Source organism: Salininema proteolyticum, assembly GCF_042685645.1.
Lineage (GTDB): Bacteria > Actinomycetota > Actinomycetes > Mycobacteriales > Micromonosporaceae > Salininema > Salininema proteolyticum.
Genome location: NZ_JBHUNX010000001.1, coordinates 1,812,247 through 1,869,335, shown reverse-complemented (window position 1 = coordinate 1,869,335; position 57,089 = coordinate 1,812,247). Strand labels below are relative to the sequence as shown.

General features: G+C 70.4%; 53 protein-coding genes and 1 riboswitch (2 of these 54 only partly in view). Of the genes, 22 read left to right on the top strand and 31 right to left on the bottom strand.

The genetic code is table 11. From position 1 onward, the window contains the following. The 10 genes from ACFTE1_RS08715 to ACFTE1_RS08670 form a co-directional block, all read left to right on the top strand. On the top strand, positions 1–166 hold the 3' portion of the coding sequence (locus ACFTE1_RS08715; protein WP_380618034.1) for a dynamin family protein. 1,745 nt of this gene lie to the left of the window's left edge; 166 of the gene's 1,911 nt are visible here — the last part of the coding sequence; the start codon falls outside the window, past its left edge; it ends in the stop codon at positions 164–166. After that, positions 159–647, top strand: coding sequence for a hypothetical protein (locus ACFTE1_RS08710; protein WP_380618033.1), 489 nt, complete (start codon positions 159–161; stop codon positions 645–647). The genes ACFTE1_RS08715 and ACFTE1_RS08710 overlap by 8 nt, the downstream gene beginning before the upstream one ends. Before the next feature lie 106 nt (positions 648–753). Then, positions 754–1,947 (top strand): J domain-containing protein, encoded by a 1,194-nt coding sequence (locus tag ACFTE1_RS08705; protein WP_380618032.1) that lies wholly within the window; start codon positions 754–756, stop codon positions 1,945–1,947. Then, positions 1,928–3,262 carry an IucA/IucC family C-terminal-domain containing protein gene (locus tag ACFTE1_RS08700; protein WP_380618031.1) on the top strand — a complete coding sequence of 445 codons (1,335 nt, stop codon included), beginning with the start codon at positions 1,928–1,930 and terminating at the stop codon, positions 3,260–3,262. The genes ACFTE1_RS08705 and ACFTE1_RS08700 overlap by 20 nt, the downstream gene beginning before the upstream one ends. Positions 3,263–3,522: 260 nt before the next feature. Further along, entirely contained in the window at positions 3,523–4,656 is a 1,134-nt protein-coding gene (locus ACFTE1_RS08695; protein WP_380618030.1) for an IucA/IucC family C-terminal-domain containing protein, read from the top strand. Beyond that, positions 4,657–5,790, top strand: a complete 1,134-nt coding sequence (locus ACFTE1_RS08690; protein ID WP_380618029.1) for a type III PLP-dependent enzyme — start codon at positions 4,657–4,659, stop codon at positions 5,788–5,790. 351 nt (positions 5,791–6,141) lie between these two features. After that, a complete protein-coding gene (locus tag ACFTE1_RS08685; RefSeq protein WP_380618028.1) occupies positions 6,142–8,523 on the top strand; it encodes an ATP-binding cassette domain-containing protein in 2,382 nt (793 codons plus the stop codon). A 290-nt stretch (positions 8,524–8,813) separates the two neighbouring features. After that, a complete protein-coding gene (locus ACFTE1_RS08680) occupies positions 8,814–9,581 on the top strand; it encodes a hypothetical protein (RefSeq protein WP_380618027.1) in 768 nt (255 codons plus the stop codon). A 148-nt stretch (positions 9,582–9,729) separates the two neighbouring features. After that, positions 9,730–10,524, top strand: a complete 795-nt coding sequence (locus ACFTE1_RS08675) for a MerR family transcriptional regulator (RefSeq protein ID WP_380618026.1) — start codon at positions 9,730–9,732, stop codon at positions 10,522–10,524. 379 nt (positions 10,525–10,903) lie between these two features. Continuing rightward, a complete protein-coding gene (locus ACFTE1_RS08670; RefSeq protein ID WP_380618025.1) occupies positions 10,904–12,544 on the top strand; it encodes an ABC-F family ATP-binding cassette domain-containing protein in 1,641 nt (546 codons plus the stop codon). Positions 12,545–12,568: 24 nt separating this feature from the next. Here ACFTE1_RS08670 and ACFTE1_RS08665 read toward each other — a convergent pair whose 3' ends face one another. Together ACFTE1_RS08665 and ACFTE1_RS08660 are read right to left on the bottom strand one after the other, a co-directional pair. Continuing rightward, positions 12,569–12,892, bottom strand: a complete 324-nt coding sequence (locus tag ACFTE1_RS08665) for a CDGSH iron-sulfur domain-containing protein (protein WP_380618024.1) — start codon at positions 12,890–12,892, stop codon at positions 12,569–12,571. A 111-nt stretch (positions 12,893–13,003) separates the two neighbouring features. Next, complete coding sequence (locus tag ACFTE1_RS08660) at positions 13,004–13,279, bottom strand: CDGSH iron-sulfur domain-containing protein (protein WP_380618023.1); 276 nt, start codon at positions 13,277–13,279, stop codon at positions 13,004–13,006. Between the two features lie 109 nt (positions 13,280–13,388). On the opposite strand from ACFTE1_RS08660, the gene ACFTE1_RS08655 reads away from it, so the two are divergent. Then, a complete protein-coding gene (locus tag ACFTE1_RS08655; RefSeq protein ID WP_380618022.1) occupies positions 13,389–14,351 on the top strand; it encodes a C45 family autoproteolytic acyltransferase/hydolase in 963 nt (320 codons plus the stop codon). Between the two features lie 109 nt (positions 14,352–14,460). Here ACFTE1_RS08655 and ACFTE1_RS08650 read toward each other — a convergent pair whose 3' ends face one another. The 3 genes from ACFTE1_RS08650 to ACFTE1_RS08640 are packed head-to-tail and all read right to left on the bottom strand — an operon-like array spanning position 14,461 to position 17,817. Continuing rightward, positions 14,461–15,207, bottom strand: coding sequence for a succinate dehydrogenase/fumarate reductase iron-sulfur subunit (locus tag ACFTE1_RS08650; protein ID WP_380618021.1), 747 nt, complete (start codon positions 15,205–15,207; stop codon positions 14,461–14,463). Next, positions 15,204–17,144: a fumarate reductase/succinate dehydrogenase flavoprotein subunit gene (locus tag ACFTE1_RS08645; RefSeq protein ID WP_380618020.1), complete on the bottom strand. Its 1,941-nt coding sequence runs from the start codon at positions 17,142–17,144 to the stop codon at positions 15,204–15,206. The genes ACFTE1_RS08650 and ACFTE1_RS08645 overlap by 4 nt, the downstream gene beginning before the upstream one ends. Position 17,145: 1 nt before the next feature. Next, positions 17,146–17,817, bottom strand: coding sequence for a succinate dehydrogenase cytochrome b subunit (locus ACFTE1_RS08640; RefSeq protein ID WP_380618019.1), 672 nt, complete (start codon positions 17,815–17,817; stop codon positions 17,146–17,148). 123 nt (positions 17,818–17,940) lie between these two features. Between ACFTE1_RS08640 and ACFTE1_RS08635 the strand changes: the two genes are divergently transcribed. Then, the gene (locus tag ACFTE1_RS08635; protein ID WP_380618018.1) at positions 17,941–18,873 is read left to right on the top strand and encodes a LysR family transcriptional regulator; all 933 of its coding nucleotides are present in this window, start codon (positions 17,941–17,943) and stop codon (positions 18,871–18,873) included. An 8-nt stretch (positions 18,874–18,881) separates the two neighbouring features. Here the strand turns inward: ACFTE1_RS08635 and ACFTE1_RS08630 are convergent, their stop codons facing one another. Beyond that, complete coding sequence (locus ACFTE1_RS08630; protein ID WP_380618070.1) at positions 18,882–19,232, bottom strand: ankyrin repeat domain-containing protein; 351 nt, start codon at positions 19,230–19,232, stop codon at positions 18,882–18,884. Positions 19,233–19,403: 171 nt separating this feature from the next. Here ACFTE1_RS08630 and ACFTE1_RS08625 point away from each other — a divergent pair, with 171 nt between their 5' ends. Beyond that, the gene (locus ACFTE1_RS08625; protein ID WP_380618017.1) at positions 19,404–19,661 is read left to right on the top strand and encodes a hypothetical protein; all 258 of its coding nucleotides are present in this window, start codon (positions 19,404–19,406) and stop codon (positions 19,659–19,661) included. A 51-nt stretch (positions 19,662–19,712) separates the two neighbouring features. Here ACFTE1_RS08625 and ACFTE1_RS08620 read toward each other — a convergent pair whose 3' ends face one another. The 10 genes from ACFTE1_RS08620 to ACFTE1_RS08575 all read right to left on the bottom strand — a co-directional run bounded on the left by ACFTE1_RS08620 (position 19,713) and on the right by ACFTE1_RS08575 (position 31,056). Beyond that, positions 19,713–20,882 carry a chorismate-binding protein gene (locus tag ACFTE1_RS08620; protein ID WP_380618016.1) on the bottom strand — a complete coding sequence of 390 codons (1,170 nt, stop codon included), beginning with the start codon at positions 20,880–20,882 and terminating at the stop codon, positions 19,713–19,715. Further along, complete coding sequence (locus ACFTE1_RS08615) at positions 20,882–22,528, bottom strand: vWA domain-containing protein (protein ID WP_380618015.1); 1,647 nt, start codon at positions 22,526–22,528, stop codon at positions 20,882–20,884. Before ACFTE1_RS08615 ends, ACFTE1_RS08620 begins: the two co-directional genes overlap by 1 nt. Positions 22,529–22,673: 145 nt before the next feature. Then, positions 22,674–25,520 carry an aminomethyl-transferring glycine dehydrogenase gene (gene gcvP, locus ACFTE1_RS08610; protein WP_380618014.1) on the bottom strand — a complete coding sequence of 949 codons (2,847 nt, stop codon included), beginning with the start codon at positions 25,518–25,520 and terminating at the stop codon, positions 22,674–22,676. A gap of 91 nt (positions 25,521–25,611) precedes the next feature. After that, a riboswitch (glycine riboswitch) is annotated at positions 25,612–25,702 on the bottom strand. 111 nt (positions 25,703–25,813) lie between these two features. Then, on the bottom strand, positions 25,814–26,344 hold the full coding sequence (locus ACFTE1_RS08605; RefSeq protein WP_380618013.1) for a MerR family transcriptional regulator: 531 nt from the start codon (positions 26,342–26,344) through the stop codon (positions 25,814–25,816). Positions 26,345–26,603: 259 nt separating this feature from the next. Further along, positions 26,604–27,092 (bottom strand): bifunctional nuclease family protein, encoded by a 489-nt coding sequence (locus ACFTE1_RS08600; protein ID WP_380618069.1) that lies wholly within the window; start codon positions 27,090–27,092, stop codon positions 26,604–26,606. A 222-nt stretch (positions 27,093–27,314) separates the two neighbouring features. Further along, the gene (locus tag ACFTE1_RS08595) at positions 27,315–27,755 is read right to left on the bottom strand and encodes an FHA domain-containing protein (protein ID WP_380618012.1); all 441 of its coding nucleotides are present in this window, start codon (positions 27,753–27,755) and stop codon (positions 27,315–27,317) included. Between the two features lie 33 nt (positions 27,756–27,788). After that, positions 27,789–28,172 carry a glycine cleavage system protein GcvH gene (gcvH, locus tag ACFTE1_RS08590; RefSeq protein ID WP_380618011.1) on the bottom strand — a complete coding sequence of 128 codons (384 nt, stop codon included), beginning with the start codon at positions 28,170–28,172 and terminating at the stop codon, positions 27,789–27,791. Between the two features lie 85 nt (positions 28,173–28,257). Then, the gene (locus ACFTE1_RS08585) at positions 28,258–28,866 is read right to left on the bottom strand and encodes a CDP-alcohol phosphatidyltransferase family protein (RefSeq protein WP_380618010.1); all 609 of its coding nucleotides are present in this window, start codon (positions 28,864–28,866) and stop codon (positions 28,258–28,260) included. Between the two features lie 362 nt (positions 28,867–29,228). Further along, complete coding sequence (locus ACFTE1_RS08580) at positions 29,229–30,086, bottom strand: hypothetical protein (RefSeq protein ID WP_380618009.1); 858 nt, start codon at positions 30,084–30,086, stop codon at positions 29,229–29,231. Between the two features lie 73 nt (positions 30,087–30,159). After that, positions 30,160–31,056: an alpha/beta fold hydrolase gene (locus ACFTE1_RS08575; protein ID WP_380618008.1), complete on the bottom strand. Its 897-nt coding sequence runs from the start codon at positions 31,054–31,056 to the stop codon at positions 30,160–30,162. Positions 31,057–31,137: 81 nt separating this feature from the next. Between ACFTE1_RS08575 and ACFTE1_RS08570 the strand changes: the two genes are divergently transcribed. Continuing rightward, entirely contained in the window at positions 31,138–31,848 is a 711-nt protein-coding gene (locus tag ACFTE1_RS08570; protein WP_380618007.1) for a TetR/AcrR family transcriptional regulator, read from the top strand. A gap of 101 nt (positions 31,849–31,949) precedes the next feature. Here ACFTE1_RS08570 and ACFTE1_RS08565 read toward each other — a convergent pair whose 3' ends face one another. Next, positions 31,950–32,492 carry a MarR family winged helix-turn-helix transcriptional regulator gene (locus ACFTE1_RS08565; RefSeq protein WP_380618006.1) on the bottom strand — a complete coding sequence of 181 codons (543 nt, stop codon included), beginning with the start codon at positions 32,490–32,492 and terminating at the stop codon, positions 31,950–31,952. Positions 32,493–32,685: 193 nt separating this feature from the next. Here ACFTE1_RS08565 and ACFTE1_RS08560 point away from each other — a divergent pair, with 193 nt between their 5' ends. Continuing rightward, entirely contained in the window at positions 32,686–33,741 is a 1,056-nt protein-coding gene (locus ACFTE1_RS08560) for a pirin family protein (RefSeq protein WP_380618005.1), read from the top strand. 78 nt (positions 33,742–33,819) lie between these two features. Here ACFTE1_RS08560 and ACFTE1_RS08555 read toward each other — a convergent pair whose 3' ends face one another. From ACFTE1_RS08555 to ACFTE1_RS08520, 8 genes are all read right to left on the bottom strand, one after another. Beyond that, a complete protein-coding gene (locus tag ACFTE1_RS08555; protein ID WP_380618004.1) occupies positions 33,820–36,030 on the bottom strand; it encodes an MMPL family transporter in 2,211 nt (736 codons plus the stop codon). A gap of 127 nt (positions 36,031–36,157) precedes the next feature. Further along, on the bottom strand, positions 36,158–36,769 hold the full coding sequence (locus tag ACFTE1_RS08550) for an acyl-CoA-like ligand-binding transcription factor (RefSeq protein WP_380618003.1): 612 nt from the start codon (positions 36,767–36,769) through the stop codon (positions 36,158–36,160). Between the two features lie 263 nt (positions 36,770–37,032). After that, on the bottom strand, positions 37,033–37,998 hold the full coding sequence (locus ACFTE1_RS08545; protein WP_380618002.1) for a lactonase family protein: 966 nt from the start codon (positions 37,996–37,998) through the stop codon (positions 37,033–37,035). A gap of 247 nt (positions 37,999–38,245) precedes the next feature. After that, on the bottom strand, positions 38,246–38,782 hold the full coding sequence (locus tag ACFTE1_RS08540; protein WP_380618001.1) for a GNAT family N-acetyltransferase: 537 nt from the start codon (positions 38,780–38,782) through the stop codon (positions 38,246–38,248). A gap of 91 nt (positions 38,783–38,873) precedes the next feature. Further along, on the bottom strand, positions 38,874–39,446 hold the full coding sequence (locus ACFTE1_RS08535; RefSeq protein ID WP_380618000.1) for an SWIM zinc finger family protein: 573 nt from the start codon (positions 39,444–39,446) through the stop codon (positions 38,874–38,876). Further along, positions 39,446–41,359 (bottom strand): DEAD/DEAH box helicase, encoded by a 1,914-nt coding sequence (locus tag ACFTE1_RS08530; protein ID WP_380617999.1) that lies wholly within the window; start codon positions 41,357–41,359, stop codon positions 39,446–39,448. Before ACFTE1_RS08530 ends, ACFTE1_RS08535 begins: the two co-directional genes overlap by 1 nt. 263 nt (positions 41,360–41,622) lie before the next feature. Continuing rightward, complete coding sequence (locus ACFTE1_RS08525) at positions 41,623–42,138, bottom strand: adenine phosphoribosyltransferase (protein ID WP_380617998.1); 516 nt, start codon at positions 42,136–42,138, stop codon at positions 41,623–41,625. A 35-nt stretch (positions 42,139–42,173) separates the two neighbouring features. Then, entirely contained in the window at positions 42,174–43,373 is a 1,200-nt protein-coding gene (locus ACFTE1_RS08520) for an alanine racemase (protein ID WP_380617997.1), read from the bottom strand. Between the two features lie 58 nt (positions 43,374–43,431). Here ACFTE1_RS08520 and ACFTE1_RS08515 point away from each other — a divergent pair, with 58 nt between their 5' ends. From ACFTE1_RS08515 to ACFTE1_RS08490, 6 genes are all read left to right on the top strand, one after another. Next, complete coding sequence (locus tag ACFTE1_RS08515) at positions 43,432–43,839, top strand: RidA family protein (protein ID WP_380617996.1); 408 nt, start codon at positions 43,432–43,434, stop codon at positions 43,837–43,839. A gap of 83 nt (positions 43,840–43,922) precedes the next feature. Then, entirely contained in the window at positions 43,923–44,870 is a 948-nt protein-coding gene (locus ACFTE1_RS08510) for a sugar kinase (protein ID WP_380617995.1), read from the top strand. 8 nt (positions 44,871–44,878) lie between these two features. Further along, positions 44,879–45,460 (top strand): bifunctional 4-hydroxy-2-oxoglutarate aldolase/2-dehydro-3-deoxy-phosphogluconate aldolase, encoded by a 582-nt coding sequence (locus ACFTE1_RS08505; protein WP_380617994.1) that lies wholly within the window; start codon positions 44,879–44,881, stop codon positions 45,458–45,460. A gap of 12 nt (positions 45,461–45,472) precedes the next feature. Next, positions 45,473–47,053: an N-acyl-D-amino-acid deacylase family protein gene (locus tag ACFTE1_RS08500; protein ID WP_380617993.1), complete on the top strand. Its 1,581-nt coding sequence runs from the start codon at positions 45,473–45,475 to the stop codon at positions 47,051–47,053. Beyond that, entirely contained in the window at positions 47,046–47,795 is a 750-nt protein-coding gene (locus ACFTE1_RS08495) for a tyrosine-protein phosphatase (RefSeq protein WP_380617992.1), read from the top strand. The genes ACFTE1_RS08500 and ACFTE1_RS08495 overlap by 8 nt, the downstream gene beginning before the upstream one ends. 163 nt (positions 47,796–47,958) lie before the next feature. Then, a complete protein-coding gene (locus ACFTE1_RS08490) occupies positions 47,959–50,772 on the top strand; it encodes an AfsR/SARP family transcriptional regulator (RefSeq protein WP_380617991.1) in 2,814 nt (937 codons plus the stop codon). Between the two features lie 134 nt (positions 50,773–50,906). On the opposite strand, the gene ACFTE1_RS08485 is transcribed toward ACFTE1_RS08490, so the two are convergent. The 6 genes from ACFTE1_RS08485 to ACFTE1_RS08460 form a co-directional block, all read right to left on the bottom strand. Further along, positions 50,907–51,932 (bottom strand): hypothetical protein, encoded by a 1,026-nt coding sequence (locus ACFTE1_RS08485; RefSeq protein ID WP_380617990.1) that lies wholly within the window; start codon positions 51,930–51,932, stop codon positions 50,907–50,909. 208 nt (positions 51,933–52,140) lie between these two features. Continuing rightward, positions 52,141–52,773, bottom strand: a complete 633-nt coding sequence (gene upp, locus ACFTE1_RS08480) for a uracil phosphoribosyltransferase (RefSeq protein ID WP_380617989.1) — start codon at positions 52,771–52,773, stop codon at positions 52,141–52,143. Between the two features lie 271 nt (positions 52,774–53,044). Further along, on the bottom strand, positions 53,045–53,446 hold the full coding sequence (locus ACFTE1_RS08475; protein ID WP_380617988.1) for a hypothetical protein: 402 nt from the start codon (positions 53,444–53,446) through the stop codon (positions 53,045–53,047). A gap of 168 nt (positions 53,447–53,614) precedes the next feature. Further along, on the bottom strand, positions 53,615–54,304 hold the full coding sequence (locus tag ACFTE1_RS08470; RefSeq protein WP_380617987.1) for a copper homeostasis protein CutC: 690 nt from the start codon (positions 54,302–54,304) through the stop codon (positions 53,615–53,617). A 68-nt stretch (positions 54,305–54,372) separates the two neighbouring features. After that, positions 54,373–55,191: a TrmH family RNA methyltransferase gene (locus ACFTE1_RS08465; protein ID WP_380617986.1), complete on the bottom strand. Its 819-nt coding sequence runs from the start codon at positions 55,189–55,191 to the stop codon at positions 54,373–54,375. A 9-nt stretch (positions 55,192–55,200) separates the two neighbouring features. Next, the gene (locus tag ACFTE1_RS08460; protein ID WP_380617985.1) at positions 55,201–56,406 is read right to left on the bottom strand and encodes an ARMT1-like domain-containing protein; all 1,206 of its coding nucleotides are present in this window, start codon (positions 56,404–56,406) and stop codon (positions 55,201–55,203) included. 168 nt (positions 56,407–56,574) lie between these two features. Between ACFTE1_RS08460 and ACFTE1_RS08455 the strand changes: the two genes are divergently transcribed. Further along, a protein-coding gene (locus tag ACFTE1_RS08455; protein ID WP_380617984.1) for an HdeD family acid-resistance protein crosses the window boundary here: on the top strand, positions 56,575–57,089 show its 5' portion. The gene runs 25 nt beyond the window's last position; only the first 515 of its 540 coding nucleotides appear in the window; the start codon lies at positions 56,575–56,577; its stop codon lies beyond the right edge, outside the window.

Genomic DNA, 57,089 nt, shown 5'->3' with positions numbered 1-57,089 from the left:
CATCGAAGCCGCCGAATCCGCCGTCGCCGCCGACAAAGCCGCCCGCCGCAAAAAACAAGAATCCCTCAAACAACGCCGCGACTCCATGGCCCAGAAAGTCAAACAACTAGACGAAGTCCTCGCCAAAACCAGAGGACTCCTACCGAAGGAGAGCTCGCATGGATGAATTCGAACCCGACGAATTCGACACCGACCACGACGACCTCGACTTCGACGACGACACCTTCAACCTCGACCTCAACACCCACCACACCACCGACGACACCGACCCCCACGACACCCTCCCCACCCACCACGACGACACCGACAACACCACACCCGACCTCGACCACATCGACCTCGACACCACCGACACCCTCTTCCCCGACGACCTCACCACCGACCACGACGACGACACCCACACCAACTTCCTCCACGACGACACCACCACCGCCTACGAAGACAACCCCTACTACACCGAACCCCTCCCCCACACCGAAACCCAACCCTGGCCCGAACACAACGACTTCCCCACCCCACCCACCCACGACGGCTCACCCTGGATCGACCTCGACACCCTCGGCCACACCGAAACCCAACCCTGGCAACCCACCACCGACGGCAACGCCCTACCCGAAGCCATCCAAGCCCTCGACCGACTACCCTAGAACCACCCACACCCACCTGATAACCTGAACAACAAAACACCCTCCACTCACCCCCACCAGTCGCCGTCGCCCCAGGCCGACCACACAGACAAGGCTGGTCACCACCGTGAGAAGAACACCAGAGCACTACCGCATCCTCGGCCTCACCCCCAACGCCGACGCCGACGACATCAAAAACGCCTGGAGAAAAACCGCCCAGAACACCCACCCCGACCGCGGCGGCGACCCCGACACCTTCCACCGAGCCGCCAAAGCACACCGCATCCTCTCCGACCCCCACTCCCGCGCCGAATACGACGCCGCCCACCTCCCACCCCGCAAAAGACGCACCTACCGCCCCCGCCACCGCGACACCAACACCTACAACCTCACCCCCTCCACCACCACCGACATCGCCACCATCCCCTGGCACCACCACACCACCCACCCACACCCCCACCCCACACCCAACCCCCTCCTCTGGACCACCACCCTCGCCCTCACCGCCACCACCTTCCTCACCTCCATCGCCGCCCTCCTCACCATCGCCGCACCCACCGGACTCCTCACCGCCGCCGCCACACTCCCCCTCGCCCTAGCCGCCAGCACCCTCACCATCACCACCACCCTCTCCTCCGCCACCCGACACAACCCCCACCGACCACCCCGAACCCGACCACACCACCTCCTCATCCCCCTCACCACCACCACAACCATCCTCACCCTCACCGACCACACCCACCCCGCCACCTGGACCCTCGCCACCGCCACCGCAACAGCCACCCTCCTCCCCCACACAGCCCGCCGCACCCACTACGCCTCCACCATGTGGAAACAAACCAAAGACGCCGCCCGCAACTACAACACCTTCGCCCCACCCGGACCCCGCCCCACCCTCCCCACACACACCGAACAACTCTTCAAAGAAATCCTCACCCACCTCCCCGCCACCAAACTCTTCCTCAACCTCCCCGCCGCCGACCACACCACCCCCTACGCCCTCCTCACCGGCACCCACCTAGCCCTCATCACCACCACCGACCACACCACCCCACACCACACCGCACACACCATCACCACCGCCGCCACAACACTCCAAGCCGCCTACCCCACCCTCACCATCACCACCCACCTCCTCCACCACCAAAACCCCGCCCCCACCACACCACCCACACTCCACACCCACCACCTCCACAACAACCCCGCCACCAAACTCGGCAACCTCCTCACCCCCCACCAACACCACCTCGACACCCGCATCCTCTACCTCCTCCGCCACCGACTCACCACCACCCACACCAATGCCGCACAACCCATATAAAACCGCCACCCACCTCCTCCACCAACGCCTCCTCACCACCGCACAAACCGAACACCTACCCCACGACCCCACCCAAACCAACCCCATAGCCCTCGCCCACACCATCACCCACAACAACCACCACGCCCACCGCCTCACCACCGAAATCCGCCGCGCCCTCCACGCCACCACCCTCGCCCTCACCAACCCCCGACCACACCCCACCACCGACATCTGGACCCACGCCCACAACAACCACCCCGACCCCACCACCTGGTTCGAACAAACCATCCTCCTCGGACACCCCCAACACCCCCTCGCCCGACTCCGCGGCACCTGGACCACCCAAGAAATCCACACCTACGCCCCCGAACACCACACCCGCACCACCCTCCCCCTCCACCAAACCCCCCACATGAAACACCACCCCGACTGGCCCCTCACCACCCCCGACGGACAACCACTCCTCCCCCTCCACCCCTGGCAAGCCCACCGCTACCAACTCACCCCCACCACCACCATCCCCAACACCGCACCACTCATGAACCTCCGCACCCTCACCACCGGAACCCACCACTACAAAACCAGCATCGACCTCCAACTCACCTCCGCCCTCCGCCACATCACCCACACCGCCCTCACCATCACCAACCACCAACACCAACTCCAAAAAACCCTCCACCAACACGACATCCACCTCCAAACCGAAACCTGGGCCACCGCCACCACCCCCCAAGGCACCCCACACCCCCACCTCACCGCCATAGCCCGACCCACACCACCACCCCGCACCCTCCCCCTCGCCGCCGCCGCCGAACCCTGCCCCCACACCGGACAACCCCTCGCCCACAAAATCCACCCCGACCCCCACCAATACCTCGACCACCTCATCGACACCTGGCTCCTCCCCACCCTCACCCTCCACGACAACACCGGCATCGCCCTCGAAGCCCACGGCCAAAACAGCCTCATCACCCACGACCACCAAGGCCTCCCCAACCAACTCATCTACCGCGACCTCGGCGGCATCCGCCTCCCACCACACTGGAACGCCCCCACCCGCCTCACCGCCCACAACCCCACCGAAACCACCAAAGTCCTCCACGCCGCCCTCACCACCACCCTCACTCAACTCATCCCCGCCCTCGCCCAACACCCCAACCCCACCACCTGGTGGCAACACCTCGCCCACCGCCTCCACACCCACGGCGGACCCTCCGCCACCCAACTCGCCACCCAACCCTGGCCCACCAAAAAACTCCTCACCATGCGCCTCTCCGACCACCCCACCCACAACCAATGGGTTGACCGCCCCAACCCCCTCACCCCACAATGAACCCAATGCCACAACCCACCACCCACCTCCACCACGCACTCCAGCGAGAAAACCTCGCCGGACCACACCCCCCACCCCCCACAACACACACCACCGCCCCACAACACGCCGAACGAACCCTCGGACCACACCCCCAACTCACCGCCGAACTCCACAGCGCCGAAACCGGATACGCACTCGCCCAAACCCGCTACCAACGCAGAGAATCGCTCTGGCGCGCGCTCGCCGGCCGCGCCGGCACAGAATCCATAGTGGACTTGGTGTGCGCCGCGACCGCCGACCCGAACGAACGGGCCCGCCGCCTCGAACTGATCCCCTACGGCGGCCACCCCCTCCACCCCAGCGCCCGCACCCGCCTGGGCTGGACCGAAGAGGACATGCGCGCCTACGACGCCGACGCGCCCCGCGCCGTCGGACTCATCGTCGCCCGCGACCGCGACCGGCTCCTGAAACGGTGGGACCCCGAACGCCTCCTGGAGGACGACCAGGCGGTGTTCCACCCCTGGCAGTGGGAACAGGGCGCCCGCGACCACTTCACCGACACCGGCCAGCGCCTCCGCGCCCGCCCCACCGCCTCGGTCCGCACCCTCTACGTCCCCGACCTCGGGCAGTACGTCAAATGCTCCCTGGGCATCACCATCACCTCCACCCGCAGGACCGTGTCGGCCCGCACCGCCCGACTCACCCCGCTCATCGCCGAGCGCATCGAGGCCCTGGCCCTGCCCGGCCACCGCGTCCTGCGCGAACGCGCCTCGGTATGGCATCCGGAGCACGGCGAGCACACGGCCATCGTGCGCGCCGGACTGCCCGCTACCCATGAGAGGATCCTCCCGGCCCACGTGCTCCCCGCCCCCTCGCCCCTGACCGGACGCCCCGTGGCCGACGACCTGGTCGCCGCGCACGGCGACGCGGAGGACTGGTGGCGCCGCTACGTCGCGGCCGTCGTCCCTCCCGTCCTCCACCTGGCCGTCCACCACGGCATCGCCCTGGAGGCGCACGGACAGAACTCGCTGGTCGCCTTCGACGGGGCCGCACCGGCATCGCTGTGGAGCAGGGACTTCGGCGGGATCCGCCTGCACCGCCCCGACCTGCCGCCGTCGATGCTGCCGGACGGGCCGAGCGTCTGGGACGCCGACCTCGCTGGGCTCTACGGGCACATCTCGGCGAGCCTGGTGCACAACCACCTCGCGCCCCTGGCCTCCGCCCTGGCCGAACACTGGTCGATCGACTGGTGGGGCGAGGTCGGGGCGCTCATCGACACACTCGACCTGCCCGCCTCCGCGCGCGACTTCCTCTTCGGGCCGGTCCTGCCGGGAAAGGCGCTCCTGACCGCCAAGCTCAAGGGCGTCGGAAGCGTCTATATGGACTTCCCCAATCCGATGAGGAGAGCCTGAGTGCACCGCGAACTGATCGAGTTCGCCGCCGGTGTGCCCGGGCCGGCCAGCGCGTGGATCTGGCGGCCGGCCGCGCTGCGCGAGCGCGCCGCGGCCCTGCGGCGCGTCCTGCCGTCCTGGACGATCCTCTACGCGCAGAAGGCGAACAAGGCACTGAGCGACGCGGCCGTGGACGTCGTCGACGGCATCGAGTGCGCCTCGCGCGAAGAAGTGGTCCGCGCCCTGGCCGTCGGCGCGCGCCGCGTCGCGGTGGCGGGGCCGGTGAAGAGCCCCGGATTCCTGCGGTGGCTCCAGGGCCTCGACCATCCCGGGATACGCCTGCACGCCGAAGGCTGGGAAGAGCTCCGCGCCCTGGCGGACACGGGATGGACCGGTCCCCTGGCCCTGCGCGTCAACGCCGGGGAAGCGCTCTCCGCGACGGCCACCCACCACATGCAGGGCGCCGTTCCCTTCGGCTTCTCCCTCGAAGAGGCCGGCCGAGCGCTGCGGTGGGCGCTCGGCAACGGCCTGGAGGTCGACGGCTTCGCCCACCACGCCATGTCCAACTGCCTGGACGCCGCGGAGTACGCCGAGCACGTCGACCGCGCCCTGAGAGTGAGCGCCGACCTGGCGGGCGACGTCGTGGACCTCGGTTACGTCAACGTCGGCGGGGGCCTCGGCGCCGACCCGCGCGGCGAGACGATCGACCTGGAACGGCTCGGAGCGCTCCTGCCCGCTCCCCCGGCCGGGGTCGAGCTCGCCTGCGAGCCGGGGAGGTTCCTCGCGGCGCCGGCCGGCTACTACCTGACCGAGGTCGTCGACCTGAAACGCAACGGCGGAGTCGACTTCGCCGTCGTCCGGGGCGGGACGCACCACTTCCGGCTCCCGGCGGCCTGGGGCTACGGCCATCCGTTCACCGTGGTTCCCGTCGAGCGGTGGGACCGGCCCTGGGCGCGGCGCGAAGTGAGCGGAACGGTGCGGGTGTGCGGTGAGCTGTGCACTCCCCGCGACGTCCTGCACCCCGGGCGGGCGGTGGAATCCCTTCGTGTGGGCGACCGCCTGCTGATGGGGGACGCCGGCGCCTACGGCCTGGACATCTCCCACACCGGTTTCCTGTCCAACAGGCCTCCGGAGACCTACACCGTATCTTGGTGAACCGCTCGTCCGGTGCCGTCGCAGGGCCGGTCAGGCGTCCCAGGCGACCGGAAGCGCCTTCACGCCGAAGACTTCCGCGGTCTCGGGGCGCAGGGCGACCTCTTCGGCGACTGACCCCGCCCGCAGTTTCACCGGCACGCGCCGCTCAACGGGCGCCGTCCCCAGACCCGGTTCACCCTTGGAGAGCCCGGCCTCTTCGAGTAGGTGACGGCCCGAAGGGCCGACCTTTTGTCATACCGCCGGGTTAGGATCAGCTGGACTTCGGAGGTAGCGAAGCTACCTTGAGGTCGATATATATCTTAGAGTTTGATCAAATGGCCGGTGCCGACCCGGCCGACGGTAGGAGACACGATGACCGGCAAGACAGCCAAAGCCGCCGAGAAGGGCCGGCCGCACGCCGCCGACAGCCACGACATGATCCGCGTGCACGGCGCCCGCGAGAACAACCTCAAAGACGTCGACATCGCGATCCCCAAGCGCCGCCTCACCGTCTTCACCGGCGTCTCCGGTTCCGGCAAGAGCTCCCTGGTCTTCGACACCGTCGCCGCCGAGTCCCAGCGGCTGATCAACGAGACCTACTCCGCGTTCCTGCAGGGCTTCATGCCCACCGTCGGACGCCCCGACGTCGACGTGCTCGACGGCATCACCACCGCCATCGCCGTCGACCAGCAGCCCATGGGATCCGACCCGCGCTCCACCGTCGGCACCGCCACCGACGCCAACGCAATGCTGCGCATCCTCTTCAGCCGCCTGGGCCGGCCCCACGCCGGCGGCCCGAAGGCCTACTCCTTCAACGTCCCCTCCGCGCACGGCAGCGGCGCGATCTCCGTGGGCGGGAAGAAGGCCGCCAAGGCCACCTTCAGCATCACCGGCGGCATGTGCCCCTCCTGCGAGGGCCGCGGCAAGGTCAGCGACTTCGACCTCGACGAGCTCTACGACAAGGACAAGAGCATCAACGAGGAGGCCCTGACCATTCCCGGCATGAACATGTCCGGCTGGTTCGGCCGCATCCTCCGCGGCTGCGGCTACTTCGACCCGGACAAGCCCATCGGGAAGTTCAGCGCGAAGGAGCTGGACGACCTGCTCTACCGCGAGCCCACCAAGATCAAGATCGAGGGCACCAACCTCACCTACCAGGGGCTCATCCCCCAGATCAAGAAGTCCTTCCTCGCCAAGGACCGCGAGGCCATGCAGCCGCACATACGGGCCTTCGTCGACCGGGCGATCGTCTTCCGCACCTGCCCCGACTGCGAGGGCACCCGCCTGGCCGAGCACGCCCGCAAGTCCAAGCTCGCGGGCATCAGCATCGCCGACGCCTGCGCCATGCAGATCAGCGACCTCGCCGCATGGGTCCGCGCCCTCGACGAGCCCTCCGTCGGCCCTCTCTTGACCAGCCTGGGCGAGAACCTCGACTCCTTCGTCGAGATCGGACTGGGCTACCTCTCCCTCGATCGGCCCGCCGGAACCCTCTCCGGCGGCGAGGCGCAGCGCGTGAAGATGGTCGGCCACCTCGGATCGTCCCTCACCGACGTCACCTACGTCTTCGACGAGCCGACCGTCGGACTCCATCCCCACGACATCCAGCGGATGAACAACCTTCTCCTGCGCCTGCGCGACAAGGGCAACACCGTCCTGGTCGTGGAGCACAAGCCCGAGAGCATCGCCATCGCCGACCACGTCGTCGACCTCGGACCCGGAGCGGGAACCGCCGGCGGCGCCATCTGCTACGAAGGAGACCTCGACGGCCTGCGCGAGAGCGACACCGTCACCGGCCGCCACCTCGGCGACCGCGCCAAGGTCAAGGACGAGGTGCGCGAACCCACCGGCGCCCTGGAGATCCGCGGAGCCGACGCCCACAACCTCCGAGACGTCGACGTGGACGTCCCGCTCGGCGTGCTCACCGTCGTCACCGGCGTGGCCGGCTCCGGAAAGAGCTCCCTCGTCCACGGGTCCATCCCCGCCGACGAGGGGGTCGTCTCGGTCGACCAGGCGCCCATCAAGGGCTCCCGGCGCTCCAACCCCGCCACCTACACCGGACTGCTCGAACCGGTCCGCAAGGCCTTCGCCAAGGCCAACGGCGTCAAACCCTCGCTCTTCAGCGCCAACTCCGAGGGCGCCTGCCCCACCTGCAAAGGAGCCGGCGTCGTCTTCACCGACCTGGCCATGATGGCCGGAGTCGCCTCCACCTGCGACGAGTGCGAAGGGCGCCGCTACGACTCCTCCGTCCTCGACTACCACCTCGGCGGCAAGGACATCAGCGAAGTCCTCGCCATGTCCGTCGACGGGGCCGAGCGGTTCTTCGCCGAGGGCGAGGCGCGCGTGCCCGCCGCCCACAAGATCCTCCGGCGCCTCCACGACGTGGGCCTCGGCTACATCACCCTGGGACAGCCGCTCACGACCCTCTCCGGCGGCGAGCGCCAGAGGCTGAAGCTGGCCACCCACATGGCCGACAAGGGCGGCGTCTACGTCCTCGACGAGCCCACCAGCGGGCTCCACCTGGCCGACGTGGAGCAGCTCCTGGCACTGCTGGACAAGCTCGTCGACTCCGGCAAGTCCGTCATCGTCGTCGAACACCACCAGGCGGTCATGGCCCACGCCGACTGGATCATCGACCTCGGCCCCGGAGCCGGGCACGACGGCGGCACCGTCGTCTTCGAGGGCACTCCCGCCGAGCTCGTCGCCGACCGGTCCACCCTGACCGGCGAGCACCTGGCCGCCTACGTCGGCGCCTAGGCCGCGCCCCGATCGGGCCGGGCACGGCGACGGGTCCGATCGCCAATGAACTGCGATAACCGGAAATCGGCCCACAGGGGGAGCTCTTTTTGGAGCCGGCCCGGAGGGCCGACGTTCTTCTTGCCGGAGGGAAGGTAGGCCGGGCACAGCCGATGCGACTACATCGGTATCGATATATATTTGGTCAATCGAAGAAAAAAGGACACGACGCGTTCGTTTGCCCATAGGATCCCTGAGGGGAGCATTGCTCCCATCCGGACGACACACACATCCGAAAGGGAAAACGACCCATGAGTCAAACCCGCAAGAGAGCCTACCGAGTAGCTACCGGAATCGCCGCGGCCGCCCTCGGCTCGGCCTTCATCGCCGCGCCGGCCGGCGCGCAGCTGCCCATCGACGACCCCGTCGGGGACCTCCCGATCGAGGACCCGACCGCAGGAGAGACGCCCGACCTACAGGAACTCCTGTGCAGCGTCATCTCGCTCGACGTGGTCCTGGGGAATCCGGTCCTGACCGACGCGGCGGGCAATGAGACACCGCTCCAGGACCTTACCGGACAGCTCAACGCCGTCCCGTCGGTCGACGACCCGACCGGCGAGCTTCCCGTCAGCGAACGGCCGGGCCACCAGCTCGACGACGTCACCGGCCAACTGCCGGTCGATCTCGACATCGGCGAGATCCTCCTCGGCTCCGACCCGCTCGCCGGGCCGGACGTCGAAGGGGCGCCCGCCCAACTGACGCTCACTCCGGCCGAAGGCGCCGAAGAGCAGGCGGGGGCCTTGCCGTTCGACCTGACCCTGCTGATGGCCGAGGCCACCCAGAAGGCCGAGGACCCAGCCGAGCAGGCCGAGGACCCGACCGCGGCCCTCACCGAGCTGACCTCGTCGATCGAGCTGGACGTCCAGATCATCATCGAGGCCATCCTGGCCGGGGACGCCGAACTGGCGCTCGGCACCCTGCTGGGCGACGTCGAGCTCCTCGACGCCGACGGCAACGCTGCCGGCACTCTCACGACGGCGGCCGACGTATCGGCCGACGCCGGCGGAGACCTGAACTAGCGGAACACCGTCGGGGCCGGGTCGGGAAGTCTCCTTCCCGACCCGGCCTTCACTGTGCCCTGGTTCACTTCGATGGCGACTTGCGGCTGACGTAGCGTCAACGGAGAAGGTGGACGAGTCAACGAGAGAAACGACGGAAGGAGCGGCCATGGCCGTCCCGACACCGGAGGCGATGCCGCAGGAGACCTGGCCCATCGGCGAGGTGGCCGAGATGGCGGGCGTCTCCACCAGGACCCTGCGCCACTACGACGCCAAAGGACTCCTCAAGCCCTCGCACGTGCGCCACGGCGGCATCCGCTGCTACGGCCCCGGCGAACTGCTGCGGCTCCAGGAGATCCTCCTGCTGCGCCGCCTGGGCCTCGGGCTCGAGGCCATCGCGGCCGTCCTCGCGGGAGAGACCGACCGCGTCGAGGCGCTCAAAGGCCACCGCCGGGCCCTCCGGTCCGAGCGCGACCGCCTCGGCCGGCTCCTGGACACCGTCGACTCCACCATCCACCAGATAGAAGGGAACGAACCGATGAAACCTCGAACCTGGTTCAAGGACCTCGACCCGCAGACCGCCGCCGCCTACGAGGCCGAGGCCCGCGAGCGCTGGGGCGACGAGTCCGTCGACCGCTCCGCCGAGGCGTTCGCGTCGCTGTCCGAGGAGGAGAAGGCCCTCCACGGCGAGAAGTGGCACGGCCTCGTCGCCCGCGCCGTCGAGATGATGCGCTCGGGAGAGCCGGCCGACTCCGAGGCCTTCCAGGAGATCGTGGCCGAGCACTACGAGTGGCTCAAGCCCATGTGGGCCGGCCGGGTGCAGAAGTCCGCCTACATCGGACTGGGCCGTATGTACGCCGACGACGAGCGCTTCGCCGCGCAGTTCGACCGGGCCGCCGAGGGCCTCGCCGAGTACTTCGCCAGGGGAATGGCGGTCTTCGCCGGGAAGCACCTCGAGGACTAGCCGGGTCCGCTTCGCGGTCTTCACGTGAGGCGGGACACCGGCGGCGAAAAAATCCTTGCGCCGGGACGGGAACGGGCCTATGATCAACTCGTTCTTGTTCCCGGCGTTAGGCAATCCATTGAAGCTCTGACCGACAGGCATCGCGCCCCGCGACGGCGCGTATGAGACGGACCGCCGAGCAGTGTGCTCCGCGGTGTTCCGTTCCTGTCGGCCGAGAGTCGGGAACTTCTCTCCACGGGCGTTCGCCCGTCCCTTCTTCCGGACTTTCTCCGCACCCTCATGCGGGCGATGCCTCTTCTGAAATGACGGTCCGACAAGGCCGTCCGCAACGACCGCGCCGCGTGAATCCGTGAAGAAGCCAGGAAGAGGAGCCTCCCTCATGTCAAATGCCATCACCATCACCGATCTCGCCTTCCAGTGGGCCGACGGCGGCGAGGTGATCACCGGCCTCAATGCCGCCTTCTCCCCCGGTGCGACCGCTCTGATCGGCGACAACGGGACGGGGAAGTCCACTCTGCTCCGATTGGTCGCCGGAGAGCTCTCCCCTTCCGCGGGGCGGGTGGAGCACACCGGCCGCATGGCCTACCTTCCCCAGCACCTGCCGCTGAGCCGGGGCCTTTCGGTCTCCGACCTGTTGGGGATCTCCCCGGTGCTGGCGGCGATCGAGGCCGTCGTGGCCGGGGAGGTCGACGAGGACCTCTTCGAGGTCATCGGCTCGGACTGGGACGTCGGCGAGCGCGCCCGCGCCCGCCTGGACCAGCTGGGGCTGGACCACGTGGGCCTGGACCGTCCCGTCGAGTCGCTCTCGGGAGGCGAGTGCCTCCTGGTCGGCCTGGCCGGGAAGCTCTTGGAGCGCCCGGACGTGCTGCTGCTGGACGAGCCGACGAACAACCTCGACCGGCGGGCGCGGGGCTACCTGTACCGGGCGGTCGAGGCGTTCCAGGGAACTCTGCTGGTCGTCTCCCACGACAGGGACCTGCTGCGGCGGGTCGACCGGACGGCCGAGCTCTACCGGGGCGGGATCCGCTTCTACGGGGGGAACTTCGACGTCTACGAGGAGGCGGTGGCCGCCGAGAGCCACGCCGCCGAGCGGGCCGTGCGCGACGCCAGGGCCCATTACCGCAAGCAGAAGCAGGAGTGGATCGACTCGCAGGTGAAGCTGGCGCGCCGGGAGCGGGCGGGGCGCAAGGCGTCGGGCAACAAGTCCCAGCCCAAGATCGTCATGAACGAGCGCAAGCGCCAGGCGCAGGTGTCGCGGGCCAAGCACCGCATCGAGAAGGAGGAGGACCTCGCCGGGGCCAAGGAGGCCCTGGAGGAGTCCAAGGACCGCCTGCGCGACGACAAGTCGATCCGGGTGGACCTTCCCGAGACGCGGGTGGGGCCGGCGGCGGTCGTCGCCGAGGTGTCCGGCTTCGGCGCCGAGGGGGTACACGGCCAGAGCCTCTACGGTCCCGCGGGCGTGGACCTGTCGGTCGTCGGTCCCGAGCGGGTCGCCCTGGTCGGGGACAACGGGTCGGGGAAGACGACGCTGCTGCGGCGGCTGCTGGCAGAGGCCCGTGTCCCGTCGGGGTATCTGACGCAGCGGCTGGACTTCCTCGACGACGGGGCGACCGTGCTGGAGAGCGTGCGCGCCCGGGCCGGGGACGCCGACGAGTCGCTGTTGCGCACGCGGTTGTCGCGGTTCCTGTTGCGCGGCGACGCGGTGTTCCAGCCGGTGTCCACCCTGTCGGGCGGGGAGCGGCTGCGCACGGCTCTGGCGGCGGTGCTGTCGGCGCGGCCGGCGCCGAAACTGCTGGTGCTCGACGAGCCGACGAACAACCTCGACCTCACGTCGGTGGGGCAGTTGCGCGACGCGTTGACGTCGTTCGAGGGCGCGCTGGTGGTCGTCAGCCACGACCCGGACTTCCTCGACGGGCTCGGGCTGACCCGCCGGGTCGTGCTGGAGCGGGGCGAGGGCGTGGTCAGCGACGTCCGCGACGGGGTCGAGACGGTGCTGCGCGAGAGCGGCGAAACGGCGTGAGGGGCGCCGTCCCCCGCTGCGCGGTCAGTGTCCGGCGTGGCGGGGCGGGTGGTCGAGGTCGGTGCCGTCCTGGAATCCTATGGCGGCGTGGGTGCCGTCGCAGAAGGGCTTGTTGCGCGAGGCGCCGCACCGGCAGAGGGTGACGCGCCGGCGTAGCTCGTACTCCTGGCCGTCGGCGGAGCGGACGGGGATGGCGCCGCGCACCCAGAGGGGGCCGCTGCAGCCCTCCACGGGGTCCTCCACGACGCCGATGGAGGCCGGCAGGTCCGGTTTCACCGGCGCCTTGGTCTCCGGTTCCCAGGAGACGAGCCGGCCCGAAGGGCAGTGTCCGGCCTCGTAGTCGACCATCTCGGCGGTTCCGGGGCGCTCGACGAGGTTCCAGATCCCGCCGGCCGGGTCGCAGAAGCGCGCGAAGGCGCACAGGCGTTCGGCGTCGGTGAGGATCCGCTCCGGCCCGTCCTACTCCCCCGCCTGGGCGAGGTAGGGTTCGCGCGGCGCGGTCTCGGTGCCGTCGAATCCGATCTGGGCGTGGGTGCCGTCGCAGAAGGGCTTGGTCCCCGACCGGCCGCACCGGCAGAGGTTGTAGGAGCTCACATCCTCCCAGGGTTCGCCCTCGATCCACGTCAGGGACTCCCCTTCGGGGCCTGAGCCGATGAACTGCTTGGCCAGGGGGACGTGGCCGTGGACGCGGTAGGGTCCGTTCTTCGTGATCCTGATGCTGGGTTCGCGGTCCACCTCGGCCCCCTTCGCGCCGTCCTCGCCCTTGCTCTGGACAGAAGGCTAGCGCTCCGGCGGCCGCCGGGGGCCCGATTGGTACATTCGAGTCCGGACCGTTGGAAAGGCGATGACCCAGATGATTCTCGAGCTTCCCTTCACCGCGCTGGACGCCGGCGCCGATCGGCGCGCCTGGCTGTCGGGCGTCCGCGACTCCGCGGCCCGGGCCGGGGGCTACCTCGGCTTCGACCGGTGGCCCGCCGAACGCCGCGCCCGGCTGGAGAAGGCGGTGCGGGAGCACATGCCCGAGCTGGCGCCGCTCATCGACTCCCTCGCCGAGGAGCTCGACGTCCCCGACGCCTGGACGGCCCTCGCCGTGCCCACGACGCGGCCGTTCACGGCCGGGTGCACCCAGACGGCCGCCTCGGGGGTGCTGGCGCGCAACTACGACTTCGACCCCGACGACTGTTCGAAGACGGTGGTGCGCACCGACTTCCTCCGCCCGGTCATTGGGATGCAGGAGGGCACCTGGGGGCTGCTCGACGGGATGAACGACGCGGGGCTGGCCGTCTCCATCGCCTTCGGCGGCAGGCCGGTCCTCGACCTCGAGGACGGGCACAGCGTCCTGCTGCTGGCCCGCTACCTCCTGGAGACCTGCGAGTCCGCCGAGGAGGCCTGGGAGCGGGCCAAGAGCTTCCCCTCGGCCACGACGCACAACCTCACCGTCGTGGACTCCGACCAGGCCTACTCGCTGTACCTGCGCCCCGGCGAGGGCGCGGTGCGGCGCGACTCCCCCACCGCCGCCAACCACCAGGACGACCCGGAGCACGAAGGAGGAGAGGACTCCCGCCTGCGCGAGGCGGTCCTCGACCGCGTCCGCCGGGCCGCCACCGTCCCCGACCTCATCGCCGCGCTGCTGACCGGTCCGCTCTACCGGCACGGCTACGGGCGCGGCTTCGGAACCGTGTACACCGCCGCCTACGTCCCGCGCGAGGGCCGGGTGGAGTACCACTGGCCCGAGACGGCCATCGGGGTGTCCTTCGAGGACTTCCAGACGATGGAGTGGACCGTCGACGTCGAGGACAGGGCGTAGAGGTCCGGACGACGGCCGAGGGCAAAGAGCAAGGGGGAGGCCCCGCGGAGTGGTTCCGCGGAGCCTCCCCCTTGTTACGGGTACGTTGCCGGGCGCGCCCGGCCGGACCCTACGCCTTCGCCAGGCTCGCCTTGCGGAAGTCCGCGTTCAGGTTGCCGATGACGTCGAGGCCGATCTCCTTGGGGCAGGCCGAGGCGCACTCACCGGTGTTCGTGCAGCCGCCGAAGCCCTCGTTGTCGTGGGTCTCGACCATGCCGATGACGCGGGTGTTGCGCTCCGGCTGGCCCTGCGGCATCAGGTTCAGGTGCGTGACCTTGGCGGCCATGAACAGCATTCCCGAGCCGTTGGGGCAGGCCGCCACGCACGCGCCGCAGCCGATGCAGGCGGCGGCCGAGAAGGAGGCGTCCGCGTCCTGCTTGGGCACCAGGTGCGTGTGCGCGTCCGGGGCCGTCCCCGTCGGGGCGGAGACGTAACCGCCGGACTGGATGATGCGGTCGAACGCCGTGCGGTCGACCACCAGGTCCTTGACGACCGGGAACGGGCGGGCGCGCCACGGCTCGATGTCGACGACGTCGCCGTCCTTGTAGTGTCGCATGTGCAGCTGGCAGGTCGTGGTCGCCGCGTTCGGGCCGTGCGGCTGACCGTCGATCACCAGGGAGCAGGCGCCGCAGATGCCCTCGCGGCAGTCGTGGTCGAACGCCACGGGGTCCTCGCCGTCGGCGATGAGCTTCTCGTTGAGGACGTCCAGCATCTCGAGGAAGGACATGTCCGGGTTGACGTCGTCGAGGTCGTAGGTGACCATCTGTCCGTCCGCGTCGGCCGACGGCTGACGCCAAATTCGCAGCGTGAGTTTCACTTGTAGCTCCGTTGGGTGGGCTTGACGTATTCGAAATGAAGTTGTTCTTTGTGGAGAGTCGGCTTGCTCTCGCCGCCGTACTCCCACGCTGCGACATAGGAGAAGTTCTCGTCGTCGCGCTTGGCCTCGCCCTCCTCGGTCTGCGACTCGGCCCGGAAGTGGCCGCCGCAGGACTCGGCGCGGTGCAGGGCGTCGATGCACATCAGCTCGGCCAGCTCGAAGAAGTCGGCCACCCGGCCGGCCTTCTCCAGCTGCTGGTTGAGCTCGGCTCCCGAACCGGGGACCTTGAGGCGCGTGTCGAACTCGGCGCGCAGGTCGCGGATCAGGCTGATGGCCTTGCGCAGGCCCTCGTCGGTGCGCTCCATGCCGCAGTACTCCCACATGATGGAGCCCAGTTCGCGGTGGAACGAGTCCGGCGAGCGGTCGCCGTCGCTGGAGAGGAACTTCTCGAGGCGCTCGTCGACGGACTTGCGGACCTCGGCCACCTCCGGGTGGTCCTCGCCGACCTTCTCGAAGGGCCCGGCGGCGAGGTAGTTGGAGATGGTGTTGGGCAGGACGAAGTAGCCGTCGGCCAGGCCCTGCATGAGCGCCGAGGCGCCCAGGCGGTTGGCGCCGTGGTCGGAGAAGTTGGCCTCTCCGGTCACGAACAGGCCGGGGATGTTCGACTGCAGGTCGTAGTCCACCCACAGTCCGCCCATGGTGTAGTGGACGGCCGGGTAGATGCGCATCGGGCGCTCGTACGGGTTCTCACCGGTGATGCGCTCGTACATGTCGAAGAGGTTGCCGTACTTCTCGGCGACGGCGTCCTTGCCCAGGCGCTTGATCGCGTCGGAGAAGTCCAGGTAGACGCCCAGACCGGTCGGTCCCACGCCCTGGCCCTCGTCGCAGACGACCTTCGCGGCGCGCGAGGCGATGTCGCGTGGCACCAGGTTTCCGAACGCGGGGTAGCGACGCTCCAGGTAGTAGTCGCGCTCGTTCTCCGGGATCTCGGCGGGGTGGCGCTTGTCGCCGGCCTTCTTCGGCACCCACACGCGCCCGTCGTTGCGCAGCGACTCCGACATGAGCGTCAGCTTCGACTGGTAGTCGCCGGACTGCGGAATGCAGGTCGGGTGGATCTGCGTGTAGCAGGGGTTGGCGAAGTAGGCGCCCTTGCGGTGGGCGCGCCACGCGGCGGTGACGTTGCAGCCCTTGGCGTTGGTCGACAGAAAGAAGACGTTGCCGTAGCCGCCGGAGGCGAGCACGACCGCGTCGGCGATCTCGGTGGAGATCTCGCCGGAGACCAGGTCGCGCACGACGATGCCGCGGGCGCGGCCGTCGACGATGACCAGCTCCAGCATCTCGTGGCGCGTGTGCAGCTCGACGTTGCCGGCCGCCACCTGGCGCTCCAGGGCCTGGTAGGCGCCCAGCAGCAGCTGCTGGCCCGTCTGGCCGCGGGCGTAGAACGTGCGGGAGACCTGCGCGCCGCCGAAGGAGCGGTTGTCCAGCAGGCCGCCGTACTCGCGGGCGAACGGGACGCCCTGGGCCACGCACTGGTCGATGATGTTCGTGCTGACCTCGGCCAGGCGGTGCACGTTGGACTCGCGCGAACGGAAGTCGCCGCCCTTCACCGTGTCGTAGAACAGGCGGTGGACGCTGTCGCCGTCGTTGCGGTAGTTCTTGGCGGCGTTGATGCCGCCCTGCGCCGCGATGGAGTGGGCGCGCCGCGGCGAGTCCTGGAAGCAGTAGTTGCTCACGTGGTAGCCCAGCTCGCCCAGGGTGGCGGCGGCCGAGCCGCCGGCCAGGCCGGTGCCCACGACGATGACGCGCAGCTTGCGGCGGTTGGCCGGGTTGACCAGCTTGCCGGAGAAGCGCCGCTTCTCCCAGCGGTCCTCGATCGGGCCGGCCGGAGCGGCCTTGTCCTCGATGTCGGCTCCGGTTGTGAAGAATTCTTCGCTCATGTCAGCTCACCAATCCGAAAGTGACCGAAAGCGGAACGGCGAGGAATCCCACGAGGAGGACGACCGCGACGATCCAGGCGATGGTCTGGGTGCGTTTGCGCCACGTGTTCCCCGGGCCCGCGATGGTCTGGACGGCCGACCAGATGCCGTGGCGGATGTGGAGGGACACGAAGACGACGGCGACGACGTAGAAGAGGGTCACCCACCAGCGCTCGGGGGCGAAGCCCTGGACGACGGCGGAGTAGACCTCGGGGACGTCCTTCTCCGGGTTGACCGTGCGCGTGGTCAGGTCCAGCAGGTGCCAGACGACGAAGAGGGCGATGATGACGCCGCCCCAGCGCATGGTGCGCGCGGCGTAGGAGCCCTCGCCCCTGACGGGCGGACGGTGGGCGTACTTCACCGGACGGGCGACGTGCGCCCGGCGGGTGAGGACCACGGCGCTGGCGATGTGGGCGACGACCGAGGCCAGCAGGACGACCCGCAGGACCCACAGGAGGGACTCGTAGGGCAGCAGGGGCTCGCCGATCTCGCGCAGGCCGTGCGCGTACTCGTTGAGCTCTTCCGCCCCTCCGAAGGCGTGGAGGTTGCCGGCCATGTGGGCGATCAGGAACAGCACCAGGACGATGCCGGTCACCGCCATGGTGATTTTCGCTCCGATGGAGGAGACCCTCACGGGTTTCGTCCTCCCCGGACGCTTCGTTGCAGTTTCCAAAGACACGCCACAAGGCTAGGGGAGGGCCTCGTCACCCGTCCAATGCATGGCCGCCGGTGTGGCCATTCCAGTAAGTTATCAACTATGCGTCCTCATCAGCTCAAGGCGTTCATCACCGTAGCGCAGACCAGGCACTTCACCAGAGCCGCCGAACAGCTCGGCATGAGCCAGCCTTCGCTGTCCAAGCAGATCCAGGCCCTGGAGGCCGAACTTGGTGCGAGCCTTTTCACAAGACAGGGCGGCCAGGTCCACCTGACCGACATCGGCGCGACCCTGTTGCCGCACGCCAAGCGCATCGTCTCGGCCGCCGACGACGCCCTGAGCGACGTGAACAACCACCTCGCGCTGGCCAAGGGGCGCCTGCGAGTGGGGGCCACGCCGACGATCTGCTCGTGGCTCATCCCCCCGCTCCTGGCCCTCTACCACGAGTCCTGGCCGGGCATCCAGATCAGCCTCACCGAGACCGGCTCCTCCGACCTCACCGAACACCTGGTGCGCGGCGACGTCGAGATCGCGCTGACGGCCCACCCGCACCACCACCAGGCCGCCGCCGGCATCGACAGCCAGCCGCTGCTGCACGAGACCCTGGTCATCGCCCACACCGCCGACCACCCGCCCCTGACGGCCCAGGCCTGCATCGGACTGGGGCAGCTGACCGACCAGCCGTTCGTGCTGCCGGGCGCCGGATACGACCTCCGCACGCTGACGCTCGAGGCCTGCCAGAAGTCCGGGTTCACCCCGCAGATCGCCGTCGACGGCGGCCACACCGACACGATCGTCGACCTCGTGGCCACCGGCGTCGGGGTCGCGCTGCTGCCGGCCATGACGGCCACGCAGGACCCGCGGATCCGCACCACGCCGCTGGCGCCGCCCGGGGCGGTGCGCACCATCGCCCTGGAGCGGGCCGCCGACACGCCGACGACGAAGGCCGCCCGGGCCTTCGAGGAGACGCTGCAGAAGTACCTGACCCGGCGCCACGCCTACGGGAAGATCCCCTCCGGGCTGCACCTGGTCTGAACGGGAGTCTAGAGCTCCACCTCGCGCTGGAACATGCCCGCGATCTCGCGGGCGTTGGGGCTGCCCGCCTCCGGGTCCGCGCCGTGTCCGAGAAGGACGGTGATGACCTCGCGGTAGTCCTTGAACACCGCTCCGGCCAGAGGGGACTGGCCCCGGTCGTTGAGGCGGTCGACGTCCGCGCCCCGGCGGATGAGGGCCCGGACGGTGTCGGCGTGGCCGTTGTAGGCCGCCAGCATCAAGAGGGTGTCACCCGAACCGGTCGCGATCTCGATCGGCAGTCCGGCGTCCAGGTACTGCTCCAGGACGGCCGTCTCGCCCGTGCGGGCCAGATCGAACGCGCGGTCGGCGATGGCGGTCATGTCCTCGTCGGTCGGCCCTTCGGCCCTCTCGTCGGTCACGCTGGAATTGTCGCATACCCGCGCGCTCTGCCGTATCCCGGACGGATGTATTGACAACCCTCTTCGATGTCGGCACTATGGATCAGCCATCGCCGGGCGATGGCGAACAGGGTGGGAACTCGAAAGGAGCATATGAACCGACATGAGGCCACGACGATAGGCCGATTCCGGCTGGGACACCGGACCATCGAGGCCGCCACCGAAGGAGGGGGCACGGTGTGGATCAAACGCGTCCACCCCGACCCCGAGATGGAGCTGGGGTGCATCGTGCAGATCGACACCGCGACACCGCGACTCCGCCTCTACCTGGCCGAATGGGACGACACGACGCGGGAGGAGGCCAAAGAGCGGGCCAAGCAGCTGTGGCTGCGCCACCGCGCGGCGGCATGAGGGTCCCCGTCCCCGCCGGACCCTCCGCGCGCCGCTTCCAGTGACACGGCCTCAATGCCGCAGGGCCGCCATGACGCCCTCGGCCTTGGCGCCCGCCTCGGCCACCTCAGCGTCGGGATCCGACCGCCAGGTGACCCCGCCCCCGGCCCACAAGTGCAGCCGGGAGGCGTCCCCCGCCAGAGTGCGAATCGACAGACCCAGGCGCACTCGGCCGGCCGAGGCGGCGAAACCGAAGGCGCCCATCGCCGGGCCACGGCCCACCGGCTCCAGGGCGGCGATGATCTCCAGGGCCGTCGATTTGGGCGTGCCCGTGACCGAACCGGGCGGGCACGCCCCCCGCAGCAGGTCCGAGAATCCCAGGCCCGGGCGCAGCCGGGCCGACACGGTCGACTCCGCCTGCCAGAGGTCTCGCCACCTGCGCAGCGAGAACAGCTCCTCCACCGTCACGCTCCCGGGAACCGACACCTGGGCCAGGTCGTTGCGCAACAGGTCCACCACCATCGCGTGCTCGGCGCGCTCCTTGACCGAAGAGGTCAGCTCCACGCGCCCGGCCTCCGTCGCCGGGGCCGTGCCCTTGATGGGATAGGTCCGCACCGTCGAACCGTCGACCTCCACAAAGCACTCCGGCGAGGCCGAGGCGACGAACCACTCCGGCGCACCCCCGCCCCGCGACCGCAGGGCCCCGCCCCACGCGGCCCCCGGCACCGAGGCGACGTCGCGGACCAGCGCGGCCGGATCACCCTCCCACGGGGCCGTCCAGTGTCCGACGACGTTGAGCACGTACACGTCTCCCGCCGCGATGCGTCGGCACGTCTCCCGCACAGCCTCGGCATGGGCTCCGGGCGTCCACGTAGGAGTCCACTCCCCCACCGTGTAATCCCCGCGCGCCTCGGCCGCCGGCGGATCGGCCTCCAAGGGCTCGCCGGTCGAAGGCTCGGCGTGCTCGAAGGCGACCAGGACGACGTCGGGGACGGCCGACGGAGGCTCGGCGCCCGCCGCCGCACCGGTCATCACCGCCGAGGCCCGGTGCGACAAGAGGACTCCCACCCCGCAGGCCGAACCGGGCCGCCCGTGGTCGGGGCCCCGGCCGTGCTCCGCGAGGAATCCGTCGATCGCCGCGGGGAGGTCGCCGCCGTCGCCGGCCCGCCACTCGAGGCGGTCGGCCTCCACCGCGGTACTCCGACAGGCGGAGTCCATCCCGGGCGGGGCGAAGGGTTCCATCACAGCCCCAGGACCGCGTCGGCCAGGCGCGAGTCGGCGTCCTCCGCCGAGGCGTCCACGTAGACGCCCCCGGAGGACTCGGCGATCTGGGTCAGCGAGGCCTCGTCGGCGCCGGGATAGCCCACGACGATCACCCGGGCCGAGCCCGTGGAGGCCAGGTCGGTGGCCGTCTCCAGGTCCACGGCGCTGACCGGGTCGCCGGCGGCGCTGGTGAAGACCACGATGGAGCTGGTGGTGCCTTCGGAGGCGTTGTCGTTCATGTAGTCCACGGCGGTGGCCAGCGCGCCGTAGACCGGCGGACCGCCGGGCACGGCCCTCAGCGAGTAGGCGGCGTTCTCGACCGTGTCGCGGTGGCCGCCCTCGCCCAGCACGCCCGCTTCGGCGTCGACGAACACCGAGTTCTCCGACGCCTGGCCGGAGAAGTCCCACAAACCCACGCGGGAGGAGTCGCCCAGGCCGTCCACCAGGGCGGAGAAGTCGTCCACGGCCGCCGACAGGGAGCCCTCCATCGTCTCGGAGGTGTCCACGAGCGCCAGGACGTCGACCTCGCGCCGCAGCGAGTACCAGCTCTCCAGGGCCGTCCGGACGGTGTCGGAGGACAGGGTCTCACCGTGCTCGTCGGCGGCGTCGGTGTGCAGGCCGGACTCGGCCAGGGTGGTGCGGGCGGCCTCGGTGGCGAGGAACTTCCCGAACTCCTCGGCCACGCGGGCGTCCACGTCGCCCACCCAGTCCGCGTCGGAGAGCACCACGTAGGGGTAGACCGGGTCGGGCAGCGAGGCGGCCGGCTCGACGACCGAGAGCTGGAAGTCCCCCGAACCCTTGTTGAATGACTCGACCTCGTAGTCGAAGGCCGCGTAGGCGTCGGCGAACGCCATGGGGTCCTCCCCCGCGGCGCGCAGCTCGGTGACCTGCCCGAAGATCTCGGAGGCCGTCGCGGCCGTCTTCCCCGACTCCAGCGCGGCGGCGAGGTTCTCCACGGCCTTCCGGTCCCCCTCGCCCTGTTCGTCCAGGGCCACGTTCAACAGGGTGTGCAGGCCGGAGGACGAGGTGCGCGGGGAGGCCGAAGCCAGGTCCAGGTCGCCCCCGGCGGCCCGGGAGGCGATCTCCTCCCACGAGGCCTCTTCCAGCCAGGGGTTCTCCGCGAGGACCGGCTCGGGGACGGCCAGGACGAGGTGCGAGGAGCCCAGGAGGGTCCGGTCGGCGGCGGCGAGGTCGCCGGCGGTCCCCGACTCGCCCACCCAGTCCAGCCAGGCCGAAGAGTCCGGCACCCAGGCCACGGGCCGCTTGCCGAGGTTCCGCTCGTTCCACACGCCGGAGAGGCCCCCGGCGGCGTCGACGGAGGAGACCCGCTCCACGGACACCCCGATGCACTGGCCGTCGTAACTCGGCGAGGTGCTCTCCCACTCGGAGGCCAACTCCTTGAGGCCCGAGGCGACCGACCCGGACGCGGAGACCGGGACCCGGTAGACGTCGCCGGAGCAGGCGCCGCGCACGGCCTTGACGAAGACGACCGTCACCGCGGCGATCACGACGGCGCAGACGGCGACGATGATGACCCACGGGGCGACGGGCAGTCGGCCCCCGCCCTTTCGGCGGCGCTTTCCCGTTCCGCGGTGCGACTTCACCGTCCGGTCTTCAAAGATCATCGGTCCCCCGTCGTCGGCGTGACGGGCGCCCGGGGTCTCGCGGGCGCACGCGTTCGTCTCTCACATGATTTTAGAGGGGTGCCGCAGCCTCCCAGGCCGGACACCCCTCGCATGAGTACTGGGGCGTAACGCCGCCGTCACCCGCCTATTCGCCGAACGCCTCCGGGGCGGGGCAGGAGCAGGCCAGGTTGCGGTCGCCCCACGCATTGTCCACCCGGGACACCGGCGGCCAGTACTTGGAGGAGTCGCTGGCCAGCCCGGAAGTGTTGGCTCCCATCGGCCACCCCGCCTTGCGGCGGGAGTAGGCGCGGTCCCACTCCTCGGCCGCGAGGTCCACCGCGGTGTGCGGGGCGTGGCGCAGGACGGAGTCCCCCACCGCGACCTCGCCGCGCGCGACCTCGTCGATCTCGCCGCGGATGGCGATCATCGCGTCGCAGAAGCGGTCCAGCTCGGCCAGGTCCTCCGACTCAGTCGGCTCGACCATGAGCGCGCCGGTGACGGGGAAGGACATCGTCGGGGCGTGGAAGCCGTAGTCGATCAGGCGCTTGGCCACGTCGTCGACGCTCACGCCCGTCTCCTTGCTCAGCGCGCGCAGGTCCAGGATGCACTCGTGGGCCACGAAGCCGCCCTCGCCGGTGTAGAGGACCGGGAAGTGGTCGCGCAGGCGGGCGGCGACGTAGTTGGCCGACAGGACGGCGTTGGCCGTCGCGGCGGTCAGGCCGTCGGGGCCCATCATCCGCAGGTACATCCACGGGATCTGCAGGATGCCGGCCGAGCCGTGGGCCGCCTGGGAGACGGGCCCGACCAGGCCCTCGCTCTCGCCGGCGGCGTCGCCCGGCAGGTACGGGGCCAGGTGCTCGGCCACGGCCACCGGGCCCACGCCCGGTCCGCCGCCGCCGTGCGGGATGCAGAACGTCTTGTGCAGGTTCAGGTGGCTCACGTCGGCGCCGAAGCGGCCCGGCTTGGCCCAGCCCAGCAGCGCGTTGAGGTTCGCGCCGTCGACGTAGACCTGGCCCCCGGCGCGGTGGACGCGGTCGCACACGTCGGCGATGTCGGTGTCGAAGACGCCGTAGGTCGACGGGTAGGTGACCATGATGGCCGCCAGGTCGTCGGCGTGCTCCTCGATCTTGGCGTTCAGGTCGGCAAGGTCGATCGTGCCGCTCTCCTCGCAGGCGACGACCACGACGCGCATCCCGGCCAGGACGGCCGAAGCGGCGTTGGTGCCGTGCGCGGAGGAGGGGATGAGGCACACGTCGCGGGCCTCCTCGCCCCTGTCGCGCTGCCAGGCGCGGATGGCCAGCAGTCCGGCCAGCTCGCCCTGGCTGCCCGCGTTGGGCTGCACCGAGACGGCGTGGTAGCCGCAGACGTCGGCCAGCCAGCCCTCCAGCTCCTCGACCAGACCGGTCCAGCCCCGGACCTGGTCGGCGGGGGCCAGCGGGTGGATCTCGGCGAAGTCGGGCCAGGAGACGGGCTCCATCTCGGCGGCGGCGTTGAGCTTCATGGTGCACGAGCCCAGCGGGATCATGCCGCGGTCCAGGCCGTAGTCCATGTCCGAGAGGCGGCGCAGGTAGCGCATGAGCGCCGTCTCGGAGTGGTAGGAGGAGAAGACCGGGTGGGTCAGGTAGTCGCTTTCGCGCAGCAGGCCGCGCGGCAGCAGCTCCTCGGCCGACGCCGGCAGTTCGGCGCCGAAGGCCTCGGCTACGGCCCGCAGGTCGTCCTCGGAGGTGGCCTCGTCGACGGTCACGCCCACAGTGTCGGCGTCCGCGCGGCGGATGTTGACCCCGCGCTCCAGGGCGGCGGCGACCAGCTCGTCGGCACGGCCGACAGCGGTCACGGCGACGGTGTCGAAGGCGCTCTCCCCGGCGGGGGCGAAGCCCGCGGCGGTCAGGCCGGCGTGCAGGCGCGCGGTCTTGGCGGCGATCTCCTGGGCGATGACCCGCAGGCCCGCCGGGCCGTGCCAGACGGCGTACATCGAGGAGATCACGGCCGGCAGCACCTGGGCGGTGCAGATGTTGCTGGTGGCGCGGTCGCGGCGGATGTGCTGTTCGCGGGTCTGCAGGGCCAGGCGCAGGCCGGGACGCCCGTCCGCGTCCTTGCTGACGCCGACCAGGCGGCCGGGCAGCTGGCGCTCCAGGCCCTTGGCGACCGACATGTAGGCCGCGTGCGGCCCGCCGAAGCCCAGCGGCATGCCGAGGTTCTGGGTGGTGCCCACCGCGATGTCGGCACCCCACTCCCCCGGCGCGGCCAGGAGCGTGGCGGCCAGCAGGTCGCAGCCGGCGGCCAGGTAGCCGCCCTTGGCGTGCACGGCCTCGGCCAGGGCGGACCAGTCGTCCACCGCCCCGTCGAGGGCCGGGTACTGCACATAGGCGCCGAACAGGGCCTCGGGCAGGGCGGCGGGGTCGGTCAGGTCGGCCACGTGCAGGGTGATGCCGACCGGCTCGGCGCGGGTCTTGAGGACCTCGAGGGTCTGCGGCAGGACGCGGGAGTCGACGGCGAAGACGCCGGACTTGTCCTTGCGGGCGCCGCGGCGGGCCAGCAGCATGGCCTCGGCGGCGGCGCTGGCCTCGTCGAGGAGGCTCGCACCGGACACCGGCAGGCCGGTCAGGTCGGAGACCATGGTCTGGAAGTTCAGCAGCGCCTCGAGGCGCCCCTGGCTGATCTCGGGCTGGTAGGGCGTGTAGGCGGTGTACCAGGCCGGGTTCTCCAGGACGTTGCGGCGGATGGCCGCGGGCATCAGGGTGTTGCGGTACCCCTGGCCGATGAGGCTCTTGACCCGCCGATTGCGGTCGGCGTAGGACTTGAGGGCCTCCTGCGCGCCGGACTCGGAGAGCGCCGCGGGCAGCGCCAGTCCGTCGCGAGAGCGGATGACCTCGGGCATCGCGGTGCCCATGAGGTCTTCGACCGAGGACGCGCCGACGGTCTTCAGCATGGCGTGGCGGTCGGCTTCGGACAGTCCGATATGACGGGATACGAAAGGACCAAGGGACGACATAGAGCCTCCAGGTGGTGGAAAACAAGCATGGCCGGTTCGGGCAGCGTTTGTTCTCCTCAACTGTCACCGCGCGCGGCGGCTTCCAGTTCAGCCATTCCATACAGTCCGGGTACCTGAGAGCTTCGGAGGAGCACTTTCCCCTTCGGTGCCGCGTCGGACGCGGTCTCTCCCGTACGGATGTTCGGCTTGGGCGGGCGCCGTGCCCGCTTAACCCCATCGTAGTGCAGAGAAGGCCCTGGATGTCCTCCGGGACACACACGTAGGACGAATCCTCGTGTTCCCGGGTCGTCGCCTCAGCTCTGGTCGGCCCCCTGCGCCACCGGGGTCTGCGGCGCCGCGGCGGCGGGCTGTCCAGGGGGAACGACCGGGACCTCCGCGCAGGAGAGCGTCGAGAGGCGGTTCATGACCTCGCTGATCGACTGCTTGACGGCGATGCCGAACACACCCTGGCCGCCGCGCATGAGATCGATCACCTCGCCCGCGGTGCGGCACTCGTACACCGACGACCCGTCGCACAGCAGCGTGACCTCGGTGAGGTCCTTGACGCCCCGGCGCTGCAGGACGTCGACGACCTTGCGGATCTGGCGCAGCGAGACGCCGGCGTCCAGCAGCCGCTTGATGACCTTCAAAAAGACCACGTCGCGGAAGGAGTAGAGGCGGTTGGATCCCGACCCGGTCGCGGGACGGACGCTCGGCTGGACGAGGCCCGTGCGGGCCCAGTAGTCGAGTTGGCGGTAGGTGATCCCCACGGCGCGGCAGGCGGCGCGTCCCCTCCAGCCGCGAATGACCCTGATGGGATCGCGGACCTCTCCTCGAACTTCCACGTCTACCTCCGCACCTTTGGACGACCGCGCCCGGAATCGGACTCCCGGGCGCTTCTGCGCCGAACATGAGCTTTTGAAGGTGAGACTATCGCCTGCGGGGGTCCCGGGTGAGTTAAATCGGTATTTCTACCTGTGTCACCCTTTAATGGACACTGGGGACGGTGCCCGGGAGAACCCGGTGGGAGCGGGGCCCGGCGAGCGCCGCTCCCCAGTGGACGCCGGAGCCGGTCCGGACACGCCGCCGGCGGCGGGCCGGCCTTCAGGCGGGCCCGCCGGGGCCCGACTCCTCCTCGAAGTCCTCCGGCTCGACCTCGGAGAGGAACCGTCGGAAGCGCTCGACCTCTTCCTCTTCGGAGTCGGGGAGGTTCACCCCGGCCGCGTCCAGCACCTCGTCCGAGCACAGTATCGGGACGTGGGAGCGCAGGGCCAGGGCTATGGCGTCGGAGGAGCGCGAGGACACGCGGGTCTCGCCGTCGATGACCAGCTCGGCGAAGAAGACCGCCTCCTTGAGGTCGACGATCTCGACTCGGTCGAGGGTGGCCCCCAGCGTCTCGATCACGTCGCCCAGCAGGTCGTGGGTCAGCGGGCGGGGAAGGGGCGTCTCATTGTGGTGATAGGCGATCGCGGCGGCCTCGACCGTCCCGATCCAGATGGGGAGGTAGCGGTCCCCCGCCGTCTCGTGCAGTAGAACCACCGGCTGCTTGCTGGGGAGTTCGACCCGGACGCCCACGACATCCATTTCCTTCACGGCGATCAACCATCCGTCCATCGTTTGCTCACCTTCAGCCTACAAGCCCGCGGCGGCTGTGGGAACCGGAGGCCGAGACGCCCGTGTCGGCCTCCGGTACGGCGAAAGGCGGGGAGGGAGCCCTCCCCGCCTTTCGCTCGGCGTCTCTCTTCGCGCTCCGGAGTGGGGTCCGGGGCGGCGGTGTTCCGCGGCGCGCGGCGGCGCCGGGAGCTCAGGGGCGTCCTACTGGCCCGGGACGGGCCGGGGACCCCCGACGAACTCGAGGCGGAACTTCCCGATCTGGACCTCGTCGCCGTGGCCGAGGGTCGCGGTCTCGACCCGCTCGCGGTTGACATAGGTGCCGTTCAGGCTGCCCATGTCGCGGACGGTGAAACCCGAGGCGTCGCGGTGGAACTCCGCGTGGCGCCGCGAGACGGTCACGTCGTCGAGGAAGATGTCCGAATCGGGGTGACGTCCGGAGCTGGTCACTTCATTGGTGAGGAGAAAGCGGGCTCCGGAGTTGGGACCCTTCTTGACCACCAGCAGCGCGGTGCCGACCGGCAGCGAGTCCGCCGGCTGCGGTCCCTGGGCGTCGGCTCCGCCCTCTCCCGCCTGGTTGATGTCGGCCAGGTCCATCGTCGCCGTCACATCCGGCGGCGGAAATTCTTCGTTCGCACGGCTCATCAGTAGTCTCCTCGTCTACGCTCTAACAACTCGCTACTCGGTAAGCTTGGCATACGCGGCGGCGTCGAGCAATTCACTCAGGTCCGCGTCGTCGGCGAGCTCGACCTCGAAAAGCCAGCCCTCGGTGTAGGGGTGCTTGTTGATCGTCTCCGTATCCGCGACGACGGCCTCGTTGACCGCGGCGATGGAACCCTTGACCGGCGCGTACACGTCCGACACGCTCTTGGTCGACTCCACTTCGCCCACGACGTCGTTCTCGTCGAACTCGTCGCCGACCTCGGGAAGGTCCACGAAGACGACATCGCCCAGGGAGTCCTGCGCGTGATCGGTGATGCCGATGCGCACCACCTTTTCGGACCGCTGCTCGATCCACTCGTGTTCCTTGGTGTAACGCAGGTTCTCCGGTATCTCGGACACCCCATGCTCCTCTCAGTTTCGCCGCTGGGACAGCGGGGCGGACCTCTCGACGGTAGCGCCAGCCGTCACGGCCCCGACACGCGGGTCACGCCGACGCGATCGGCCTCGCTTCCACCCGTACAGAATGAATGAGTTTCGCGCCCTGGACTATGTAAACGAGCGCACCCAGCCAGTAGAGCGCGAGGCCCCACCAGGCCAGCGCCCAGGCCAGTGCCGTTGCGCCCGTGAGGGAGGGGCCTCCGAGATAGGCGATGACGAAGACCGGGAATGACGCGAACACGATAGAAGTGGCGGTCTTTCCGAGGAAGTGGACCTGCGGGGGCGGGTAACCGTGCCAGCGCAGAGCGAGGACCAGGGAGGCGAGGACGGCCTCGCGCACGAGGATCGTGCCGGTGAACAGCCACGGGAGGATGTCCATGTAGGTGAGCGCCAGGAGGGCGGTCATGATGTAGAGGCGGTCGACCATCGGGTCGAGGAGCCGGCCGAGCTTGGAGACCTGGTTGAGGCGGCGGGCCAGCTGTCCGTCCACCCAGTCGCTGCCTCCGCCCACGGCGAGGACGACGGCCGCCGCGACGTACTGGTCGGTCGCCAAGAGCAGGTAGCAGAACAGGGGTATGCCCGCCAGGCGGATGGCCGTCACGAGGTTGGGCCAGGTCCACACGCCCCAGCCCTCCACCGTCTGATCCCTGGTCACCGGCACCTCCGTCACCTTCCCTTCTAAGAGAATCTTAACGGTCCGCCACCTTGTCGGGACAGGGGAAATCGAGGCTTTGAGGTCTCGGCGACGGGCGGAGCCCGTCACGTTCGTCCGGTAAGGAGGGGTTTTGCAGGGGTATCGGCCCGATGAATCTACATCGTTGTCGATATATCTTTACTGAAAAGTGAGGAAAGACTCTATTACCGGACACTCGTGCGAAGAGGCGGGGAAAGGTGATGCCGCCTCCCCGAGCGGACGGCGGCCGTCCCGTCGTTCTCGCCTCGAGCTCCGAAGAGTGCGCACCGGCGGGGTGCTCCCCCGGCGGACCGAGCGGCCGCCCGGCGCGGCTCCGCGTACGGTCAGTACCCGGCCCGGTGGTCGAACTGCGGCTGCCGCGGCGCCGCCTGGGCCGCCCGGCCCTTGCAGTACTCCCGGGACCCGCGCGTGGCCAGCAGGATGATGACCAGGATCGAGCCGAGCGTGGAGAGGACGGCGACGGCGTAGACGGAGGGCACGAACCAGGACGGGTAGGAGTCCAGGAAGCCGCCCGCCGAGTCGCGAACGATGTCGCGGAGGGCGTTCTCGGCGGGACCGCCGCCCGACGCGATCCCGTCGCCCAGCTCCTCCCCCGCGACCTTCGGGAGCGCGAGCAGCCCGGCGGAGAAGGCGCCGCAGCCGAGGAGGAGGAAGGGGTGCACGATGAAGCTGAGGACGCGGGCCCCGTTGCGCCGGAACAGCAGCAGGATCCCGCTTAGCATGAGCAGGCCGGCGGTCGCGAACGCGGGGATAGTGAAGACCCCGCTGGGGTTCAAGTCCTCGTCGACGTAGTCCCCTCCCCCTTCCCGGGCGGCCCTCTCCAGATCGGCCTCCACGTCGAGTTCCGCGCGCTGGCGCTCGTACTCTTCCCAGGCGATCTCCTCGGGCACGCCCGTGCGCTCCGCCTCCCGCGCGACGATCTCGGGAGCGCGCTCGTCGACCTCGCGCTCGACGGCGGCGGCGAAGCCCCGGACGGCGTCTCCGGTGTGCTGCCAGAGCCCGACGGTCTGCAGGACGAGCGCCGCGGCGAGCGCGAATTGGAGGAGGACGGCGACGGCCAGCGCCGCGGAGAGGCCGGGCCTCTCGGTGTGCTGGGTCGCGCTGCGGTAGGCGTCGTATCCGGCGGGGGCGGGCCCGGTGCTCTGGGGCGGGGTGTGTCCCTGCGGCGGAGGGTAGGTCATCGGTGCGTCCCTTGCTTCGTGGTGGTCGGTCCCGGCGCCGGGGCGGGCGCCGGGACCAGGGTACAAGGGGTCGTCAAGCGGGTTCGTGGTCGCCGGTCATGCGGTCGGCGATCTCGTTCCAGCAGCGGGCGGGGAGGTCGTGGCCGACCAGTGGGATCGTGTGCAGGCGGGCGCCGGGCACGCGGCGGGCGGTCTCTTCGGCGCCGGAGAGTTTGACGAGGGGGTCGTCCTCGCCGTGGAGGACGAGGGTGGGCGCGGTGATCTTTTCGATGGGGTCGCCGTGCCAGCGGGCGTTCATCTGGCGGCTCTGGGCCCTGCGGTCGCGGATGCCGTTGTCGGCGACGCGTTCGGCCTGTTCGAGGGCGGCTTCTTCGTCGAAGGGGGCGTTGGGGCTGGCGTTGAGGCGGCTGATGGCGAGCATCGTCTGGACGGCGCCTTCGCGGGTGTCGGGGAAGTCGACGGTGCGGAAGGCGCGGGCGGTCTTGAGGTTGATGTGTTTGAGCAGTTTCATGCCGAATCTGTCGCCGGGGAAGGAGGACATGGTGGTGAGGGTGCGGACTCGGCCGGGGTGGCGCAGTGCCGTGCGCTGGGCGAGGGCGCCTCCCATGGAGATGCCGAAGAGGTGGGCGGCGTCGATGTCGAGGGCGTCGAGGACGGCCGCGGCGTCGTCGGCGGTGTCCTCGCAGGTGTAGGGCCGGTTTCTTCTGCCGAAGAGCGCGGCGAGGGGGTTGGCGGAGCCGTGGTCGAAGCGGGTGGACTCGCCGGAGTCGCGGTTGTCGTAGCGGACGGGGTGGAGGCCCTTGTCGGCGAGGGCTTGGGCGAAGCCGTCGGGGAACCAGCGGCGGCTGGCGCCGAGTCCGGTGATGAGCAGGACGGGCTGCCCGCCGCGGCCGGGGGTGTAGGTGTCGTAGGCGATGCGGGCGCCGTTGCCGTCGGCGTAGGCGGTGGGGGTCCAGAGGTCGGTGCTCACGGTGGTGTCCTCTCTTTACTGCGAACGCTGTTCTCGGTTTTATGATAGACGGATGTTCTCGTTTCTGCAACAGGGGGCCCTATGAGCGAGGTTCCGGAGGTCGTGTGGCTGCGGTCCCGGCGCGGCAGGCGGGGGCCGGCGCCCGAGCGCGACCACGCGGGCATCACCGCCGCCGCGGTGGCCATCGCCGACGAGGAGGGGCTGGAGGCGGTCACGATGCGCAGCGTGGCCAGGCGGCTGGGGACCGGGCCGGCCTCGCTGTACCGCTATGTCTCCAGCCGGGAGGACCTGTTGGACCTCATGACCGACGAGATGGCCGGGGAGGTGGACGTCAGCGTGCCGCACACCGGGGACCCGGCCGAGGACATGGCGGACATCGCGCTGCGCATCCGCGCGGTTTACCGGGCCCACCCGTGGTTCCTGGACGTGCCGCTCGAGGTTCTGCGCATGGGCCCCAAGGGGCTGCGCTATCTGGAGTACGCGCTGGGCGCGCTGGAGCCCACCGGCGCCCCGGGGAACGCGAAGCTGAAGACGACGGCGATGACCACCGGCATCGTGGCGATGCTGGTGCGGATGGAGCGGGAGGCGGACCCTTCCAATGACTCGCGGTTCGCCGCGCAGGCACGTTACATCGACTCCATGATCTCGTCGGGGGACTTTCCGCTCATCGCCGCGGCCATGGGGGATCAGGCCGCCGACTCCCGGCCGGTGTCGGACGACGAGAAGCTCAAGGAGACGCTGCGGCGCGTCGTCCGGGGGCTGCTGGGGCTGCCTTCTCCGGGGCGGGCGTGACCGTTGGGCGGTAAGCCCGCGTCGGGGCGCGGCCCGGAGCGTTCGGGTCCGCCGAGTGAAGGTGCGGCCGGGGTACCCGGGTCCGCCGTGCGAGGACGCGCCTAGGCGGGCTCTTCGTCCATTCCCTCGGCGCAGGGCGCCAGGTTGCGCTCGATCCGCTCCAGGTAGCCGACCAGTTCGGCGAGTTCGGCCTCGCTGAAGCCCCGGGTGGTGCGCTCTTCGAGGTCGGCCCAGGCCTTCCTGGCCCCCCGCAGGGCGTCGCGCCCCGCGTCGGTCAGCGCGATGCGGCTGGCCCTGCGGTCGTCGGGATCGGTCTCGCGGTAGAGGAAGCCGCTCTTCTCCAGGCGCTGGACGGTGCGGGTCACGGTCGAGGGGTCGAGGTTGACCGACTCGACTATGCCGCACATCCGCGCGGGGCCGGACTCGGCGACATACTGGAGGACGAGCTCCTGCCCCGGGTAGATCCCGGCCGCCTTGAGGTCGCGGGCCGCAGCTATACGGTGCGAGCGGGCCGTGGCGATCAGGGACAGGCCGACGCGGCCGAGGCTGACGGCGCGGTCGCAGCTTTTCGGGTCGAGCCGGTCGGGGTCCGGCGCCGCGCTCGGCCCGGTCTGTTCGGCGGTGTCGTGGGTGGTGTCGGCCATGGCTCCAACTTCTCGCGGCGCCCCGTCCGGTCGGACGCGTGTCGGGGGCCGCACTCGCTGCGACGGTGTCGTCTACCGATGGTACTACGTGGCGGATCGGAGGATCATGGAATATACTTGGCCGACCAATAGTTTATGTGGTCGACCAACTAAAATTAGCGGGTCCAGGAATACCAGCTCTGAGGAGGCACCAATGCCAGCCGTCACAACTCCCGACATCCTCGCGCTGCCGCGCGTCGACGCCCCGGCGGTGGAGGCCCTGCCCCGCCGCGTCGGCGTCGTCGTGGACTCGCAGCGCGCCCTCGAAGGGGCCGGGTTCCCCGTCCGCCGCCCGACGGCGGACCCGCGCGTGTGGGACGCGCTCGACCCCATCCTCATGCTCGACCACATGATCGCCGCCTACGAGCCGCACGAGGCCAAGGGCGCGCCCTGGCACCCGCACCGCGGCTTCGAGACGGTCACCTACCTCATGGACGGCGTCTTCGTCCACACCGACAGCCACGGAGGCGGCGGGGTCATCGCCGACGGCGACACCCAGTGGATGACCGCCGGGTCCGGCCTGCTCCACGACGAACTGCCCAGCGAGCACCTCGTCATGAACGGCGGCGAGTTCGACGGCATCCAGATGTGGGTCAACCTGCCGGCCAGGGCCAAGATGCACGCCCCGCGCTACCAGGACATCAAGGGCCAGGGCCTCACCCTGCTGACCTCTGCCGACGGGGGCACGCTCATCCGCGTCATCGCCGGAAGGATCGGCGAGTACGAGGGACCGGGGAGCACCTTCTCCCCCATCAACCTCGTCCACCTCTCCCTCGCCCCCGGCGCGCAGGTGCGCGTCCCGTGGGTGCCGGGATGGTCGGGCATGGCCTACTCCCTGCACGGCGACGGCTTCGTCGGCGACGACCGCCGCCCGCTCGGAGAGTCGCAGATGGCGGTGTTCTCCAAGGACGGCAACTACCTCACCGTCGAGGCCGCCGGAGAACAGCACCACAAGACGGGTGCGATGGAGGTGATCCTCTTCGGCGGCGAGCCCATCCGCGAACCCGTGGCCCGCTACGGCCCGTTCGTCATGAACACCAAGGAGGAGATCTACCAGGCGATGGAGGACTTCCGCTCCGGTCGCATGGGGCAGATCCCGGCCGGTCACGAGGGCCGCGACTACGCGCCGGCCCCCGAGGAGTTCAACAACCCGTCCAACCAGGGCTGCGAGATCCTCTTCGGGCCGCAGTGGCGCGGCGAGGGCGCCTAGCGTCACAGCCGCGACCGAACGAGAGGGGTGAGGGGGCGCCGATCCGGCGCCCCCTCACCCCTCAGTATTCCGGCCGGGTCACTTCCGCGCCCCGACCAGCTCGGGCTCGGACTCTCCCCCGCCGGACTCGGCGTCCAGCCTCTCGGCGAGCCGCTCGCCCTCGACGTCGACCTTCGGCAGGACGCGGTCCAGCCACGCCGGCAGCCACCAGGCCGCCTTTCCGGTCAGCGCCAGGAACGCGGGCATGAGCGTCATGCGAACCACGAACGCGTCGAACAGGACGGCCGCGGCCAGGCCGAAGCCGATGGGCGCGATCATCTCCATGTCGCTGAGCATGAACGCGGCGAACACGCTGACCATGATGAGCGCCGCGGCCACGACCACGCGGGCCGTCAGCGAGAAGCCCGTCACGATGGCCTTGACAGGGTCCTCGCCGTGCACGAACGCCTCGCGGATCCGCGTCACCAGGAAGATCTGGTAGTCCATGGCCAGGCCGAAGACGATGCCCACCAAGATGATCGGCATCACCGACATGATCGGACCGGGCTGGTCCACCCCGAACAGCGAAGCGCCCCAGCCCCACTGGAACACCGCCACCAGGGCGCCGAACGCGGCGAACACGCTCAGCAGGAAGCCCACCGTCGCCGCCAGCGGCACCAGCAGCGAGCGGAACACGATCATCAGCAGCAGGAACGCCAGGCCAACCACGATGGCCAGGTAGGGCAGCAGCGAGTCGAGGATCCGCTGCGAGATGTCGATGTTGACCGCCGTCTGGCCGGTCACCGACCACTCCCCGGACTCCGCCTCGCCGAGCGTCTCGCGCAGGTCGTGCACGAGGTCGGCCGTCTCCTGGTCGGCCGGTCCGCTCGAGGGGACGACCATGGCGATCATCGTGTCCGAGTCGGGGGCGTTGGGCCTCGGCATGCCCACGTTCTCGATTCCGTCGACCTCGGACAGGGTCTGTTGGAGCATGCCGTAGACCTGTTCGGGGTCGGAGGCCTCACCCATGTCGCCCACCAGCATCAGGCTGCCGTTGTATCCCGGACCGAAGGCGTCGGCGATCATGTCGTAGGCCTGGCGCTGCGAGGACTCCTCCGAGGCCGAGCCGTCGTCGGGCAGCGCCAGTTCGAGGTCGGTCGCGGGAACCGCGATCGCGGCGAGGCTCACCAGGGCCAGCAGGCCCATGACGACCGGGCGGCGCGTGATGAACCCGGCCCAGCGTCCGCCGGCCGGGGTGCGCTCCTCGGAGCGGCGGCGCAGCCGCTTCTCCGAGACGATCCGCCTGCCCACCAGGCGCGCCAGGGCCGGCAGCAGCGTGACGGCGATGAGCACGGCCAGGACGATCGTCGCCGCGGCGGCCGCGGCCATGGTCGTCAGGAACGGGATCCCCACCACGGCGAGACCGAGCAGGGCGATGGCGACGATGGTCCCGGCGAAGACGACGGCGCCGCCCGCGGTTCCGTTGGCCTTGCCGATGGCCTCGGCTCGCCCGCCGTGGTCCCCGACGGTCTCCTCGGTCAGCTCCGAGCGGTAGCGGAAGAGGATGAACAGGGCGTAGTCGATGCCCACCGCCAGGCCCAGCATGCTCGCCAGGGTCCCGGTCGACTCGTTGACGTCGAGGAACGCCGTCGCAGCGGCGATGGCGGCCGTGGACAGGCCCACACCGAGGACGGCGGTGAGGATCGGCAGCCCGGCGGCCACGAAGGCGCCGAAGGTGACCACGAGGACCACCGCGGCCACGACCAGGCCGATGATCTCGCTGGAGCCCATCTCCGGCGGGGCGACCAGCGCGTCACCGCCTATCTCCACGCGCATGCCCTGGTCCGCGGCCTGTTCGGCGGCGTCTTCGAGCGCGTCGGTGGCCTCGGAGGGCAGGCTGAAGCCCGGCTCGTCATAGCCGACGGTGGCCACGGCCAAGCTCTTGTCCGGGGCGATCATCTGCGTCTCGAACGGGTCGGTGAGGCTGGCCAGGTTCGGGCTCTCCTGGAGCGAGGCCAGGGTCTCCCGCACGATCTCCGCGTTCTCCGGGGCGGTGATGTCCTCGCCCTCGTCGACGGCGAAGACGACGTTGGCCTTCGCCCCGTCAGCGGCGTAGTCGGGGAAGCGCTCCTCGATGAGGTCGAAGGCCTCCTGGGACTCGGTGCCGGGCAGGGAGAACGACGGGTCGGTCTCCTCGGCCAGCTGGTAGGCGCCCGCTCCGACGGCGGCGGCGATCGCGACCCAGATCGCGATGACCAGCCAGGCGCGCCGGTAGGCTCCCTTGCCGAGCCGGTAGAGAAAAGTTGCCATGCGGCAGGGTCCTTTCTGTTTCTTGCACTTGGGTGTTGCGGGTGTTTTCGGGCACGGGGCAAGGACCGGACGTCGCCGTCCGGGCGATCGGGGAACGCGGCCGGCGGCCGCGGAAGACGGGGCGGGGCTAGGCGGACGGAGTGTCGGCCTCGGCCAGCAGCCCCCCTTCCAAGAGGGCGAACGCGGAGCGGATCTGCTCGCACAGGTCGGTCTCGGGGCGGGCCAGCCACTGCTCCTGGCCCACGCGCAGCGCCACGACGGCGCTGCCGGCCACGAGGCTGATCTCCGCGGAGTCCTTGTGGTAGCCGGTGTGCTCGGCGATCACCCGGCACACGCGCTCGCGCAGCGTCTCCAGGCGCCCCAGCAGCACCGAGAGCAGCTCGGCGTGATCGCGCACGAGCTCCCAGCAGTGCTGCAACTGCTTCTCGGTCATGGCGCGCTCATGGGTGACGTCGATGAACGTCTCGCGCAGCGCCGTCCACAGCGGCTGGCGGCCCAGCCGCTCGTTGAGGATCTCCGCGTAGCGGTCGGAGGCGACGCCGTAGTGGTCGACCACGGCCGCGTCGCGGTTGGGGAAGTAGTTGTGGAAGGTGCGGGTCGAGACTCCCGCTTCGGTGGCGATCCGCTCCGGCGTGGCCGCCGCCAGGCCGTCTTTCACGGCGATGTCGAAAGCCGCCTCGGCCAGGGCGTGCCGGGTGGCGTTCTTCTTCCGTTCGCGAAGACCAGTCATGTCGGGCATAGGGCAACAGTAGGCGAGCTCTGATCGCAATTCAAGATGCACTGGAGGAAAATTTTCCCCCAGTGCAATGTTTTGCTTCACATTCGCGGCCCGCCTACCGGGTAACGCCCCGGTGCGCGGGGCCGGACGGAGCGGACCGTGGTCTTCGGCCGCCCGGCGGAAACGGAGCGACACGGCCGTTTACGGCCCTTCGCCTGCCGCGGTCTTCGGCCGCCGGGCGAAGGCCGTGGCGCACGGCGACCCCGGCGCCGGGCCCGTACGGCTCACCGCTGCCGGGGCACCACCCGGGAGACGCCGGGGACGGTCCACAGGACGCGCGGGTCGTCGGAGCCGACCATGTCGACCTCGGTCACCACTCCCCCGAACTGGCATGCCACCCACAGCCGCCCCGTCTCGGCCAGCGCCGCGTCGCGGGGCCAGCGCCCTCCGGCCGGGCGCCGGGCGACCACGGTGAAGGTCTCCGGGTCGACGACCAGGACGGAGTCGCCTCCGCGCACGGCCACGTAGAGGACGCCGCGCTCGGCGTCCGGGACGATCGCAGAGGGGTAGTCCCGCTCCGCGGAGTCCGGCAGCGCCAGCAGCCGCAGGTCGGACAGCTCGCCGGTGTCCGGGTCGAGGTCGAACCGCGCGATCTGGTGGGTCAACTCGGCGGCGATATATATCTGATGACCAATGACAATGCTGTGGCGCGGGCCGAAGCCGGGGGGCAGCTTCGTCGCTCCGGCGTGGGAGAGCGTGCCGTCGGCGGCGAGCGCCAGGCGGTGCACGGCGTCGGCGCCCAGGTCGGTCACGTAGACCCGGCCTCCGGCGAAGAGGACGTGGTGGGGGTGGGCCGACTCCTGGCGGTCCTCGTCGGGGCCGGAGCCCTCGACGTCGAGGGAGCACACGGGGTCCCCGAGGGAGCCGTCCTCTCCGATGGGCAGGACGCCGACCGAGCCTGATCCGTAGTTGGCGGTCACCAGGTAGCGCCCGGTGGGGTCGATGGCGCCGTGGCAGGGGTGGGATCCGCCGCTGGAGCGCCGTCGGCCCACCGGCTCCAGGCGGCCGGAGTCGCGGAAGGCCTGGGCCGCGCCGGCCTCGTCTTCGAGGAGCGCGTAGTGCACGCCGTCGGGGCCGGGGGTGATCCAGGAGGGGTTGGGGAGGGCGAGCACGGACGACAGTCCGTCGCCGTCACCGAGCGCCAGTCCCGGTCCGCCTTCGGACGTGTAGTTGCCGAGTAGAGAGTTCATAGATAATAATTGTAAGCCTTACTATCAGTAATCGGAAAGACGGCCGTACGGTTTGAACGGCCAGGCGCCCCAAGGGGATCGGCCGACGATCGACGGCCGGCCGGGAAACGGCCATGAACACCTGTTTCGGCCCGGCGCGGACGGGGGCGGAGGACTGGACGCCCGTTGCGGCGCGTCCTGGCCTGTGGGACCGGGCCGGCGCCGGCGGCTCCGAGACGCCGCGGAGGCGCCTTCAGGGCGCGGAGGGTCAGAGTCCGATCCTGTGGCAGAGGTACCCGTCCTCCGTGCGCCCCCGGGGATGGGGCAGCTTGACCGTTTCCCCGCCGTTGCGGCGGATGACCGACCGGCTGGCCTTGTTCGACGGTTCGCAGTTCACGTACAGCTCCTCCAGGCCCTCCCGGCGGGCCAGGACCAGGCAGGTGGACAGCATCGCCGTCGCGTGGCCCTCCCCTCGGCGCGAGGGGCGGACGTCGTAGCCCACGTCGCCGCCCTTCAACCTCTCCCCCATCGGCAGGCCCAGGCGCAGCGTGAGGCGGCCGATGAACTCCCCGTCTTCGACCCACCAGTACGTGCGCAGCGGGCGGTCGCCCGCTGCCTCGGCCTCCATGCGGGCCAGGTGCTGTTCGAAGAGGCGGTCTCCGGCGCCCAGCTCGCGGTAGAGCCAGACGATCTCGATCGCCGAGAAGGTGGACGGGCTCTCTCCCATCCCCGCGGCGGCGTACTCCTCCACCGCCGTCCAGAACGAGTCCTTGACCGCGGGCGAGGGGACGATGAGCTCGGGCATTCGATCATGGTACTGACCGGCGTCAACACCCCTCCGGCCTCCCCGGGGAGGCCGGCCGGCCGCTCAGGGCCGCAACGGTTTCAAAGCGGGTTCAGACCGACTCGGCGGCGTCCCACGAGGCCACCCGCGCCGCGCGCAGGCGCCCGGGCAGGCTCTCCACGTTGCAGCCGCGCAGATACAGGATCCGGGTGGCGTCCTCGTCCATCTTCGCCGCCGACGCCAGCGCCAGCGCCATGCCGTGGCCGCAGACGGCCCGCCGGTCGGTGCAGGTGCACGTCGACTCCAGCCGGTCCTTCTCCGCCACGGCGGTCTTCTTGGGGATCAGCTGGATCCCCGCCTCGGCCAGCACGGAGTCGCTGCGCTTGGACAGCGTCCCCGTCAGCAGCGCGGCCGTCGCCGAGGGCGAGAGCGCCAGGCGCGTGAGCCCCTCGGTCCACTGCTCGTCGGGGTAGACGGGAATGGTGAGGCAGGCTTCATAGACGTCCTCCTTCTCGGCGACGAACCCGGTCACGGCGCCGGGGCGGATATCCACCTCGTGCACGTCGCCCCTCGTGGCGATCGCGCGGCCCTTGGTGATGCGCGGGTCGGGGAACCCCAGTCCGAGGGTCTCCAGGGAGCGCCACCACTTGCGCCCCCACCAGGTCTGTCCGAACGGGTCGGCCATCAGGACACTCCCTCTCCGTCGAGTTCGATGAGCTTGCGGAACTGGGTGTCGTCCATCTCGCCGATCCAGTCCTCTCCGGAGCCGACGACCTGCTGGGCGACGAAGCGCTTGCGGGTCAGCAGCTCGTCGATGCGCTCTTCCAGGGTCCCGGCGGTGACGAGCTTGTGCACGTAGACCGTCTGCTCCTGGCCGATGCGGTGGGCCCGGTCGGTCGCCTGGTCCTCCACCGCCGGGTTCCACCACCGGTCGAAGTGGATGACGTGGTTGGCGTTGGTCAGGTTGAGGCCGGTGCCGCCGGCGCGCAGCGAGATGATGAGGACGGCGGGCCCCTCGGCGGCCTGGAAGGCGTCGACGAGGCGCTCGCGGGCCTCGCCGTCGAGGCCGCCGTGGAGGAAGGGCGCGTCGATGCCGAGCGCCTCCTTGAAGTGCCCGGCGAGCATCTCCCCCGCCGCCCGGTACTGGGTGAAGACCAGGGCGCGGCCGCCCGACTCCACCAGCTCGGCGCACATCTCGGTGACGCGGTCGAGCTTGCCCGAGCGGTCGCCCAGCTTCCCGCCGTTCTGCCCCAGGGCTTGAGCGGGGTGGTTGCAGATCTGCTTGAGCTCGGTCAGGAGCTTGAGGATCCGCCCGCGCCGGGCGATGCCCTCCCCCAGGCCCTCCTCGAAGGCCAGGTTGATCGCCTCGCTGTAGAGCTGGGCCTGCTCCTCGGTCAGGGTGCAGGCGACGGTGGACTCGATCTTGTCCGGCAGGTCCGAGGCCACCTCCTCCTTGAGGCGGCGCAGCACCACGGGGTCGATGTGGGCGCGCAGGCCCGCGGCGGCGTCGCGGTTGTGGTGGGCCTCGATGGCGTCGGCGTAGCGGCGCTTGAACTCTGCCTGGGTGCCCAGCAGGCCGGGGTTGACGAACTCGCTGATGGCCCACAGCTCGTGGAGGTGGTTCTCCACCGGGGTGCCCGTCAGGGCGAGGCGGACGCGGCCGGTCAGCTCGGCGACGGCCATGGCCGTGCGGGAGCGGTGGTTCTTCACCGCCTGGGCCTCGTCGATCACGACGGTGTCGAAGACCCAGGACTTGAGGGTCTTGATATCGCGCAGGGCGATGGAGTACGAGGTCACGATGATGTCCACATAAGGCAGCGACGCGAGCTTGCGGGCGCGCCCGGGGCCGTGGTGGACGTGCACGCTCAGCTGCGGGGCGAAGCGGGTGATCTCGCGCTTCCAGTTGCCCACCAGCGAGGTCGGGCACACCACCAGGTGCGGCGACTCCCCGGCGCGCCGGGCCAGCAGCCCGATCGCCTGGAGCGTCTTGCCCAGACCCATGTCGTCGGCGAGGATGGCGCCCGACCCGGTCTCGGCGACCGTCTCCAGCCAGGAGATGCCGTGGCCCTGGTAGGGGCGCAGGTCGGCGTTGAGCTCCACCGGGCCGGGGTCGGCGTGCTGGGCGGTGATCAGGCGCCGGTTGGCGTGCGAGTCGGAGCGCAGCAGCTCGGCATAGGTCTCGAAGAACGACGCCACCGTCGCCGAGGCGTTCCAGCGGTGGCCGTCGGAGTGGTAGGCGGCGTGTCCCTCGGCCGGAAGCTCGTCGGCCAGCTTGTCCAGCTGGTCGTACTTCCGTTCGAGGACGGCGTTGGAGACGCGGGCCCAGGCGGCCAGGGAGCCGCTGATGTCCGGGCGGGAGGCGATCCGCTCCAGCGGTTTCAGCGCGGGCCGGACGGGCAGCTCGCGCCCGTGCACCTCCGCGAGGCCGCCCTCGGTCATCAGCTCGGTGTCGACCGGGTCCCCCGGGGGCAGCCCCAGGTCGAGGGTGGCCTCGAGCGGGTCGGGCGTTCCGTAGAAGAAGAAACGCCCCTCCGAGGGGTCGGCGTGGTTCGGTAGGAAAGTGAGTTGCAGCTCGTCCAATGGCAGAGGTCGCTCCATGCGGGCCCGGCCTTCCTTTCCCCTGGCGCCCCTCCGCGGGGCACCCCGTGTTCGCTCAATGACCGTCCGCCCTGCGTGGCGGGCCTATTCGGCCGCCGAGGCGACGCCGGGCGGACGGTTGCAGACGAACTATTGTGCCACAACCCGGGGTTGGCCCACAAACTTCGGACCGAAATGAGCGGCTGGTCGCGGGCCCGGCGGTGTCCGGCGGACGCGGTTCACAGCGCCCGGCGCGCCCCCTCGTCCCCGTGGGCGAGGAGCCCTCAGATGGTGCCGAGCAGGGTGGACACGGGCCGGCCCTCGAGCCGGTCGACCCCGCCGAGGCCGGCGATGTCCAGCAGCGCGATGCATCCGGCCACGGTTCCGCCGAGCTTCTCGACCAGCCGGGCCCCGGCGGCCATGGACTCCCCGGTGGCGATGACGTCGTCGACCAGGAGGATCTTGTCGCCCTCGCGGACGCCGCCGGCGGGGACTTCGATGGTGACCTCGTGATATTCGCCGCGGTAGGTCTCGCTGCCGCCGCTGCGCGGCAGTTTGCCGCCCTTCCGGACGGGAATGATCCCGGTCCCGGTTCGGTCGGCCAGCGGCGCCGCCCAGAGGAAGCCGCGGGCGTCGAAGGCGGCGACCCGGTCGAAGGGGTGCCCTTCGGCCAGGCGCTGGAGGCCCTCGACGGAGGCGCGGAAGGCCTCGGGATCGGCCAGCAGCGGCGAGATGTCGCGGAAGCCCACCCCGGGTTCGGGGAAGTCGGGCACTACGGGAACGTAATCGGTGAGGTTCACCCGTCCACTCTAGCGTCACGCTCCCTCGGACCCCCTCAGAAGAACGTGGGGAGGGCGTCGACCACGGTCCCGTCCTCGACCAGGGGAACGAGCCGCCACTTGTCGAAGATCGTGCACGGGTGGGACAGCCCCAGCTCGACCGTGTCACCCACCGCGAGGTCGGCCTGGACCCCGGTCAGCGTCAGGTGCTGGTCGGCGATGGCCGCCGAGGCGTGGTCGAAGTGGAGCGGTCGCGGCAGGTCCTGGTCGAAGGGCAGGTCGCGCCGTCCCGCGTCGAGGACGGCCACGCCGGGTTCGGGCAGGGAGAGCACGCGGACGCGGGCGGTGCAGACCGGCTTGAGGACCGGTCCGTCCCCGCCGCGCTCGAAGGGGGCGATCCGGCGGTAGAAGCCGTGGTCGTGGACGGCGTAGGCGCCGGCCCGCAGCAGGATCCGCTCTCCCCTCCCGGCGAGGACGGCCGCGACGCGGTCGTAGAAGGCGCTGCCGCCCACCGTTATCGCCGCGTCGTCGGCCTCGTGGTCGAGGCCGCGGTGCAGCTCGGCCAGGTCGCTCAGGTAGGCGTCTACCGCGGCCAGGGACTCGGGGTCCGTCCGCCCGGTCACGGCGCCCTCGTATCCCGCCGTTCCGGCCAGGGTGAGGTTCGCCGACCGGCGGACGGCCTCGGCCACGGCGCGGGCCTCTTCCAGGCTCCGCGCCCCGCCCCTGCCGCCGGCCACGCCGAGCTCGGTGTAGACGCGCAGACCGCCGCGGCAATGGCGGTCCAGCAGCGCGACGCCGTCGAGGGAGTCGGCGAACACGGAGACGCGGGCCCCCGCCTCGGAGACGGCCGACAGCCACGCGACAGCCTCGGGGTCGGTGACCTCGTTGGCGATGAGGATCTCGCCGACGCCGGCGAGCACGGCGACGCGCGCCTGAGCCGCGTTGGCGACGGTCACGCCCGCCGCCCCGGCCTCCAGCTGACGGCGCCACAGACGCGGGGCCATGGTCGACTTGCCGTGCGGGGACAGCTCGATCCCCCTCGCCGCGCACCATTCCGCCATGGACTTCACATTGGAGTCGAGGGCCGCCGCGTCGCCGACGACGACCGGGGTCGGCAGGGACGCCTCGGAGGGCCTCTCGGCCAGCCAGTCCGAAAGCCTTCGGCCCCAGGCGGAGAACGGAACGGTGTGGTAGTCGGCGTCCAGGACCGGGTCGTCCCAGTCTCGCTGTGGCGCCGGGAGAACGGTGGAGTCCATGGTGAAAGCCCTCGCAACCGGAGTGGATCGTCCAATAACTGTAAGCTATCCTAACAGCATGTCTGAGAAGCAAGCGATCCGCACCACCGACGCACCGCCGCCCGCCCACGCCTTCCCGCAGGGCGTCCGCAAGGGCCCCATGCTGCAGGTCTCCGGACAGGGCCCGGTCGACCCCGCCACCAGTGAATACCTCTACCCCGGCGATGTCAAGGCCCAGACGCTGCGCACCCTGGAGAACGTCCACGCCATCCTCGCCGCCGGCGGAGCGGGCCTGGACGACGTCATCATGCTGCGCGTCTACCTCACCACCCGCGACGACTTCGCCGCCATGAACGAGGCCTACGCCGAGTTCGTCGAGAAGCACACCTCGGAGGGCACGCCCTACCCGTGCCGCACCACGGTCATCACCGGCCTGCCGCGCGAAGAGATGCTCGTCGAAGTCGACGCCCTCGCCGTCGTAGAATAGGCACCGCCGGCGGCCGCCCGCGCCATCCCCAGCGGAACCGGGCGGCCGCCGCAACGAACACCCCGCCCCCGGAAGGGAACTCCATGCTCGACGCCGTCTGCATAGGCGAATCCATGATCGTCGGATCGGTCCCCCCGCCGCACCGCCTGAGGGACGCCCACTCGGTGTCCCTCCACTGCGCCGGTGCCGAGTCCAACGTGGCCATAGGCCTCGCCGCCCTCGGCGGAGACGTCGCCTGGGCCGGCCGCCTCGGCGGAGACCCCTTCGCCGGGCACATCATCGACGTGCTGCGCCAGTCGGGCGTGGACACCCGCTGCGTCGAGTACGACTCCTCCGCCCCCACCGGCGTCTACTTCAAGGACCCCACCGGAGAGGGCACCCAGGTCTACTACTACCGCGCCGGATCGGCCGCCTCCCGCATGGGCCCGGGCTTCCTCGACAAAGTCCCCGCCGCCCGCGCCCTCCACCTCTCCGGCATCACCCCCGCCCTGTCCGACACGTGCGCGCAGATGGTCAAGACCGCCGTCGACGGCCGCCGCCTCGGCACCGGCTCCATCCTCAGCTTCGACGTCAACTACCGCCCCGCCCTCTGGAGCGTCGCCGAGGCCGCCCCCGTGCTCGGCGAACTGGCCGAGTCCGCCGACCTCGTCTTCACCGGACTCGACGAGGCGCAGACGCTGTGGAACACCGCTACCCCCGACGACGTGCGCGAACTGCTCCCCCGCCCCACCGCCCTGGTCGTCAAGGACGGAGCGGTCGGCGCGACCCTGTACCTGCGCGACCAGCCACCGGTGCACCTCCCCACCCCGCCGGTCGACGTCGTCGAGGCCGTCGGCGCCGGAGACGCCTTCGCCGCCGGAGTCCTCCACGGCCTCCTGCGCGAAGCGGCCCCGCCCGTCTGGCTCGAACTCGGCCACTACATGGCCTCCCTGGCACTCACCAGCGTCGGGGACACCGCCCCCGCCCCCGACCCGCACCGCGTCGAGGCCATCATGGCCGGCCGGACCCGACCCACCTCATCCGACACGTAAGGAGCACCATGACCACCTTCGACGAGATCCTCGGCGGCCACCGCATCATGGTCATCCTCAGGGGACTGTCCCCCGAGGACACCCTCGCCGCCTCGACCGCCGCCTGGGACGCGGGCGTCGAGCACGTCGAGGTCCCCATCGGCGAAGAGCACCAGGTCGCCGCGCTCGCCGCCGCCGTCGAGGCCGGCGCCGACCGCGGCAAGAGCGTAGGGGCGGGCACCGTCGTCTCGGCCCGCCACGTCGAATGGGCCCACGGCGCCGGGGCCGCCTACACCGTCGCCCCCTCCCTCTCCCCCGCCGTCGCCGGGGCCTCCGCCTCGGCCGGAATGCCGCACCTCCCTGGCGTCGCCACCCCCACCGAGGCCGCCCAGGCGGTGAACCTCGGGCTCGACTGGGTCAAGGTCTTCCCCGCCGCCGCGCTCGGACCGGCCTGGTTCAAGGCCGTCAAGGGGCCCTTCCCCCGCCTGAGAACGGTCGCCACCGGGGGCGTCAAGCCCGAGACCGCCCCCGACTACCTCGCCGCCGGCGCCGACGTCGTGGGCATGGGCTCCAACCTCGGCGACCCCGCCAAACTGGCCGAACTGCTCTAGACGGGGGAACCCATGCTGCACCTGCGAAGCGCGCTGATCGTCGACGGCACCGGCGCCGAGCCGTTCCGCGGCGACCTCCTCCTCGAGGGCGACGAGATCACCGCCGTCGGCCCCGGACTCGACACACCGCCCGGAGCGCGGGTCGTGGACGCCGACGGGCTCGCCGCGAGTCCCGGATTCATCGACATGCACGCGCACTCCGACACCGCCGCCCTCGAAGGCGACCACCGCGCCAAACTCGCACAGGGGTGCACGAGCGAGATCGTCGGCCAGGACGGACTGTCCTATGTGCCCTCCGACGCCGACACCGCTCCGCAACTGGCGCAGGTCCTCACCGCCTGGAACGGCGAACAGGCCCCGCCCTGGCGCACCGTGGCCGACTACCTGGCGGCCGTCGACGCCGGCTCCGCCGCCAACCTCGGCTACCTGGTCCCCCACGGCACCGTCCGCCTGCTCGCCATGGGCTGGGACCACCGCGAGCCGACCGACGCCGAACTGGCGCGCATGAAATCGCTCGTCGACCAGGGCATGCGCGAAGGCGCCCTGGGGCTCTCTGCGGGCCTGTCCTACACCCCCGGCATGTACGCCGACACCGCCGAACTGGTCGAACTCTGCCGCGTCGTGGCCGCCCACGGCGGTTACTACTCCCCCCACCAGCGTTCCTACGGCGCCGGCGCCCTGGAGGGCTACGCCGAGATGCTCCGGATCGGTCGCGAGAGCGGCTGCGCCGTGCACCTCGCCCACGCCACCATGAACTTCGCCCCCAACCGGGGACGCGCGAACGAACTGACCGCCATGGTGGACGAGGCCGTCGACGCCGGGCTGGACGTCACCCTCGACTCCTACCCCTACCTGGCCGGGTCGACCATGCTCTCGGCCCTCCTGCCCAGCTGGACGGCCGAGGGCGGCGCCGAGGCGCAGCTGGAACTGCTGCGCGACCCCGAACAGCGCCGGCGCATCGTCCGCGAACTCGACGTGGTCGGCACCGACGGCGCGCACGGAGTGCCCGTCGACTGGACCGGTATCGAGATCAGCGGCGTCGCCGACGAGGGGCTCGCCCACCTCTCGGGCAAGTCGGTCGCCGAGGCCGCCGGGGAAACGGCGCCCGCCGAGTTCTACCTGGACCTGCTCATCGCCGACAGGGCCCGCTCCACCTGCCTGATGCACGTGGGCGACGAGGACAACCTGCGGCACATCATGCGCCACCCCGTCCACACCGGATCCTCCGACGGGCTGCTGCACGGCACCCGCATCCACCCCCGCGCCTGGGGTTCCTTCCCCCGCTACCTCGGACACTACGTCCGCGAGGCGGGGGTGCTCGGGATCGCCGAGTGCGTCCGCCACCTGACCGGGGCCGCGGCGGCCCGCGCCGGGATCGCCGACCGCGGCCTGCTCGCAGCGGGCAAGAAGGCCGACGTGGTCCTCTTCGACCCCGACACCGTGGCCGCCGGGTCGACCTATGCGGAGCCGAGGCGCCTGCCCGAGGGGATCCCCTACGTGTTCGTCAACGGCCGCACCGTGATCGACGACGGCGAGCCGACCGGCGAGCGCGCCGGGCGGGCGCTGAGGAGGAACGTCCGGAACCATGGTTGAAACCGGCGCCCGCGACCACCGCTTCATTCCCGCCTCCGGTGTCTGCAACTTCCGCGACATGGGAGGCCTCCCCACAGAGGACGGGCGCAGGATCCGTCCCGGCAAGCTCTACCGGTCCGACCATTGGCGGTACGCCACGCGGGCCGATCGCGAGCTGACGCGCCGTGCGCCCGCGATCCGGAACATCATCGACCTCCGCACGTCCGGGGAGCGTTCCGAGCACGGCGTGTTCCCGGTCGCGGCGGGTCAGACGCTCCACGAGCTGACCATGGTCCACCTGACTTGGGACCGGTTCGACGGAACGGACGCCGACCCGGCCGTGCACGGAGACCTTCCCGGCTTTCTCGCGCAGCGCTATGCCGCCGTGATGGAGACCGGTTGGGAGTCCGTCCGCGATTCGCTGAACGTCGTCGCCGGCGGCGATCCGACCTTGGTGCACTGCATGTCGGGGACGGACCGGACCGGCATTGTGATCGCCGTGGCCCTGAGCCTGGCCGGGGTGTCCGACGAGGAGATCGCCGCGGACTACGTCCTGAGCAATGTCGGCGTCGACCGGATCCGGGCGCGCCGGGCGGGCGTCGATCCCGCCGACTATGAGGGTGCGAGCGACCATTGCAGGGTCGAGACTATTCCGGCGGCCTTCGCGATGGTCCGCGAGCGCTTCGGGTCGATCGAGACGTACGCGAGGGTCATCGGGTTGACCGACGTCGCGGCCCTGCGCCGTTCGCTTGTGGAGTCCTAGGGGCTCAGCCGAACGGGACGGGGCCGCTCGGCGTACGCCTGCCGATAGGGGTCTATCGCCTCAAGTCTGCGCAGCTTGCCGCGCACTCCCCTCCGGCCCGGCTCATCCCGGGGCTTAGAAGCGGACGTTCCGAAATGAGACATGACCGAATAGCATAATAGATATGTCGATCTCCACCTCCTCCGGACTGCTCCTCCACGTGGCCCTCCTGGGTCCGTTCCAGGCGTCGTGGGGCGGCTCGCCCCTGGAGTTCAAAGGCCGTCAGCTCCCTCAGCTGCTGGCCCTGTTCGCCCTGAACGCGGAGCGCCCCGTCTCCACCGACCGGATCATCGACGTCCTCTGGGAGGACTCGCCCCCTCTCTATCCGCGCCGGATGGCCCTCAACCTCGTGGGCCGGCTCCGCCGCATGCTCGGCGACCTCGACCCGGGCCTCCTCGACTGCGCCTCGCGGTCCCTGTTCACCCTGCGCCGCTGTCGGACCGACGTGGAGTCGTTCGACCGCGCCCTCCGGTCGGCGGCCTCCGACCACCGGGCCGAGCGCGCCGACGACGCCCTCAAGAAGTACGAGCTTGCTCTGTCCCTGGTCCGGGGCGATCCGCTGTCCGGCTGGGACGGAGCGTTCTTCTCCGCCGAACGGGCGCGTCTGGAACGCGCCGTGCGGGAAGCCGAGGTAAGGCGGGCGTCAGCGCTCAATGACACCGGCGCTCCGGCCGCGGCGCTGGAGTTCGCGAACCGGCTGCTCGACCGCGAACCGCTGTTCCAGGAGGCCGTGGGGCAGGCGCTCCGCGCGAAGGCCTCGATGGGCGACGCCGCCGGGGCGAGCGCCCTGTTCCACGGTTTCCGCGAACGCCTCGCCGAGGAGGCCGGCGTCGATCCGAGTGCCAGCCTGTCCAGGGCCTACGCTCGGGCTCTCTCCGCGCCGGTCCAGTCGGACGGAGAGCCCGCGGTTCCGGTCGCCGCGCCGAGGCAGCTTCCCATGGTCCCCACACACTTCGTGGGGCGGGCGGACGAGGTCTCCGCTCTCGTCGGCCATTTCACCGATGCGTGCGACAGCGGTGTCCGGCTGGCCACCGTCAACGGCACGGGAGGGGTCGGCAAGTCCGCGTTGGCGGTCTTCACCGCCCACCGGTTGGCGGAGTGTTTTCCCGACGGGCAGTTGTACGTCAACCTCAACGGCGCGACGCCGGGGGCCGACCCGCTCGCTCCCGGGGAGGTGTTGGAGAGGTTCCTGCGGTCGCTCGGGCATGAGCCTGTCGAGCGGGCCGGTCTCGACGAGGTCGCGGCGCAGTTTCGCACCGCCGTCTCCGGTCGGCGGATGTTGGTCGTGCTGGACGACGCCCGTGACGCCGACCAGGTCGCTCCCTTGCTGCCGGGCAGCGGGTCCTGCGCGGTGCTCGTCACGAGCAGGTGCTCGCTGGCGGGCATGGACCCCGGTGTGAACCTGCACTTGCGCCCGCTGGCGTGGAGCAGCTCCGTGAACCTGCTGCGGCGTTGTTCGCAGGGCGCCTCCCTCTCCCAGGTCGACTGGGGCGTGCTGGCGGGGCACTGTGCCGGGATGCCGCTGGCGCTGCGGATCGTCGCCGCCCGGTTGGAGTCCGACGGGGGCACGGCGCCGGACCAAATCCTCGCCGCGATCGAAGACGAGCGGCGGCGCCTGGGCGAAATGGACGACGGGCAGCGGGATCTGAGATCCGTCCTCGCCGTCTCACTGCGCGCTCTGGAGTCTTCCCCGTCCGGCCGGGAAGCGCGTGACCTGTTCTTCCTGACCGGGTCCTTTCCCGGCGACACCGTCTCCCTGCATCCCCTTGCCGCCCTGGCGGAGTCCACGCCGCAGAAGGTGGCTGCGACGATGCGGACTCTGGTGCGGCAGCGCCTGGCCGAGCCCGTGGCGGCGGGGCGGTTCCGCCTGCACGACCTGTTGCGCCTCTTCGCACGCGAGGAGGACCGGAACTCGGCGGTCGGCGAACGGCGCGACCGGATCCGGAGGCTCGTCGGGTTCTACGCCTCTTCCGGGCGCAATGTATTGGAACTGGAGGGGGCCCGTTTGTGGAAGCGCGTCAACCGCATCGCGGCGGCTGGGTTCGCCCCTGGCCGGTCGTTCGCGTCCCTCGCCGAGGGCGAGCGGTGGCTGGACGATGAGCTGCCCTCCCTGATCGCCCTGTTGTGGACGGTGGCGGACGAGCACCCCGACCTCGCTCACGAGGGCAAACTCTTGTTCCACGCGACTTTCCCCGCCTTCATGTACCGCGGGAGCCGGCTCTCGGAGTACACGCGCGCCCTGCGGCGCCTGACCGAGTTGTCCGAAGCGGACTGGGACTATGCCGTGCACGGCGATATAGCCGAGCAGTACCGGAGGGTCGGGGACATGGCAGAGGCCCGGCGGCACCTCGACATCTCCGTGGACCTGGTTCGGCGCAACGGCGAAACGGGGACCGCGGTCCAGTTGATGCACAGGACGTTGTTCGCGCTGGAGGAGGAGCGGTGGGAGGACGCGGAGGAGTCGGCCGTGGTGGCCTGCCGGGCGGCCGAGGCGGAGGGGGAGCCGAGGGCCGCGGCCATCGCTTGGGTCCACCGTGCCCTGGTACGCGCCCGGCGCGGCGATTTCGCCGCGGCGCTGGCCGCGAGCACCGAGAGTCTGCGCCGCGATATGGCGGACCCGTTCCGGGATCTTTCGGTTTCACTGAGCCAACACGGGTTTCGTCTGATCGACGCCGGTGTGCCGGTGAAGGCCCGGATCTGCTTCGCCGGTGTCGAACGCGACCTCGACAGACGCGGCCGTCGTCGCAGCGACTCGTACGTCCAGGCCCTTTGGGGACTAGGGGAGGTGTGCTGGATCGAGGGGCGGAAGGGCGAGGCCCGTGACAACTGGATCGCGGCCCTCACGATCGCCGAGGAGATCGGACTGGTGGGACCCGAGATCCGGGTGGCGGTCGAGGACGGCCGCCACCCGTGGCGCCCCAGGGATTTGATGTTCTGACCGCGACCCGTTCCAAGGAGAATCCCGGTTCGGCCGTGGCGTACTACCGGCCGCAGTGAGCACAATGAAGAACCATCGATACCGGCAAGTTCTTTTGAGCGCGGTATCGATGGGAACCGTGCGAGGAAGATCTCTCAGGCGCCGAAGATCTCGTCCCTTGTCTTCCCCCGCGAAGCGGCCTCCAGCCACCGGTTCACGGTGTCGAGGTCGTCGCACTGCCGGATCCGGCGGCGGTCCTCTTCGGTGAATCCCAGCCCAAGGGCCTCGTCGAGGTTGGCCAGCAGCGTCCGGTTCTGTTCGAGTCGGGCGGTTCGCTCTTCACGGCGCCGCGCTTCCACCTTGCGGCGCAGTGCGTCCTTCTCGCTGCGCAGTGCGTCCGCCTCACTTCGGACTGCGTCCGCCTCATTGCGCAGTGCGTCCGTCTCACTGCGGACCTGCTCGAGTTCCGCGCGGACCTCGGCAGTCCATTCCTGCCACAGGCGTCCGCGGTAGGGTTCAAGCGTCATGGCCATGAATTCCTCCATTATCTTGAGCGATTCTTCCTCCACCGAGGCCAGGAGGTACTTAATATACCGCGTGCCCTCCTCCTCGGGAAGCACCTTGATCTCGGCGAAGAACGCCGACAGGATCGCGTTGTACTCCGGCTCCTTCTGGTGCACCATCGCGGACAGGGCGGCAACCTCGGCCATGGACCCGTCGCCGGCGGTCCTGGTGACTTTAGGGAAATTGTCCGGACCCAGGACGATGGGCCGCAGTTCGAAGCCCGGGTGTCCGAGGGCGAAGGGCCCCTTCGCCCATTCGGCCACGGCCGCCTTGAAGCAGATGGCGACGAAATAGGTGGGCAGACCGTACTTGTGCGCGATGTTGGCCAGATAGGCGGGCCAGGCCCAGCGCCGTTTGCGGCGCTCGTCCTTGTTCTCGGCGTCCTTGCTGCGCTGCACTTCGACGATCACGGCGCTGACGGGGACGCCTTCCCGATAGCAGAGGGCGACGTGATCGCAAGTCAGCGTCCGCACTTCGAGGTCGGTGGCGACTTCGGACACGGCCCGTACCTCGTCGACCGGGGCGATGTGCACGCCGCCGTACTGCAGCAGGCGCACGGCCACTTCCGGTTTGCGCTGCAGCAGGCGCAGCGGAGTCTCGTGTTCTTGGCTCGGCATGCCCCGACACTAAGGGGGCGAGAGGATCAGCCCGGCCCGCGACACTCGGTGAGGACTGTCGGGTATCCGATCGTCGTTCCGGACACGGGAACGGCTGCCGAGCGTAGATCCGCTCGGCAGCCGTCTCACACGTCTTGATCTGAGCCGCATCCGGTCGCGCGACCGGCACGGCCGCCCCGATATCGGGTTCTGCGATTCGCGCCGCGCCTCAGAATCGGCGGATCGCGCCGAAGAGGCGGTCCCCGGCGTCGCCGAGCCCGGGCACGATGTACGCGTTCTCGTTCAGCCCGTCGTCCACCGAGGCGGTCACCATGGTCAGCGGCAGCCCGGACTCGGCCAGGCGGTCGATGCCCTCGGGAGCGGCCAGGACGCAGACGATCATGATGTCCTCGCAGCCGCGGTCGGCCAGGAGCCGGCAGGAGTGCAGGAGCGAACCGCCCGTGGCGACCATGGGGTCCAGCACGATGGCGCGGGAACCGGAGAGGTCCTCGGGCAGCGACTCCATATAGGCGCGGGGCTCGAAGGTCTCCTCGTCGCGGGCCAGCCCCACGAAGCCCATCGTCGACTCCGGGATGAGGCGGCGCGCGGCGTCGGCCATGCCGAGGCCCGCCCGCAGCACCGGCACCAGGAGCGGCGGGCTGTCCAACTGGTAACCCTCCGCGGGCGATACCGGGGTATGGATCTCGCCGACGCGGACGGGCAGGTCGCGGCTGGCCTCGTACACCAGCAGGGAGGTCAGCTCGTCCAGCGTGGAGCGGAACTCGGGGTCTCCGGTCTCCTTGTCGCGCAGAACGCTCAGGCGGGTGGCGACCAACGGGTGATTGACTACGTTTACATCCACGTTCACCAGGGTAGACGTAAGGAACGTCTCAGGGGAAGCCCGCGGGCGAACATGTGGCCGGGCCTCCGCGCCGGGGTGTCGAAGCCCCGGCGCGGAGGCCCGGCCCGTTCATGCGGTCGTACGCGGCGAGCTGAGGCGCGCGGCGCCGAGGACCTGTGGAACAACAAGCTCGTGCTGCGGTCCGCTGAGGCCCCGCTCGCGGCGCCGAACCGGGCCGTGCCGTCGTCGGCCCTGACCCTTGAGGGCTGAGACCCCGCGCGCGACGCCGAGCCTAGGAGTAGGTCTTGACGACCTCTCCGGCGGCGTCGGTGACCTGCACGGCGATGTTCTTCGCGCCCTCCTGTACGGTGTCGGCGACCTGCTTGAGGATGGCCAGGTCCGAGTCGGAGAGACTGGCGGCGTCGGTGGCGATGGTCAGGACCTCCCCGGCCTTGTCCACCGTGAGCTCCACGATCTGGAAGTCGGCGACAGTGGAGATGGCGTCGTTGAGGGTGTCCTTCGCCGCCGTCAGGTCGGCACCGGGGTCGACGCTGATGTCCGGCAGGCTCGGCATCTCCAGCGAGGACAGCTGATCCTTGGCGTCGCCGACGGGGTCCTCTCCGCAGGCGGCGAGCGTTCCGAGCGAGAGAAGGCCCGCGAGGGCCGCCGCGGCGGCGCGAGTCGCTGTCTTCATACGGCTTGTCCTTTCGGCCGCGTCCGGTGAACGACGCGGGTCGCATGGTCGTGGCCCCGCCGGGAGGCGGGAGTCTGCGCCCATTCTAGGCGCGGCCGCCAAGCGCGAAGGCGCGCCGGCCGACGAGGGCCGCCGGATGGGACGGTGTTCACACCCGGCGGCCGATCCTCACCCGGCGAGAGTGTCGAGCCGGTCGCGCCAGAGGCGGACCTTCTCGGCCTCGACGGGACGGTCCCATCCGCTGCGGGCGGCCGATCCGATGTGGAAGCCGCGGACGCCGGCGTCGTAGAGCCGGTCGAGGTGGTCGAGTTTGAGGCCGCCGCCGACCAGGAGCCGGTGGGAGGGCTCGCGGCCGAGGAGCACGTCCATTCCGGCCGCCACTCCCCCGGCGGCCCCGGCGGTGAGGACGGCGTCCAGGCGGGGCAGGGCGTTGACGGTGGACCACACCTCGGCCGGGTCCAGCGAGTTGTCGATGGCGCGGTGGAAGGTCCAGGGCAGGCTCGTGGCCTCGATCAGTTCGAGGACGGCCTCTTCGTCGAGGGACGCCTCGGCGTCGAGGAAACCGAAGACGAAGCCCTCGGCTCCGGCGTCGGCCAGTTCCGAGGCCGCCTCGGCGAGCCGCCGGAGCTCGTCGCGCCCGGTCTGGAACCCGGCGTTGGCCCGGAGCATGACGCGCTGGGGAAGGTCGGTGGCGGCGGCGATCTCCTTGACGGTGGCGACCGACGGGGTGAGCCCGTCGGAGGCCATGTCGGAGACGACCTCGAGGCGGTCGGCCCCTCCCGCCGCGGCCGCCTCGGCGTCGGCGGCGTCGAGCGCGATGACCTCTAGCAATGCGTGTGAAGTTGTTTCCGTATGCACAGTGCGATTGTGCCACCGGAAGGGGGGCCGGCGGAGTCGGCCGCACAGGTCTGGTGAGGTGGCCTCGCTTACGCCCGGGCGCTCTGCCGCTTCCACAGGGCGTGGTAGGCGATGATCGCCAGGGAGGTGGAGACGTTGAGCGAGTCGGCGTTCCCGAGCATGGGGATCACGATCCGCTGGGAGGCGGCGCCGGCCAGCTCGCCGGTGAGGCCGGAGTGCTCGGCGCCGACGGCGATGGCGACGCCGCCGGAGTAGTCGGCCGCGGTGTAGTCCACGGCCCCCTCGGGGGTAGCCGCCAGGATCCGGACGTCCCTCTCCGCCAGCCACGCGAGGGTCTCCTCGAGGGCGGCCGAGGCGAGCGGCACGGAGAAGACCATGCCCTTGGAGGCCCGCACGACGTTGGGGTTGCCCCAGTCGACCACGGAGTCGACGGCGATGACCGCGTCGGCGCCCATCCCGTCGGCGGTGCGGAGGATCGCCCCGAGGTTGCCGGGCTTCTCGACGCCCTCCGCGAGCAGGACGAGCGGTTCGGGGCCGGGCGCGATGTCGGCGAGGTCCCCGTCGGGGAGGTCCGCGGTGGCCAGCCAGCCGTCAGGCGACTCGCGGTAGGCCATCTTGGCGAAGGCCTCGGGACCGACCTCCACCACCGGCAGGGACCGCTCCTCGGCGTGGGAGAGGAACTCCTCGCGGTCGGCGTCGTCGACCAGGTCGGGCGCGTAGTAGAGGGTGCGCAGCCGGGCCCCGGCCGCCAAGGCCGGCCGCAGCTCGGCCCCGGCCTCCACGACCGTCAGCCCGCTCTTGCGGCGTTCGCGCCGCTTCTTGAGGCCGGCGATCTTCTTGACCTCGGGGTTCTGGGCGCTGCTGATCAGCTTGGGTCGCACACTCACCGCTCTACCCTAGCGGGGCGGCAGGTCGCCGTCGGCGAGCAGCGCGGTCTGTATGACGGCCGAGACGCCCTCGGTGCGCCAGCCGCGCCCGGACTTCTCGAGCTCCTCGGCCAGCGCGGCGTCGATGCCGGCGGCCAGTTCGCTCTTCATGACGCGCAGCGCGGCGAGGTTGGTCGGGAAGTAGGAGGCGATGTCCTCGAAGGGGGTGGAGAAGTTCCAGTGCAGGTCGCTGGTCAGGCGCCGGTAGTTGAGGTCGCCCTTGGCGATGACCAGGACGGCGCGCTCGTAGCGTTTGCGGAGGCTGTCGGGCAGGTCGCGGTAGGTGCGGGGAGCGGTGTAGAACCAGTGGGTCTCGACGGTGAAGCGGCCTTCGCCGGCGGCGGCCGCGAGGCGGTCTCCGGCGGCGGAGACGGCCTCGTCGCGGTGGCCGCGCAGGTGCGCGAGCGCGGCGGAGAGGTCGGCGGCGGTGGCGTCGGAGACGAAGAACGGCTGGGGTTTGACGTCGACGGCGACGTCGGCGGCCAGTCCGCTGCGGAGGAGTTCGTCGGCGAGGAGGAGGTCGGCGGTGATCTCGCGTCCGGCGTTGTCGGCGATGATGACGACGGTGCCGGGCGCGGTGTTCTCCAGGAGGGTCCAGATACGGGGTCCGTCGTCGGACAGGAGGCGGTGGTCGCGGTCGGTGGCGCCTATGCCGGGTGTGTCGATGCGGACGGCGAGGTCGGCGAGGTTGCCCCAGAGGCTGGTCTCGAGGACGGCGTGGCGGCGTTCGTCGTCGGGGAGGGTGAGGGCGGTGGCGGCGCGGTCGAGGAAGGGAGCGATGGCGTCGGGGGCGAGTTCGGCGTTCTTGACCGGTGCGAAGGGGTCGACGCCGTGCCAGGGGGAGTCGGCGTCGAAGTACTCGACGGCGATGAGGAGGCGGCGGTAGAAGAGGGCCTCGGCCCAGAGGAAGGACAGTCGGGACCAGGGGAGTCCGACCTTCTCGTCGAGGCCTTGGGCCCAGCCCCAGGCGTGGTCGCCGACGGTGGGGAGGGGTGAGACGGTGCCTTCGACGGTCTCGGTCTGGAGCGCGGCGAGGGCGGCGCGGATGCGGGCGGAGTAGGGGAAGTCGGCGGTGAGGCGTTCGATGAGGCGGGGGTGGCGGTTGTGGAAGACTCCCCAGCCGTAGTCGGCGGGGTCGGCGATGCCGATGGGCGCGGGTCCGTCCTGGAACGACACTGGTGTGCCTCTTTCGTTCTCGCTGGGCGTTCGCCGCTAGTCGTCGCGCGGCGACGGGGTCGATTATAGGGGCCCGGGGGCGCCCATTTCCGCGAATCATACTCCGGTTGTCGGTTTGGGCATGATAATGCGAGTGGACATCCTATGTGAACTGCGAGGTCGGGAACCATGTTCGAATTGTTGACGCGCAACTGGGGCTGGGTGCTGTTCCGCGGCCTCCTCCTCATCCTCTTCGGTGTCATGGCCTGGGTGTGGCCCGGCCTGACCGCCTACACCCTCGTCATTCTCTTCGGAGCGTATTCCCTGATAGACGGTGTCTTCGCGATCATCATGGGCGCGAAGGGCGGTGAGGGCCGGGGCCTTTTGATCTTCACCGGCATCCTCGGTGTGCTCATCGGCATCATGGTGTTCATCTGGCCGTTGGAGAGCACGTTGGCGCTGCTGGTGCTGATCGCGGTGTGGGCGGTGGTCATCGGTGTGTCGTACATCGTCAAGGGCATCGAGCTCAAGGGCGACGCGGCGGGCCGCTGGCTCTTGATCCTCTCGGGTGCGGCCGGTGTCGCGCTGGGCTTCGTGCTGATCTTCAACCCCGGTACGGGCGTGCTCGGTCTGACGTGGGCGATCGGCCTGTTCGCGATCGCGTGGGGCGTGTTCTCCATCATCGCCGCCGTCCGGCTCAAGAA

Coding starts and splice junctions, on each gene's coding strand:
- ACFTE1_RS08710 (WP_380618033.1), top strand. CDS start 159: ATGGATGAATTCGAACCCGACGAATTCGACACCGACCACGACGACCTC.
- ACFTE1_RS08700 (WP_380618031.1), top strand. CDS start 1,928: ATGCCGCACAACCCATATAAAACCGCCACCCACCTCCTCCACCAACGC.
- ACFTE1_RS08685 (WP_380618028.1), top strand. CDS start 6,142: ATGACCGGCAAGACAGCCAAAGCCGCCGAGAAGGGCCGGCCGCACGCC.
- ACFTE1_RS08680 (WP_380618027.1), top strand. CDS start 8,814: ATGAGTCAAACCCGCAAGAGAGCCTACCGAGTAGCTACCGGAATCGCC.
- ACFTE1_RS08675 (WP_380618026.1), top strand. CDS start 9,730: ATGGCCGTCCCGACACCGGAGGCGATGCCGCAGGAGACCTGGCCCATC.
- ACFTE1_RS08670 (WP_380618025.1), top strand. CDS start 10,904: ATGTCAAATGCCATCACCATCACCGATCTCGCCTTCCAGTGGGCCGAC.
- ACFTE1_RS08665 (WP_380618024.1), bottom strand. CDS start 12,892: ATGGTCGACTACGAGGCCGGACACTGCCCTTCGGGCCGGCTCGTCTCC.
- ACFTE1_RS08655 (WP_380618022.1), top strand. CDS start 13,389: ATGACCCAGATGATTCTCGAGCTTCCCTTCACCGCGCTGGACGCCGGC.
- ACFTE1_RS08645 (WP_380618020.1), bottom strand. CDS start 17,144: ATGAGCGAAGAATTCTTCACAACCGGAGCCGACATCGAGGACAAGGCC.
- ACFTE1_RS08635 (WP_380618018.1), top strand. CDS start 17,941: ATGCGTCCTCATCAGCTCAAGGCGTTCATCACCGTAGCGCAGACCAGG.
- ACFTE1_RS08630 (WP_380618070.1), bottom strand. CDS start 19,232: ATGACCGCCATCGCCGACCGCGCGTTCGATCTGGCCCGCACGGGCGAG.
- ACFTE1_RS08625 (WP_380618017.1), top strand. CDS start 19,404: ATGAACCGACATGAGGCCACGACGATAGGCCGATTCCGGCTGGGACAC.
- ACFTE1_RS08620 (WP_380618016.1), bottom strand. CDS start 20,882: ATGGAACCCTTCGCCCCGCCCGGGATGGACTCCGCCTGTCGGAGTACC.
- ACFTE1_RS08615 (WP_380618015.1), bottom strand. CDS start 22,528: ATGATCTTTGAAGACCGGACGGTGAAGTCGCACCGCGGAACGGGAAAG.
- gcvP (WP_380618014.1), bottom strand. CDS start 25,520: ATGTCGTCCCTTGGTCCTTTCGTATCCCGTCATATCGGACTGTCCGAA.
- ACFTE1_RS08595 (WP_380618012.1), bottom strand. CDS start 27,755: ATGAGCCGTGCGAACGAAGAATTTCCGCCGCCGGATGTGACGGCGACG.
- ACFTE1_RS08580 (WP_380618009.1), bottom strand. CDS start 30,086: ATGACCTACCCTCCGCCGCAGGGACACACCCCGCCCCAGAGCACCGGG.
- ACFTE1_RS08570 (WP_380618007.1), top strand. CDS start 31,138: ATGAGCGAGGTTCCGGAGGTCGTGTGGCTGCGGTCCCGGCGCGGCAGG.
- ACFTE1_RS08565 (WP_380618006.1), bottom strand. CDS start 32,492: ATGGCCGACACCACCCACGACACCGCCGAACAGACCGGGCCGAGCGCG.
- ACFTE1_RS08560 (WP_380618005.1), top strand. CDS start 32,686: ATGCCAGCCGTCACAACTCCCGACATCCTCGCGCTGCCGCGCGTCGAC.
- ACFTE1_RS08555 (WP_380618004.1), bottom strand. CDS start 36,030: ATGGCAACTTTTCTCTACCGGCTCGGCAAGGGAGCCTACCGGCGCGCC.
- ACFTE1_RS08550 (WP_380618003.1), bottom strand. CDS start 36,769: ATGCCCGACATGACTGGTCTTCGCGAACGGAAGAAGAACGCCACCCGG.
- ACFTE1_RS08545 (WP_380618002.1), bottom strand. CDS start 37,998: ATGAACTCTCTACTCGGCAACTACACGTCCGAAGGCGGACCGGGACTG.
- ACFTE1_RS08540 (WP_380618001.1), bottom strand. CDS start 38,782: ATGCCCGAGCTCATCGTCCCCTCGCCCGCGGTCAAGGACTCGTTCTGG.
- ACFTE1_RS08535 (WP_380618000.1), bottom strand. CDS start 39,446: ATGGCCGACCCGTTCGGACAGACCTGGTGGGGGCGCAAGTGGTGGCGC.
- ACFTE1_RS08530 (WP_380617999.1), bottom strand. CDS start 41,359: ATGGAGCGACCTCTGCCATTGGACGAGCTGCAACTCACTTTCCTACCG.
- ACFTE1_RS08520 (WP_380617997.1), bottom strand. CDS start 43,373: ATGGACTCCACCGTTCTCCCGGCGCCACAGCGAGACTGGGACGACCCG.
- ACFTE1_RS08515 (WP_380617996.1), top strand. CDS start 43,432: ATGTCTGAGAAGCAAGCGATCCGCACCACCGACGCACCGCCGCCCGCC.
- ACFTE1_RS08510 (WP_380617995.1), top strand. CDS start 43,923: ATGCTCGACGCCGTCTGCATAGGCGAATCCATGATCGTCGGATCGGTC.
- ACFTE1_RS08505 (WP_380617994.1), top strand. CDS start 44,879: ATGACCACCTTCGACGAGATCCTCGGCGGCCACCGCATCATGGTCATC.
- ACFTE1_RS08500 (WP_380617993.1), top strand. CDS start 45,473: ATGCTGCACCTGCGAAGCGCGCTGATCGTCGACGGCACCGGCGCCGAG.
- ACFTE1_RS08495 (WP_380617992.1), top strand. CDS start 47,046: ATGGTTGAAACCGGCGCCCGCGACCACCGCTTCATTCCCGCCTCCGGT.
- ACFTE1_RS08490 (WP_380617991.1), top strand. CDS start 47,959: ATGTCGATCTCCACCTCCTCCGGACTGCTCCTCCACGTGGCCCTCCTG.
- ACFTE1_RS08485 (WP_380617990.1), bottom strand. CDS start 51,932: ATGCCGAGCCAAGAACACGAGACTCCGCTGCGCCTGCTGCAGCGCAAA.
- ACFTE1_RS08475 (WP_380617988.1), bottom strand. CDS start 53,446: ATGAAGACAGCGACTCGCGCCGCCGCGGCGGCCCTCGCGGGCCTTCTC.